50 protein-coding genes (2 of these 50 running past the window's edge) are annotated in these 57671 nt (G+C 65.4%); 32 read left to right on the top strand and 18 right to left on the bottom strand.

The window, feature by feature from the left end; genetic code table 11:
- On the bottom strand, nt 1-338 hold the start of the coding sequence (locus KHN93_RS11715) for a glutaminyl-peptide cyclotransferase (RefSeq protein WP_104559596.1). 433 nt of this gene lie to the left of the window's left edge; 338 of the gene's 771 nt are visible here — the first part of the coding sequence; it begins with the start codon at nt 336-338; its stop codon lies off the left edge, out of view.
- Between the two features lie 165 nt (nt 339-503).
- Here KHN93_RS11715 and KHN93_RS11710 point away from each other — a divergent pair, with 165 nt between their 5' ends.
- Nucleotides 504-941 (top strand): hypothetical protein, encoded by a 438-nt coding sequence (locus KHN93_RS11710; RefSeq protein WP_016904973.1) that lies wholly within the window; start codon nt 504-506, stop codon nt 939-941.
- A gap of 202 nt (nt 942-1143) precedes the next feature.
- On the opposite strand, the gene KHN93_RS11705 is transcribed toward KHN93_RS11710, so the two are convergent.
- The 3 genes from KHN93_RS11705 to KHN93_RS11695 are packed head-to-tail and all read right to left on the bottom strand — an operon-like array spanning nt 1144 to nt 4925.
- Complete coding sequence (locus KHN93_RS11705; RefSeq protein WP_039527028.1) at nt 1144-2790, bottom strand: pseudouridine synthase; 1647 nt, start codon at nt 2788-2790, stop codon at nt 1144-1146.
- The gene (gene scpB, locus KHN93_RS11700) at nt 2783-4042 is read right to left on the bottom strand and encodes an SMC-Scp complex subunit ScpB (RefSeq protein WP_181141819.1); all 1260 of its coding nucleotides are present in this window, start codon (nt 4040-4042) and stop codon (nt 2783-2785) included. Before scpB ends, KHN93_RS11705 begins: the two co-directional genes overlap by 8 nt.
- Complete coding sequence (locus KHN93_RS11695) at nt 4020-4925, bottom strand: segregation and condensation protein A (RefSeq protein WP_039527033.1); 906 nt, start codon at nt 4923-4925, stop codon at nt 4020-4022. Before KHN93_RS11695 ends, scpB begins: the two co-directional genes overlap by 23 nt.
- Nucleotides 4926-5275: 350 nt before the next feature.
- On the opposite strand from KHN93_RS11695, the gene KHN93_RS11690 reads away from it, so the two are divergent.
- The 10 genes from KHN93_RS11690 to KHN93_RS11645 all read left to right on the top strand — a co-directional run bounded on the left by KHN93_RS11690 (nt 5276) and on the right by KHN93_RS11645 (nt 19201).
- Nucleotides 5276-5575: a YciI family protein gene (locus KHN93_RS11690; protein WP_016904541.1), complete on the top strand. Its 300-nt coding sequence runs from the start codon at nt 5276-5278 to the stop codon at nt 5573-5575.
- On the top strand, nt 5572-5841 hold the full coding sequence (locus tag KHN93_RS11685; RefSeq protein ID WP_016904540.1) for a BolA family protein: 270 nt from the start codon (nt 5572-5574) through the stop codon (nt 5839-5841). Before KHN93_RS11690 ends, KHN93_RS11685 begins: the two co-directional genes overlap by 4 nt.
- Before the next feature lie 329 nt (nt 5842-6170).
- The gene (locus KHN93_RS11680) at nt 6171-7193 is read left to right on the top strand and encodes a LacI family DNA-binding transcriptional regulator (RefSeq protein ID WP_016904539.1); all 1023 of its coding nucleotides are present in this window, start codon (nt 6171-6173) and stop codon (nt 7191-7193) included.
- A gap of 121 nt (nt 7194-7314) precedes the next feature.
- Entirely contained in the window at nt 7315-10293 is a 2979-nt protein-coding gene (locus KHN93_RS11675; RefSeq protein ID WP_104559598.1) for a TonB-dependent receptor, read from the top strand.
- 101 nt (nt 10294-10394) lie between these two features.
- Nucleotides 10395-12014, top strand: a complete 1620-nt coding sequence (locus KHN93_RS11670; protein ID WP_039527041.1) for a glucoamylase family protein — start codon at nt 10395-10397, stop codon at nt 12012-12014.
- A 3-nt stretch (nt 12015-12017) separates the two neighbouring features.
- On the top strand, nt 12018-13376 hold the full coding sequence (locus KHN93_RS11665; protein ID WP_104559599.1) for a sugar ABC transporter substrate-binding protein: 1359 nt from the start codon (nt 12018-12020) through the stop codon (nt 13374-13376).
- A complete protein-coding gene (locus KHN93_RS11660) occupies nt 13373-14257 on the top strand; it encodes a carbohydrate ABC transporter permease (protein ID WP_024940601.1) in 885 nt (294 codons plus the stop codon). Before KHN93_RS11665 ends, KHN93_RS11660 begins: the two co-directional genes overlap by 4 nt.
- Entirely contained in the window at nt 14254-15090 is an 837-nt protein-coding gene (locus KHN93_RS11655) for a carbohydrate ABC transporter permease (RefSeq protein WP_016904891.1), read from the top strand. The genes KHN93_RS11660 and KHN93_RS11655 overlap by 4 nt, the downstream gene beginning before the upstream one ends.
- A gap of 26 nt (nt 15091-15116) precedes the next feature.
- Complete coding sequence (locus KHN93_RS11650) at nt 15117-18254, top strand: discoidin domain-containing protein (RefSeq protein ID WP_024940600.1); 3138 nt, start codon at nt 15117-15119, stop codon at nt 18252-18254.
- Nucleotides 18251-19201, top strand: a complete 951-nt coding sequence (locus tag KHN93_RS11645) for an endonuclease/exonuclease/phosphatase family protein (RefSeq protein ID WP_228607641.1) — start codon at nt 18251-18253, stop codon at nt 19199-19201. Before KHN93_RS11650 ends, KHN93_RS11645 begins: the two co-directional genes overlap by 4 nt.
- Before the next feature lie 118 nt (nt 19202-19319).
- On the opposite strand, the gene KHN93_RS11640 is transcribed toward KHN93_RS11645, so the two are convergent.
- The 6 genes from KHN93_RS11640 to ykgO all read right to left on the bottom strand — a co-directional run bounded on the left by KHN93_RS11640 (nt 19320) and on the right by ykgO (nt 24037).
- Nucleotides 19320-20552, bottom strand: a complete 1233-nt coding sequence (locus tag KHN93_RS11640) for a TraB/GumN family protein (protein WP_051750033.1) — start codon at nt 20550-20552, stop codon at nt 19320-19322.
- On the bottom strand, nt 20545-21072 hold the full coding sequence (locus tag KHN93_RS11635; protein ID WP_104559601.1) for a GNAT family N-acetyltransferase: 528 nt from the start codon (nt 21070-21072) through the stop codon (nt 20545-20547). The genes KHN93_RS11640 and KHN93_RS11635 overlap by 8 nt, the downstream gene beginning before the upstream one ends.
- A gap of 4 nt (nt 21073-21076) precedes the next feature.
- A complete protein-coding gene (locus tag KHN93_RS11630) occupies nt 21077-21961 on the bottom strand; it encodes a carbon-nitrogen hydrolase (protein WP_016904714.1) in 885 nt (294 codons plus the stop codon).
- 80 nt (nt 21962-22041) lie between these two features.
- On the bottom strand, nt 22042-23076 hold the full coding sequence (locus KHN93_RS11625) for an agmatine deiminase family protein (protein ID WP_211920154.1): 1035 nt from the start codon (nt 23074-23076) through the stop codon (nt 22042-22044).
- A 266-nt stretch (nt 23077-23342) separates the two neighbouring features.
- On the bottom strand, nt 23343-23672 hold the full coding sequence (locus KHN93_RS11620; RefSeq protein ID WP_039515118.1) for a hypothetical protein: 330 nt from the start codon (nt 23670-23672) through the stop codon (nt 23343-23345).
- 239 nt (nt 23673-23911) lie between these two features.
- Nucleotides 23912-24037, bottom strand: a complete 126-nt coding sequence (gene ykgO, locus KHN93_RS11615; RefSeq protein ID WP_005913193.1) for a type B 50S ribosomal protein L36 — start codon at nt 24035-24037, stop codon at nt 23912-23914.
- A gap of 172 nt (nt 24038-24209) precedes the next feature.
- On the opposite strand from ykgO, the gene cmk reads away from it, so the two are divergent.
- From cmk to KHN93_RS11570, 9 genes are all read left to right on the top strand, one after another.
- Nucleotides 24210-24893, top strand: a complete 684-nt coding sequence (gene cmk, locus KHN93_RS11610) for a (d)CMP kinase (protein ID WP_046342939.1) — start codon at nt 24210-24212, stop codon at nt 24891-24893.
- A gap of 183 nt (nt 24894-25076) precedes the next feature.
- The gene (gene rpsA, locus KHN93_RS11605) at nt 25077-26762 is read left to right on the top strand and encodes a 30S ribosomal protein S1 (RefSeq protein WP_016903550.1); all 1686 of its coding nucleotides are present in this window, start codon (nt 25077-25079) and stop codon (nt 26760-26762) included.
- A gap of 88 nt (nt 26763-26850) precedes the next feature.
- A complete protein-coding gene (locus KHN93_RS11600) occupies nt 26851-27162 on the top strand; it encodes an integration host factor subunit beta (RefSeq protein WP_016903549.1) in 312 nt (103 codons plus the stop codon).
- 65 nt (nt 27163-27227) lie between these two features.
- A complete protein-coding gene (locus KHN93_RS11595) occupies nt 27228-27533 on the top strand; it encodes a lipopolysaccharide assembly protein LapA domain-containing protein (RefSeq protein ID WP_104595227.1) in 306 nt (101 codons plus the stop codon).
- 6 nt (nt 27534-27539) lie between these two features.
- Nucleotides 27540-28718 carry a lipopolysaccharide assembly protein LapB gene (gene lapB, locus KHN93_RS11590; protein ID WP_016903547.1) on the top strand — a complete coding sequence of 393 codons (1179 nt, stop codon included), beginning with the start codon at nt 27540-27542 and terminating at the stop codon, nt 28716-28718.
- Nucleotides 28718-29695 (top strand): MraY family glycosyltransferase, encoded by a 978-nt coding sequence (locus KHN93_RS11585; RefSeq protein WP_039527056.1) that lies wholly within the window; start codon nt 28718-28720, stop codon nt 29693-29695. Before lapB ends, KHN93_RS11585 begins: the two co-directional genes overlap by 1 nt.
- A 13-nt stretch (nt 29696-29708) precedes the next feature.
- Nucleotides 29709-31616 carry a polysaccharide biosynthesis protein gene (locus KHN93_RS11580; protein ID WP_024939212.1) on the top strand — a complete coding sequence of 636 codons (1908 nt, stop codon included), beginning with the start codon at nt 29709-29711 and terminating at the stop codon, nt 31614-31616.
- A complete protein-coding gene (gene galU, locus KHN93_RS11575; RefSeq protein ID WP_016903544.1) occupies nt 31616-32509 on the top strand; it encodes a UTP--glucose-1-phosphate uridylyltransferase GalU in 894 nt (297 codons plus the stop codon). The genes KHN93_RS11580 and galU overlap by 1 nt, the downstream gene beginning before the upstream one ends.
- 172 nt (nt 32510-32681) lie before the next feature.
- The gene (locus tag KHN93_RS11570; protein ID WP_211920152.1) at nt 32682-34538 is read left to right on the top strand and encodes a monovalent cation:proton antiporter-2 (CPA2) family protein; all 1857 of its coding nucleotides are present in this window, start codon (nt 32682-32684) and stop codon (nt 34536-34538) included.
- A 127-nt stretch (nt 34539-34665) separates the two neighbouring features.
- Here the strand turns inward: KHN93_RS11570 and KHN93_RS11565 are convergent, their stop codons facing one another.
- On the bottom strand, nt 34666-34986 hold the full coding sequence (locus tag KHN93_RS11565) for a DUF1244 domain-containing protein (protein WP_046342931.1): 321 nt from the start codon (nt 34984-34986) through the stop codon (nt 34666-34668).
- Nucleotides 34987-35035: 49 nt separating this feature from the next.
- On the opposite strand from KHN93_RS11565, the gene folD reads away from it, so the two are divergent.
- The 3 genes from folD to guaA all read left to right on the top strand — a co-directional run bounded on the left by folD (nt 35036) and on the right by guaA (nt 39134).
- Nucleotides 35036-35920, top strand: coding sequence for a bifunctional methylenetetrahydrofolate dehydrogenase/methenyltetrahydrofolate cyclohydrolase FolD (gene folD, locus KHN93_RS11560; RefSeq protein ID WP_039521785.1), 885 nt, complete (start codon nt 35036-35038; stop codon nt 35918-35920).
- Nucleotides 35921-36010: 90 nt separating this feature from the next.
- A complete protein-coding gene (gene guaB / locus KHN93_RS11555) occupies nt 36011-37468 on the top strand; it encodes an IMP dehydrogenase (protein WP_016903541.1) in 1458 nt (485 codons plus the stop codon).
- A gap of 100 nt (nt 37469-37568) precedes the next feature.
- Entirely contained in the window at nt 37569-39134 is a 1566-nt protein-coding gene (gene guaA, locus KHN93_RS11550; RefSeq protein ID WP_039521782.1) for a glutamine-hydrolyzing GMP synthase, read from the top strand.
- A gap of 288 nt (nt 39135-39422) precedes the next feature.
- Here the strand turns inward: guaA and KHN93_RS11545 are convergent, their stop codons facing one another.
- Nucleotides 39423-40166, bottom strand: a complete 744-nt coding sequence (locus KHN93_RS11545) for an SDR family NAD(P)-dependent oxidoreductase (RefSeq protein ID WP_211920150.1) — start codon at nt 40164-40166, stop codon at nt 39423-39425.
- Nucleotides 40167-40252: 86 nt separating this feature from the next.
- Between KHN93_RS11545 and KHN93_RS11540 the strand changes: the two genes are divergently transcribed.
- Entirely contained in the window at nt 40253-40816 is a 564-nt protein-coding gene (locus KHN93_RS11540; RefSeq protein ID WP_104559607.1) for a TetR/AcrR family transcriptional regulator, read from the top strand.
- 89 nt (nt 40817-40905) lie between these two features.
- Here KHN93_RS11540 and KHN93_RS11535 read toward each other — a convergent pair whose 3' ends face one another.
- The 4 genes from KHN93_RS11535 to KHN93_RS11520 form a co-directional block, all read right to left on the bottom strand.
- Nucleotides 40906-41532, bottom strand: a complete 627-nt coding sequence (locus KHN93_RS11535; protein WP_104559608.1) for a DUF8082 domain-containing protein — start codon at nt 41530-41532, stop codon at nt 40906-40908.
- Nucleotides 41533-41576: 44 nt separating this feature from the next.
- On the bottom strand, nt 41577-42704 hold the full coding sequence (locus KHN93_RS11530) for a Cache 3/Cache 2 fusion domain-containing protein (RefSeq protein WP_065031540.1): 1128 nt from the start codon (nt 42702-42704) through the stop codon (nt 41577-41579).
- Between the two features lie 413 nt (nt 42705-43117).
- A complete protein-coding gene (locus KHN93_RS11525; protein WP_039521772.1) occupies nt 43118-43759 on the bottom strand; it encodes a response regulator in 642 nt (213 codons plus the stop codon).
- Entirely contained in the window at nt 43752-46778 is a 3027-nt protein-coding gene (locus KHN93_RS11520; RefSeq protein ID WP_329832719.1) for a sensor histidine kinase, read from the bottom strand. The genes KHN93_RS11525 and KHN93_RS11520 overlap by 8 nt, the downstream gene beginning before the upstream one ends.
- Before the next feature lie 529 nt (nt 46779-47307).
- Here KHN93_RS11520 and KHN93_RS11515 point away from each other — a divergent pair.
- The 5 genes from KHN93_RS11515 (at nt 47308) to KHN93_RS11495 (ending at nt 52537) form a co-directional block, all read left to right on the top strand.
- Nucleotides 47308-47781 (top strand): helix-turn-helix transcriptional regulator, encoded by a 474-nt coding sequence (locus tag KHN93_RS11515; RefSeq protein WP_047128765.1) that lies wholly within the window; start codon nt 47308-47310, stop codon nt 47779-47781.
- The gene (locus KHN93_RS11510; RefSeq protein WP_039521767.1) at nt 47778-48434 is read left to right on the top strand and encodes a hydrolase; all 657 of its coding nucleotides are present in this window, start codon (nt 47778-47780) and stop codon (nt 48432-48434) included. The genes KHN93_RS11515 and KHN93_RS11510 overlap by 4 nt, the downstream gene beginning before the upstream one ends.
- A complete protein-coding gene (locus KHN93_RS11505) occupies nt 48431-48868 on the top strand; it encodes a DoxX family protein (RefSeq protein ID WP_211920148.1) in 438 nt (145 codons plus the stop codon). The genes KHN93_RS11510 and KHN93_RS11505 overlap by 4 nt, the downstream gene beginning before the upstream one ends.
- A 113-nt stretch (nt 48869-48981) precedes the next feature.
- On the top strand, nt 48982-50823 hold the full coding sequence (locus KHN93_RS11500; protein WP_212579639.1) for an amidohydrolase: 1842 nt from the start codon (nt 48982-48984) through the stop codon (nt 50821-50823).
- An 85-nt stretch (nt 50824-50908) separates the two neighbouring features.
- Nucleotides 50909-52537, top strand: a complete 1629-nt coding sequence (locus KHN93_RS11495) for an MFS transporter (protein ID WP_211920146.1) — start codon at nt 50909-50911, stop codon at nt 52535-52537.
- Between the two features lie 664 nt (nt 52538-53201).
- Here KHN93_RS11495 and KHN93_RS11490 read toward each other — a convergent pair.
- Together KHN93_RS11490 and KHN93_RS11485 are read right to left on the bottom strand one after the other, a co-directional pair.
- Nucleotides 53202-54026 carry an alpha/beta fold hydrolase gene (locus KHN93_RS11490; protein ID WP_104559768.1) on the bottom strand — a complete coding sequence of 275 codons (825 nt, stop codon included), beginning with the start codon at nt 54024-54026 and terminating at the stop codon, nt 53202-53204.
- 524 nt (nt 54027-54550) lie between these two features.
- Nucleotides 54551-55897, bottom strand: coding sequence for an Nramp family divalent metal transporter (locus tag KHN93_RS11485; RefSeq protein WP_104559614.1), 1347 nt, complete (start codon nt 55895-55897; stop codon nt 54551-54553).
- 144 nt (nt 55898-56041) lie between these two features.
- Here KHN93_RS11485 and mntR point away from each other — a divergent pair, with 144 nt between their 5' ends.
- From mntR to orn, 3 genes are all read left to right on the top strand, one after another.
- Nucleotides 56042-56509 (top strand): manganese-binding transcriptional regulator MntR, encoded by a 468-nt coding sequence (gene mntR, locus KHN93_RS11480; protein WP_024939187.1) that lies wholly within the window; start codon nt 56042-56044, stop codon nt 56507-56509.
- 2 nt (nt 56510-56511) lie between these two features.
- The gene (gene tadA, locus KHN93_RS11475; protein WP_425600180.1) at nt 56512-57021 is read left to right on the top strand and encodes a tRNA adenosine(34) deaminase TadA; all 510 of its coding nucleotides are present in this window, start codon (nt 56512-56514) and stop codon (nt 57019-57021) included.
- A 70-nt stretch (nt 57022-57091) separates the two neighbouring features.
- Nucleotides 57092-57671 carry the 5' portion of an oligoribonuclease gene (gene orn, locus KHN93_RS11470; RefSeq protein WP_211920142.1) on the top strand. It continues 5 nt past the right edge of the window, so 580 of the gene's 585 nt are visible here — the first part of the coding sequence; it begins with the start codon at nt 57092-57094; the stop codon falls past the right edge of the window.

The following is a 57671-nucleotide window of genomic DNA, read 5'->3' as shown; positions in this document are numbered from 1 at the left end:
AGGTCGTAGACGAACCCGCGCTGGTTGCGCCAGGTCAGCTGGATCAGGCGGTCGTGCCAGGCCACGATGCCTTCGCCGAAAAACGGCGCCGGTGTCGTGGCCTGCTGCAGGACGCGGCCGGTCTCCAGCTCGACCTTGCGCACGCTGGACTGCCCCAGTTCGCCGGTGCTCTCGTACAGGTAGCCGTCGAGATAGAACAGGCCTTCGGTAAAGGCGGCGGTGTCGTGCGGATAGGTGCGCACGACGGTATAGCCCTGGGTCGGGATGGTCTCGCTGCAGTGGGCGAGGGTGGGCAGCAGCAGGGCGGCGAAGAGCAGGCTGTAGGCGGTGCGTGGCATGCCGCAATCATCCCATGCCGCCGTCGCAGACTGTGGCCGCGCAGGCCGCCGGCCGGCGAAATAATGATTCGCTGAACGGTCGCCTGCGCGGTGCCGGCATGTTGTCGCGGCTGCCACATCGGCGCTGCTAGGCTCGGCGCCACGTTCACCAACCGGAATGCCCGCATGATCAAGTCCCTTTCCCTCTTCGCGCTGCTGGGCGCCGCAACGCTTGCACCGCAGGCGCAGGCCGCCGGCAACATCGACTGCCAGCTGTCGTTCAACCTGTCGGGCTGGTCGGTGTTCTACAAGACCGCCAGCGGCACCGGCACCATCAAGTGCGACAACGGCGCGGTGATTCCGGTCAAGATCTCCAGCAAGGGCGGCGGCCTGACCGTCGGCAAGTCCAAGATCGTCGGCGGCCGCGGCACCTTCTCCGGCGCCTACAGCCTCAATGATCTGTTCGGCACCTACGCGGCGGCCGAAGCGCATGCCGGCGTGGTCAAGTCCAGCACGGCACAGGTGGTCACCAAGGGCGACATTTCGCTGGCCCTGGCCGGCACGGGCGAGGGCGTCGATCTGGGCGTGGCCGTGGGCAACTTCGTCATCGAACGTCGCAAGTAAGATGCTGCGCGGTGCAGCGCAGCCGTCGCCAATGGTCGAGACCTGCGTGGACGCGCAGCGCCCGAACAGAGTGGGATCTGCGCTGTTGCTGTACGAACTCGGTGTTACTGCTGCTGCCAGCAACTGCAATGCCGGGCGCGAACAGAAACACCAATAAAAAACGGCCCTTTGCAGGGCCGTTTTTTATTGCGCGTGCCGCAGCTTAGCGGCCGCGATTACCGCCACCGCCTGGCGGGCGACGATTGCCGCCACCGGGGGGACGACCACCCGGGCCGCCCGGTCCACGCGGCGCGCCGCCCGGACCACCGGGACCGCGATTGCCGCCCGGACCACGGTTGCCACCGGGGCCACCAGCGCGTGCGCCGGTCGGGCGACCGGCTGCCGGACGTGCTGCGCCATACGGGCTGAAACCCGGGTTGGCGTGATCGGACGGGAAGCTCGGTGCGTTGCCCGGATGACCGTACGGGTGCTTGCGCTGACCCTGGCCTTGGCCCTGCGACTGGCCCTGTCCGCCACCGGCGCCGCCACGCCCCGCGCCGCCTGCGCCGGGACGGGCATTGCCCGCGCCGCCACCTGGACGTGCGCCGCCCGGACCCTTCTTCGCGTACGGGCGTGCCTGGCCGGTGCCGGGGCCACTGGGGCCGGCATTGCGGTGGCCGCTCGGCCCGGTGCTCACGCCATCGGGCACATACCAGCTGCGGAACGCGGCCGGGTTGCCGTCCGGCAGGGCGCGGTCGCCCTTGCCGGGAGCGCGCTGCTTGAACGGGCGCTGCTGCGACTGCTTGGCCGCCGCTTCGCCGCTGACGGTGAGGCCGCCGCGGAAACCGCCCGGCTTGCCACGGCCACGGCCGCCGCGATCTTCGCGCAGGTTGTCGAAGCGACGCAGTTCACGGCCTTCGTCGGCGCCGGAGGTCTGGCCGTTGACGTAGGCATTGCTGCGGCCATCGCGCGAGACGTGCACGGTGGACTTGGCGGCGCGGCGCTGGCCGATCACCGGCTGCAGCGTCAGCGCCGACGGCGCGCCTTCTTCCAGCTTGAGTTCGGCGCGCAGGCTGTCGACCTTGTCCTGTGCCACTTCGATCGACTGCCCACGCAACAGTTCGCGCGGCAGCGAGATCTTGCCGTAGCGGCTGCGCTTGAGGCGGCTGACCTGGCAGCCCTGCGACTCCCACAGGCGACGCACTTCGCGGTTGCGGCCTTCCTTGACCACCACGCGGAACCAGTCGTGCGAGTCGGTGCCGCCGATGCGTTCGATCTCGTCGAACTTGGCGCCGCCGTCTTCCAGCAGCACGCCGCGCGACAGGCGCTCGATGATGGCGTCGGAGACCTTGTCCTCGCCTTCCGGGGCGCGTACGCGCACCACGTATTCGCGCTCGACCTCGTAGGAGGGATGCATCATCGCGTTGGCCAGCTCACCGTCGGTGGTCAGCAGCAGCAGGCCGGTGGTGTTGATGTCCAGGCGGCCGATGGCGATCCAGCGCGAGCCTTTCAATGCCGGCAGCGACTCGAACACGGTCGGGCGGCCTTCGGGGTCTTCGCGGGTGGTCACTTCGCCTTCGGGCTTGTTGTAGATCAGCACGCGCGAGGGCTCAGTCAGCGCGCTGGCCACGAAACTGCGGCCATCCAGCTCGATCTTGTCGCCGCTGCGCACCGACATGCCGGTCTGCGCGACGGCGCCATTGACCTTGATCAGGCCATCGGCAATGCGCTGTTCCAGCGCGCGGCGCGACCCCAGTCCGGCCTGGGCCAGCACCTTGTGCAGGCGCTCTTCCAGCTTGGGCGCTTCGGGCGCGCTGTCGCGCTTGAGGGAAAGCTTGTTCAACGACAGCTTGCGGGGGGTGTCACTCATGTGTCTGGCTCCGGCCGACGCGTTCTGGGTCGGCCTCTGGTTCGGAATCGGCTTCGTCAACAGCCACGGTCGTCGTCGCGACGGCGTTGTCTTCGTCTTCGTTCACTGCATCCGCGCGCGTTCCCGGCGCGGTGTCGGGGTCGCCCTCACGGGCGTCATCTGGGTCCAACGTGTTCGGGTCCTGCGCCGAGGCATGCTCGGGGTGTTGCGGTGTGTCGTTACTTGATTCATCAGCGCTGGCGTGGTCATCGACCGCGTCAGCGTGGTGTTCGATTTCGTCGTCGACTGCAGTGCCTGGGCTGGCAGTCTGGTCGCTGTTGTCTACGTCAACATCGGCATCGCCATTGGCATCAACGGCCAGCTCGGCATCGGCATCGGCGTGCGTTGCGTCGTCGCTGTCGCTGGTTGCATCGGTGGTGCTGTCCGATGCCGGCAACACATCCTCGGCATCGCGGTGTTCCGGCGCAACGTCGCCCGGGTCGGCATCCGCGTCAGCAGCTGCATCCGCCGCCGCGTCAGTCCGGGCGGCAATCGCCGCATCGGCGCCGGCGCCGTCTGCATCCGCCATATCCGGGTCTGGATCTGTCTCCGGACCCGCTTCGGCATGCTCCGCACCCATCGCCGCCGACGCCGGCACCGCGCCATCCAGTTGGCCGTCGCGGTCCAGCGGCAGCTGTGGTTCCAGCTCGGCAATGTCCTTCAACTCAGACAATGGCGGCAGCTCGTCCAATCGCTTGAGCCCGAAGTAATCCAGAAAGCCCTTGGTGGTGCCGAACAGGGCCGGCTTGCCGGGCACGTCGCGGTGGCCCACCACGCGGATCCACTCGCGTTCTTCCAGCGCCTGGATGATGTTGCTGCTGACCGCCACGCCGCGCACCTGCTCGATCTCGCCGCGGGTGATCGGCTGGCGGTAGGCGATCAGCGCCAGGGTTTCCAGCGTGGCGCGGGTGTACTTGGTGCGGCGCTCGGTCCACAGCCGGGCGACCCAGCCATGCACGTCCGCCTTGACCTGGAAGCGGAAGCCCGAGGCCACCTCGACCAGCTCCACGCCGCGCTCGGCGCAGCCGTCGCGCAGCAGTTCCAGCGCGCGCTCGACGCTACCGGGCGGCGCCGGTTCTTCTTCGGGAAACACGCCCTGCAGCTGCGCCAGCGTCAGCGGCTGGCTGCTCGCCAGCAGGGCGGCTTCGATAATGCGGGTGATCAACGCTTGATCCATTCGGTGATCGGCTTCAGAGAGGTTCGTTGGCGGCATCGCTGTCGTCGAATTCGCTGGAGAATTGCAGCGGCGCATTGGTATTGCCCAAGGCCAGCGACTTCACGTAGATCGGCGCCAGCGGCGCCTCCTGCACGATGTCCAGCAATTGCTCCTTGGCCAATTCGAGCAGCGCCAGGAAGGTGACCAGCACGCCGAGCTTGCCTTCTTCGGCAGTGAACAGCGATTCGAAACGGTAGAACCTGCCATCGTCCAGGCGGCTCAGCACATCGCCCATGCGCTGGCGCACGCTCAACGCCTCGCGCTTGATCGCATGGCCGGTAAACAGTTCGGCGCGTTTGAGCACGTCGTACAGCGCCATCAGCATTTCTTTCAGTTCCACCGGCGGCGGCAGCTTGACCGCGGCGCGCTCGGGCAGATGCGCCTGCACCGGCGCGCTGTCGCGGCCCATGCGCGGCAGGGTGTCCAGATCCTCGGCAGCCTGCTTGAAGCGTTCGTATTCCTGCAGCCGGCGCACCAGCTCGGCGCGCGGATCGTTTTCTTCGCCTTCCTCGCTGGGCGGGCGCGGCAACAGCATGCGCGACTTGATCTCGGCCAGGATTGCGGCCATCACCAGATATTCGGCCGCCAGTTCGAAGCGCAGCTCCTGCATCACGTTGATGTAATCCACGTACTGCCGGGTGATCTCGGCGACAGGGATATCCAGGATGTCCAGATTCTGGCGGCGGATCAGATACAGCAGCAAGTCCAGCGGACCTTCGAAGGCATCCAGGATGACTTCCAGCGCGTCCGGCGGAATATACAGATCCTGCGGGATCTGCAGCACCGGTTGCCCATGCACCACCGCCAGCGGCATTTCCTGCTGCTGTGGCGGCGCGCTCGTGGCTGGCGGATTCGCGTCGTGCGCGAGTTCGGAATTCATCAGGTCGACATCGGGTCTTACGGTCGCCGGCCGCGGTCTGAGCCGCGCCTGCAGGGCTTTGCCTTGAGTTATTGCGATCAATGTCGTGCCCGTGCCGGCACGATCCTACAAATCCACATACAACGTGCGCCGCGTGGCATGCGGCGACGGAACAGCGAGGAGGTCGTCTACGCGGGTCGGCGGTGGGCAGCGAATCGGTCGTCGAGGAGGCGTGGGGCCTGGGCCGACGGGCCGCTGCGTCCGATTGCGTGTGCAGTGATTGCAAGGGTAATGCGTGCGCGGGGGCGGTGTCCAGCGCTGAGGCGGCTAGAATCCCGGGGCTGTTCTTCACGTCTTGGGCGAGGTGGCCTATGTGGTACGTAATCGAGGGGTATGACCGGGCCGACGCACTGGCGGCCCGGCAGCAGGCGCGACCGGCGCATCTGGCCCGTTTGCAGGCGCTGGCGGCGGCAGGTCGCCTGCTGGTGGCGGGCCCATGCCCGGCGATCGATGCCGAGGATCCGGGCCCGGCCGGTTTCAGCGGCAGCGTGGTCATCGCCGAATTCGACGCGCTGGACGACGCCCGCGCCTGGGCCGATGCCGATCCGTATGTCGAGGCGGGTGTCTACGTGCGCACCGAGGTCCGCCCGTTCCGCCGGGTGCTGCCATGAGCCGGGTCGAGCGGATCCGTACCGCGCTGCAGGCGGCGCTGGCGCCGACCGAGCTGGAGGTGGTGGACGACAGCCATCGCCACGCCGGGCATGCCGGCGCGCGCGACGGGCGTGGGCATTTCAATGTGCGCGTGGTCAGCGCCGCCTTCGCCGGCAAGCCGCCGCTGGCGCGTCACCGCGCGGTCTATGCCGCGGTCGGGGAGATGATGCAGACCGATATCCACGCGCTGTCGATCGAGGCGATCGCGCCCGGCGAGGCGGGGTAACCAGGCCACCCAACCCGCCGTCGTAGGAGCGCACCCGGGCGCGACAGGCCCTACCGATAGCGCCGTCGCGCCCGGGTGCGCTCCTACGGGGGCGACCGTTCCCTGTGCAGCGGACCAAACCGCCCCAACCGTGATCGCCGTCGACCTGCATCCGTGGACACATGGGCGGTATTTGTTGCGTCGCAACACATTGCTTCACGTATTCATCACCTGCAGATGCTTGATCTGTAAGCGTTTTCACGGGCGTGAAGACAGGGGTTTACGCCCTCGTATGAAAACGCTTACAGTCCGCGCCAGTTTTGGGAACTCGGTCGCGGAGGGCGACACGAATGGCCAAGGGTGCGGTCACCATCAAAGATGTCGCCAGGGAAGCACAGGTCTCCGTTGCAACGGTGTCACGTGCGCTCAATGGGCATGACAACGTCGCCGGACCAGTGCGCCAGCTGGTGCAGGACGTGGCCGCGCGGCTGCGCTACAGCCCGCATGCGGCAGCCCGCAGCCTCAGCAGCCGACGCACCCAGACCCTGGGCGTGGTGCTGCCCGATTTGTATGGCGAATTCTTTTCCGAGCTGATCCGCGGGATCGATGGTGCGGCGCGCGCCGCCGGCCAGCATCTGCTGGTGTCCAGTTACCACGGCGACCCGGAAGCGCAGGGCAGGGCACTGCAGTCCATGCGCGGGCGCGTGGATGGTCTGCTGGTGTTGTCGCCGTATGCCGAGCAGCCCGGGTTCCTCACCGACAACCTGCCGCAGGCGCTGCCCACGGTATTGATCAACGCGCACGTTCCCGGCGATGCCTATCCGGTGCTGAGCATCGACGACCATGCCGGCGCGATGGCGATGACCGAACATTTGTTGTCGGCCGGACATCGACGCATCGCCTTCATCGGCGGGCCGGCGCTCAACTTCGATGCGCGCGAACGCCTGCGCGGCTTCCGCGATGCCATCGCCGCCTACGGCGATACCGCGCAGGGCATCGAATTCCCCGGTGACTTCGACGAGGCCTCCGGCCACCGCGCCGGCAAGGCGATGCTGGCCGGCGGCGCGCTGCCCGACGCGGTGTTCGCCGCCAACGACATGACCGCGCTGGGCTGCCTGTACGCGTTTGCCCAGGCCGATGTCTCGGTGCCCGGCGATGTGGCACTGGCCGGTTTCGACGATATTCCACTGGCCCGTTTCGTCCACCCGGCGCTGACCACGATGCGGGTCAGCATCGCGCGCCTGGGCGAGCAGGCGATGTCCCGGTTGATGCGGCTGGTGGACCAGCCCGGCCGCGATGACGGCATCCGCCAACTGCTCACGCCCGAGCTGGTGATCCGCGCCTCCTGCGGTGCCGGCGAGCCCGGCCCCTGAGGTTTCCTGCCCGCTGACCCTTTTCGCGGACGTTCTGTCCGCTCCCGCTGCCCCCCGCAGCGGTCGTTCCTGCAAGTCGCAACGCCACAACAACAATCTGTACCGATCCCTGGAGGGACCAATGCGCCACCACTACCCCCATTCCGCCAGTCCGGCGCGCAAGCTGCTTAGCTGCGCCCTGGCCAGTTGCCTGTTGCTTGGTGCCGCACCGGCCTTTGCGCAGAGTGCTGCGGCGACCATCCGCGGCCAGGTCACCGTCGACTCGGCACCTGCCAGCCAGGCCCAGGTCACCGCGACCAATCTCGCCACCGGCCTGACCCGCACCGTGCAGGTCAGCAACGGCGGCTACTCACTCGGCGGCCTGCCGCCGGGTTCGTACCGCCTGGACGTCACCGCCAACGGCCAGACCACCTCGCAGAACGTCACCGTGCAGGTCGGCCAGACCGCGACCCTGAACCTGGGCGTCGGCGGCGAACCCGCCACGGCTGACGGTGGTAACGCCACCACGCTGGACGCGGTGCAGGTCAAGGCCCCGCCGGTACTGGTGGAAACCCGTACCTCCGAAAACGCCACCTATATTTCCAACGTGCAGATCCAGAACCTGCCGCGTGCCACGCGCAACTTCCTGGAACTGGCCGACACCGTGCCGAACGTGCAGTTCACCCGCGAGGCCAACGGCACCACCAAGGTGCGCTCGGGTGCCACCTCGGCCGAAGGCACCAACGTCTACATCGACGGCGTGAGCCAGAAGAACTACGTGCTGACCGGTGGCGTCAGCGGCCAGGATTCCAGCCGCGGCAATCCGTTCCCGCAGTCGGCGATCGGCGAGTACAAGGTCATCACCTCCAACTACAAGGCCGAGTTCGACCAGGTCAGCGGCGCGGCCATCGTGGCCTCGTCCAAGTCCGGTACCAACGATTTCCACGGCAGCTTCTTCTGGGATACCAGCAACGACGGCTGGCGCGAAGAAAGCCCGCTGGAAAAGCGCGCCGGCGTGCGTGACGACTTCGAGGAAACCCAGTACGGCGCCACCTTCAGCGGCCCGATCCTGAAGGACAAGGCGCATTTCTTCGTCGCCTATGAAGCCAAGGAATACACCACCCCGAACGTGGTGATCCCAGGTTCGATCTATTCGGACCGCGTCGATCAGCTGCCCACGCAGTTGCAGCCGCTGGTCGCCACCTACAGCACGCCGTTCAAGGAAGACCTGTACTTCGCCAAGATCGACTGGACCATCGGCGACAACAGCCTGTTCGAGCTGAGCGGCAAGTACCGCAAGGAAGACGAACTCAACGATGTCGGCGGCACCTCGACCCTGGAGCACGGCAGCATCAACGGCCAGGAAGAAAAGCGCGCCAACCTGCGTTGGCAGTACAGCGGTGCCAACTTCCTCAACGAAGCCAACCTCAGCTACGAGAGCGCGTTCTGGAACCAGGCGCCGATCAACAACGGCAACGGCTACATCCTCAGCTATACGCCCAACCGCGGTAACGAGACCGACGTGCTTGCCGCAGGTGCCGGCAGCAGCTTCCAGCGCAAGGGCCAGAAGGGCTGGACCTTCCAGGACGATTTGACCCTGAACAGCCTGGAATGGCACGGCGCGCACACCGTCAAGATGGGCGTGAAGTTCAAGAGCATCGACCTGGATTCCACCCAGTTCAACCCGGCCAACCCGCAGTACTACTACAACATCCTCAGCGATGTCGAAACGCCGTACCGGGTGCGCTTCGGTGCGCCGCTGGTCGAAGGTGGCGGTTCGGTGGTGTCCGAGAACAAGCAGTACGGCATCTACCTGCAGGACGACTGGGAGGTCAACGAGCACTGGACCCTGAACCTGGGCGTGCGCTACGACTACGAAGAAACCCCGGCATTCCTGGACTTCGTGACCCCGTCCGACGTCGCCGGTGCGCTGCAGAACTGGCCCAACCTGCAGAACGCCAACTACGACATCAACAGCTTCATCAGCACCGGCAACAACCGCAAGGCGTTCAAGAACGCCTGGCAGCCGCGCCTGGGTGCCTCCTATGACCTGTTCGGCGATCAGGCCCACGTGATCTATGGCGGTGCCGGCCGTGCCTACGACCGCAACATCTTCGATTACCTGGCGCTCGAGCAGCTCAACAACTCGTTCAACTCCTACAGCTACTACTTCACCAGCGCCAATAACCCGGCCTGCCTGGGCGACCCGTGCACTGCATGGAATCCGGCCTACAACACCCAGGAAGGCCTGAATACGCTGACAGCCAGCAGCACCGGCGGCGGCGGTCGCGAGGTCTACCTGATCGACAACAACATCAAGACCCCGTACTCGGATCAATTCAGCATCGGCATGCGCAACATGGTGCCGCTGTGGGGCCAGGACTGGTTCACCGACGTGACCCTGAGCCGCATCGAAAGCCATGACGGCTTCGCGTTCGTGCGCGGCAACCGTCTGCCGGATGGGTCGTTCTTCCAGCCGGGCACCACTTCCGGCTCGCCGACCGACGGCCCGGACGGCTATAGCGCCATCGTGCTGGGGACCAACGGCGTGGAGACCCGCAACAACCAGCTCGCCCTGCAGGTCGAAAAGCCGTTCGACGAGGAGTCCGGTTGGGGCCTGACGGTGGCCTACACCTATTCCGATGCCAAGGAGAATCGCCAGTTCGGCGAGCATTACGCACTGGACCGCGAACGCGTCGAAGACTACGGCTGGCGCGAGGCCGGCGGCATTCCGAAGAATCGCCTGGTGGTCACCGGCATCTACGAGCTGCCGTACGAGATCAAGCTGTCCGGCAAGCTGTCGCTGGCCAGCCAGACCGCGCGTTACGGGCAGAACTGCCTGGCTGGCAACGACCAGTGCTACATCGTGCAGTTCAAGCCGGACGGCACGTTGGGCTACAAGGAGTTCAGCATCGCCGCCAATAAAGAGTGGGATACCGGCGCAGGTGTCAAATTCAACGTGCGTGCGGATATCCTCAACGTGTTCAATTGGGTGAACTACGCCAACTTTAACGGCGAGACCGGGACACTCGGAGACTTGAACACGGCTTACGGCACCCCGACCGGCGTGCTGGCGTCGCCGATGCGTACCTTCCGGCTGGCCTTCGGCCTGAACTGGTGAGGTACTCGACCGCCCCGGCAGCTGCCGGGGCGGTCGAACTCGGCGCTTGGATAGGGTAGGTTGGCGTGCGAGATGTAATCGATTACACAAGTGGGGGGCGGATGAACAGGGGCAGGACTTCGTATTGGTTGACGATTCCACTATTGCTGGGTGCGCTGGTGCTGGCGTCCTGCAAGCAGGCCGAGGAACCCAAAGTGGCCGAAAAGAAGGCGCCGGTGAAAGTCATCCTGGTGGAAGCGCAGCTGCCACCCAAGCCGGTCAAACCCGCGCTGCCGCCGCTGTTCTCGGACATCGAGCGCCGCACCTTCCAGTTTTTCTGGGACACCACCAACGAACTCAATGGGTTGTCGCCGGACCGGTTTCCGTCACGTCCGTTCGCCAGCATCGCCTCGGTGGGGTTCGCGCTGACCGCGTACCCGATCGGCATCGAGAACGGCTGGGTCAGTCGCAATCAGGCGATCGACCGCACCCTGACCACACTCAAATTCTTCCGCGATGCGCCAATGGGGCCGCAGCGGACCGGTAGGGCCGGGTACAAGGGCTTCTACTACCACTTTCTGGACATGCAGCAGGGCAACCGTTACGACAGCTGGGTCGAGCTGTCGAGCGTGGACACCGCGCTGCTGATGATGGGCGTGTTGTTCACCCAGTCGTATTACGACGGCGACGACCCGCGCGAAAAGGAGATCCGGCAGATCGCCGATGCGCTGTACAAGCGCGTGGACTGGCGCTGGCTGCAGCAGCGCGCGCCGCTGATCTCGATGGGCTGGTTCCCCGAGAGCGGCTTCATCGACCACGACTGGATGGGCTACAACGAGGCGATGATGCTGTACATCCTCGCGCTCGGCTCGCCGACGCATGGCGTGGACGTGGATGCCTGGACCAGCTGGACCCGCACCTACAACAACGACTGGGGCGTCTACCAGGGCCAGGAATACCTGTCCTTCGGCCCGCTGTTCGGTCACCAGTACAGTCATGTCTGGATCGATTTCCGCGATATCCAGGACCAGTACATGCGCGAACGCGGCATCGACTATTTCCTCAACAGCCGCCGCGCCACCCTGGCCCAGCGCGACTACGCCATCGACAACCCGATGAAGTGGAAGGACTACGGCGAGAACGTCTGGGGCCTGACCGCCGGCGACGGCCCGCAGAACACCAGCCAGGAATACCGTGGCGAGCAGCGCCAGTTCCGCCACTATTCCTCGCGCGGCGCCGGCCTGCGCGAGAACTTCGACGACGGCACCATCGTGCCGTCTGCGGCGATCTCCTCGATCGTGTTCGCCCCGGAAGTGGTGATCCCGGCCACCGAGGAAATGCACAAGCGCTATGGCGACTTCCTGTATTCCAGCTACGGCTTTCTGGACTCGTTCAATCCCAGCTTCAACTACGACATCCCGCTCAAGACCGGGCGCATGGTGCCGGACCGTGGCTGGGTGGCCAGCGACTACATCGCCATCGACCAGGGCCCGATCCTGGCGATGATCGCCAACTACCAGAACGAATTTGTCTGGACCGTGATGAAGAAGAACCCCTACATCCGGGCCGGTCTGGAACGCGCCGGCTTTACCGGCGGCTGGCTCACCCCCGAAGGCGAGCCGCAGCCGGCGCCGCAGAAGGACGAGCAAAAGGCCGCCGCCCGCGCGCTGGGCATGGCCGAGTCGCGTGCCGCCGCCGCCCAGGCCCAGCAAGACCCCTCGCAACGCCAAAAACCCGAGTAATCCGTGCGCCTTTTGAAACTGTTGATGATCTCCGCCGCACTGTGTGTGGGTGTGGCGGGATGCGAACGCTCCGACCCCGGCAAGACCACCGTGCGCTTCTGGGCCATGGGCAAGGAGGCCGAAGTGGTCGCCGAGCTGGTGACCGAGTTCGAGAAGCAAAACCCCGACATCCATGTGGATGTGCAGAACATCCCGATGACGGCGGCGCACGAAAAACTGCTGACCGCCTTTGCCGCCGATGGCTTGCCGGACGTGTGCCAGCTCGGCAACACCTGGCTGCCGGAGTTCGCCTTGCTGGACACGCTGGAACCGATGCAGCCGTATGTGGCGCGTTCCAGGATCGTCGACCCGCAGGATTATTTCCCCGGCGTGTGGGACACCAACCTGGTCGACGGCACCCTGTATGGCGTGCCGTGGTATGTGGACACCCGGCTGCTGTTCTATCGCAAGGACCTGCTGCGCGAGGCCGGCTATAGCGAGATGCCCAAGACCTGGGCCGAGATGGAACAGGTGATGGCGGCGATCAAGCGCAAGGTCGGCCCGGACCGCTACGCCATCCTGATGCCGCTCAACGAGTTCGAGCAGCAGCTGTCGTTCGCGCTGCAGCAGGACGACCGCCTGCTGCGCGACCACGACAACTACGGCAACTTCCGTGGCGAGGGCTTCCGCAAGGCGCTGGGCTTCTACGACACCATGTATCAGAAAGGCTGGGCGCCGAAGGTCTCCGAGACCCAGGTCTCCAACGTCTGGTACGAGTTCTTCAACGGCTATTACGCGTTCTATCTGTCCGGCCCGTGGAACGTGCGCGAGTTCAAGCTGCGCCAGCCGCCGGGCATGGAAGGCAAGTGGGGCACTGCGCCGCTGCCGGGGCCCAACGGTCTGGGCGCGGGCATTGCCGGCGGTTCCAGCCTGGTGATCTTCAAGTCGTCGCAGCACAAGGACGCCAGCTGGAAGCTGATCGAATACCTGTCGCAGCCGCAGGTGCAGGCGCGCTTCCACGCCATCATCGGCGACCTGCCGCCGCGCCGCAGCACCTGGAAGTTGCCCTCGCTGGCCAACGACGAACTGGCGCATGCCTTCGGCGACCAGCTGGAGCGGGTCAAGGCCACGCCCAAAGTGCTGGAGTGGGAGCGCATCGTGCAGGAAATGCGCCTGGTGACCGAACGCGTGGTGCGTGGCGGCCAATCACATGAGGCCGCCGTGCAGGAACTGGATAAACGCGTGGACGAGATTCTGGCCAAGCGCCGCTGGATCTTCGAACAGGAGGGCGGGCATGTCGGTCCGGCTGGTGAATCGGCAACGCCTGCGGCGACACCTGCCGCAGCGCCAGCACCGGCAGCGGGCGAGGGAGCGGCACGATGATGAAGCGTAATTCCGTCGCCGGCTGGGTGTTCGCCGCGCCGTCGATCCTGGTGCTGGGCATGTTCTTCGGCGTGCCGGTGTTCGCCGCGCTGGTGCTCAGCGTCACCGACTTCGATCTGTACGCACTGGCCGACAGCGGCCATCTGCGCTTCGTCGGCCTGGGCAACTACATCGACCTGCTGCAGACGCCGCTGTTCTGGAAGTCGTTGTGGAACACCACGTATTTCGTGCTGCTGGGCGTGCCGATGTCGATCGGGGTGTCGCTGGGCGCGGCATTGCTGCTCAATGCCAAGGCCTCGCGCTTCAAGGCGTTGTTCCGTACCGCCTTGTTCGCCCCGGTAGTGACCACGCTGGTGGCGGTGGCGGTGATCTGGCGCTATCTGTTCCACATCAAATACGGCCTGGTGAACTTCGGTCTGAGCCATCTGGGCATCGCCCCGATCGACTGGCTGGGCGACCCGCGCTGGGCGATGCCGACCATCATGCTGTTCGCGGTGTGGAAGAACTTCGGCTACAACATGGTGATCTTCCTGGCCGGGCTGCAGGCGATCCCGCAGGACCTGTATGAGGCCGCGCGCATCGATGGCGCCTCGCGCTGGAAGCAGTTCCTGCATATCACCCTGCCGATGCTCGGCCCGGTGCTGATGGTGGTCGGGGTGATCACCATCTCCGGCTATTTCCAGCTGTTCGCCGAGCCCTACGTGATGACCCGCGGCGACCCACTGCAAAGCACCGTGAGCGTGCTGTATTTCATGTTCGAGGAAGGCTTCAAGTGGTGGAACCTCGGCCGCGCGTCGGCGGTGGCGTTCCTGTTGTTCCTGATCATCCTGGCAGTGACCACCGTGATGCTGCGCTTTGGCCGCAAGAGGGATTTGATATGAGTCGTGATGTCGGCCAATCGCGCTGGAATGGCGTGCTGATCAACGGTGGCCTGCTGCTGCTGGCGCTGGTCAGCCTGGCGCCGCTGCTGTGGATGCTGTCGGTGTCGTTCATGCCCACCGGCGAGGCCAGCCGCTTCCCGCCGCCGATGCTGCCCTCGGCGTTCACCACCGCCAACTACCACGAACTGTTCGCGCGCACCGGCATGGCGCGCAACTTCGCCAACAGCCTGATGGTGTCCGGGCTGATCACGCTCGGTTCGCTGCTGATCAACACCATGGCCGGCTATGCGTTCGCCAAGCTGCAGTTCGTTGGCCGCGAGCGCATCTTCAAGATCCTGATGGCCGCGTTGGTGATCCCGGCGCAGGTGGCGATGCTGCCGTTGTTCCTGTTGATGAAGCAGCTGCATCTGGTCAACAACATCGGCGGGGTGGTGGTGCCGGCGCTGGCGACGGTGTTCGGCATCTTCCTGGTGCGCCAGTACGCGCGCAGCATTCCCGATGAACTGATCGAGGCCGCGCGCATCGACGGCGCCAGCGAGATGCGGATCTTCTTCCAGATCGTGCTGCCGATGCTCAAGCCGGTGCTGGTCACCTTGACCATCTTCACCTTCATGGGCTCGTGGAACGATTTCATGTGGCCGCTGATCGTGCTGACCGACCAGGAGCAGTACACCTTGCCGGTGGCGCTGGCCGCACTGTCGCGCGAGCACATCATGGACGTGGAGCTGATGATGGCCGGCGCAGTGGTGACGGTGATTCCGGTGCTGCTATTGTTCGTCGCGCTGCAGCGCTACTACATCCAAGGTCTTCTGCTGGGGAGTGTGAAGGGGTGAAGCCAATGTTCCTGCGATTGTTTGCCATGACCGCTGTTGCCACCTCTGCGGTCACGGCGCAGGCGCAGGAACGCGTGCTCGACGGCTTCAACGACATCGGCGCCTGGCGCCTGGTGGTGTCCAACCAGGTCAGCGGCTCGCTGCGGCCGGTCGCCACCAGTGCCGGCGGGCATGCGCTGTGCCTGGACTACAACTTCAACGGCGTGTCCGGCTATGTCGGCATCCGCCGCAACCTGCCGATCGACTATCCGGACAATTATCGCATCGGCTTTGCGCTGCGCGGCGACTCGCCGTCCAACGACCTGCAGGTCAAGTTGATCGATGCCAGCGGCGACAACGTGTGGTGGGTCAACCGGCCCGGCTTCAACTTCCCGAAGAACTGGACCACCGTCGGCTATCGCAAGCGCAACATCGAAAAGGCCTGGGGCCCGGGCCAGGACAAGCAACTGCGCAGCAGCGCAGATGTCGAGTTCACCATCTACAACAAGGTCGGCGGCAAGGGCACGGTGTGCTTCGACCGCCTGACGCTCACGCCGCTGCCGCCGGAAGACACCTCGCCGTTGAAGGCCGAGGCGATCACCGATACCGCGCCCGCACTGGAACAACGCCTGGCCGACGGCAAGCCGGAGACCTTCTGGCTCAGCGGCGCGGTCAAGCAACAGACCGTCACGCTGGACCTGGGCAAGGTGCGCGAATTCGGCGGCGCGGTGGTGCAGTGGGTCCCCGGCCTGCAGGCCTCGCAGTACGTGGTGCGCGCGTCAAGCGACGGGCGCGGCTGGCGCGACCTACGCACCGTCACGGCCGGTGCCGGCGGCACCGATTGGCTGGCGCTGCCGGACACCGAGGCGCGTTACCTGCGCTTCGATCTTAAGGACGGCCCCAACTGGCGCTACGGCATCAAGGAAGTGCAGCTGCAGCCGCTGGCGTTTGCGGCGACCCCGAATGACTTCATCAAGTCGCTGGCCGCGCAGATGCCGCGCGGCAGCTATCCGCGCGGTTTCTCCGGCGAGCAGCCGTACTGGACCATCCTGGGTCTGGATGGCGGCACCGAGCAGGGCCTGATCGGCGAGGACGGCGCGGTGGAAGTGGGCAAGGGCGGCTTCAGCATCGAGCCGTTCGTGGTCACCGGCGGCAAGCTGCTGCACTGGTCCGATGTCAGCAGCGAGCAGAGCCTGCAGGACGATTACCTGCCGATTCCCAGCGTCGACTGGCATCACGACCTGATGAACCTGCGCGTGACCGCGTTCGTGCAGGGCACCCCGGATCAGGCGCAACTGGTCGCACGCTATCAGCTGCACAACACCGGCAAGGAGGCGCGTGACTTCACCCTGGCGTTGGCGGTGCGGCCGTTCCAGGTCAACCCTCCGGCGCAGTTCCTCAATACCCTGGGCGGTGTCAGCCGGATCGAACAACTGGCGGTGGAGGGCGCGCAGGTCAGCGTCAACGGCAAGCCGCGGGTATTCGCCGCACAACGTCCGGATGCCGGCTTTGCCAGCGCCTTCGACAGCGGCATGGATGTCAGCCATCTCACCGCCGCCACGCCGCCGACGATCACCCAGGTCAAGGACGACACCGGCCTGGCTTCGGGCGTGCTGCTGTATCGCTGGAAGCTGGAGCCCGGCCAACAGCGCGAGGTGGCGCTGGTGATTCCGCAGACCGGCACCGCGCAACTGCCGGCCGGCTTCGATGCCGACAAGGCGCAGCAGCAGGTGGCCCAGCAGTGGCGCAGCAAGCTCGACCGCGTGCGCATCAGCGTGCCGGCCGAAGGCAAGCCGGTGGTCGACACCTTGCGCACCGCGCTGGCGCACATGTTGATCTCGCGCATCGGCCCGCGCCTGCAGCCCGGCACGCGCTCGTATTCGCGCAGCTGGATCCGCGACGGCGCGATGATTTCCGAAGGCCTGCTGCGGCTCGGCCGCGAAGACGTGGTGCGCGAGTACGTCGACTGGTTCGCCCCGTATCAGTTCGCCGACGGCATGGTGCCGTGCTGCGTGGACGACCGCGGCAGCGACCCGGTGCCCGAGAACGACAGCCACGGCGAGCTGATCTTCAACATCGCCGAGTACTACCGCTACACCGGCGACAAGGCGTTCCTGGAAAAGATGTGGCCGCACGTGACCGGCGCCTACGACTACATGGAAAAGCTGCGCGCCAGCGAACGCACCGAAGACAACTTCATGCGCAACCCGGCCTTCTACGGAATGATGCCGGTGTCGATCAGCCACGAAGGCTATTCGGCCAAGCCGGTGCATTCGTACTGGGACAACTTCTGGGCGCTGCGCGGCTACAAGGATGCGGCGATGCTGGCCGGCGCACTCGACAAGCCCGACGAGGTCGCCCGCTTCAGCGCCGCACGCGACGAATTCAGTGGCGACCTGGTCGCCTCGCTGGGGGCGGCGGTGCGCCAGCACAGTCTCGATTTCCTGCCCGGCTCGGCCGAGCTGGGCGACTTCGATGCGACCTCGACCACCATCGCGCTGGCCCCGGGCGGCGAGCAGCAACGCCTGCCGCAGGACCTGTTGACCAATACCTTCGAGCGCTACTGGAAGGAGTTTTCCGACCGCCGCGACGGCAAGCGCGCATGGAAGGACTACACGCCCTACGAATGGCGCAACGTGGCCGCGTTCGTGCGTCTGGGCTGGCGCGACCGCGCCTGGGACGCCACCGCGTTCTTCTTCAAGGACCGTGCGCCGCAACCCTGGAACCAATGGGCCGAAGTGGTCTCGCGCACGCCGCGCACGCCGTTCTTCGTCGGCGACCTGCCGCATGCCTGGGTCGCCTCGGATTTCGTGCGCTCGGTGCTGGACATGTTCGCCTACGGACGCGAATCCGACGCCAGCCTGGTCATCGCTGCCGGCACGCCGACGCGCTGGTTCGAGGGCAAGGGCATCGGCATCGCCGAGCTGCGCACACCGTACGGGCGCCTCAATTACACCTTGCAGCGCACCGACAAGCAGCTGGTGCTGCAACTGCAGCCCGGCCTGATCCTGCCGCCGGGCGGGGTGGTGCTGCCGTGGCCGTACCAGGGCACGCCGGGCAAGGCCAGCATCAACGGTGAATCTGCCGAATGGCAGAACGGCGAACTGCGGATTCAACAGCTGCCGGCCAACGTGCAGATCGATGTGCCCAGCGCGGTGCGGCGGGCCGAGCGCGCCTCGCAATGAACGACGCGGCTCGACCGACCCGGGCAGCGCCGGTGCGGCGCGGCGGCGGGTGGCCGGTCGCGTGGCTGGCGCTGCTACTGTGCTTTGTCGCTGTACACGCCACGCAGGCCGCGCAACCCGCACAACTCGAGCAGACCGACCAGGCAGCACACGCATCCTCGGCAGTGCAGTCGCCGGGCGCGGCGCAGCGCGAGATGACCCTGGTCACGCTCAACCTGCATCACGACCGCGAAGACTGGCCGGCGCGTCGCGCCTATATCGCCAGACAGCTCAAGCAACTGGCGCCGGACGTGATCGCGCTGCAGGAAGTGATCGAGCGCCGCGGCAGCGTGGAGAACCAGGCCGCCTGGTTGGCGCGCAAGCTGGATTACGACTACACCTTCGCCTCGGCCGATCCGGTCGGTGCGCCCAAGCGCTACGGCAACGCGTTGCTGAGCCGGCGCACGGTGCTGGCCCGGCATCAGCGCCTGCTGCAGCCGCTGGACGACTACCGCGTAGCCGCGCATCTGCAGGTCGATGTCGACGGCCAGCCGATCAATGTCTACGTCACCCACCTCAACGAACGTGCCGATGCGCGTGGCACGGCCACACGCACGCGTCAGGTCGCCGACCTGCTGGACTTCATTGCCTCCAACAGCGAGCAGGCCCCGGTCGTGATCGCAGGCGATTTCAACACCGCCGCCGATGCCCTCGATCTGGAAGCGCTACGCAAGGGCTACGGCGACAGCTACGGCAGCGTGCATCGAAACAGCGACGCCACCGTCAGCACCTTGAACCTGCATGTCTTCGACACGCCGGCGCGGATCGACCACGTGTTCTTCCAGCAGAACCGCCTGCTGGCGCGCGAAGCGCGCATCCTGTTCGACACCCCGTATGCCGAAGGGCGCTGGGCCTCGGATCACTACGGCGTCTGGGTGCGCCTGCAGCTCGCGCCCGATCAGCCGTAACTCGACCCCTACATCAACCACGTAGGAGCGCACCCGGGCGCGATGGGCTTTACCGATAACGCCCCATCGCGCCCAGGTGCGCTCCTACGAGAAGCTGCAGATTGCAGCGCCGCCACGCTCACCCATGCAGGCGATTGAAGATCTGCACACCGGCCAGCCACACGCCGGCCATGCTGCCGAAGTTGGTCAGCAGGAAGGTCAGCACCACGCGCGAGACGCGATTGCGGTACCAGCCGCGCAAGGTCTGCGCATCGTCGCGCAGCGACAGGAAATCGCCATAGGCCGGCTTGCGCATATGCACTTCGACCAGGGCGGCGAACGCACCGGTCGGCACGCTCAGGCGGAACGGCTTGAAGGGCGCCACGACCGCCGCAGTGAGGATGCTCAACGGGTGGCTGCCGGCCAGCAGGCAGCCCAGCGCGGCCAGTCCGCCGGTATACATCGCCCACTGCAACAACAGGTCTGCGCCCATGCTCAGGCCGCCGCGCCAGAACCCGATGCCGATGCCGGTGATGATGACCGCCAGGATGCCCAGCGTGATCCACGGAATGCGCTTGCGCTGCTGCACGTATTCCAGCGACTCGCGCAACGGGCCGGGTGCGGCGGTGTCCTGCTCCAGGTGGCGTGCAAGCCCGGCCAGATGTCCTGCACCGACCACCGCCAGGATCTCGCGCTGATCGGTGGTGGCTTCCTCGCGCAGGCGCGTGGCCATGTACTGGTCGCGCTCGGCGATCACGGTCTCGTACAGCTCCGGGCTTTCGCTGGCAAAGTCGCCGAAGCTGGCCTCCAGCATGTCGCCCTGCTTGAGCTTTTCGATTTCCTCTTCGCCCACCTCGTCGGCCGCGAACAGGCCGCCAAGCAGGCCGCCGGCCAGTTTCATCTTGCCGAAGAATCCCAGCCGCCCGGACGCGCGCTTGAAGGTCAGGCCGACTTCGCGATCGATCAGGTGCACCGGCAGGCCTTGCGCGCGCGCCAGGTTCACCGCTTCCTTCAATTCCGCGCCCGGCTCGATGCCGAGCTGCTTGGCCAGGCGGCGCTGGTAGGCGGCCAGGGCGAGGTTGGCCGCAAACAAGGCCACCCGGCCCTTGCGAATCACCTGCACCAGGTCCAGGCGGGCGAGGGCATCCGGGTCGCTGAGCGCCTGCAGGCGCTGCGCGTCCAGTTCCACCGCCACCGCGTCGTAGCGGCCGCTGCCGATCGCCCGCTGCACCGCGGCCACGCTGGCCAGCGAGACATGCGCGGTGCCGAGCAGGGTATAGCGCACGCCATCGCGTTCGACGATGCGATGCGGCTGGCCGGACAGCGCATCGTCCAGAACGTGGGTGGTTTGCTCAGTCATGGGGTCATTCATCAGAAGGAGGGGCGGTGTCACCGGAGCCGAGCGCGCGTTGCATCTGCACGCCGTCCAGCCAGCGACCATGCTTGCGGCCGATACCGGTGAACACTCCGACCGTGCGAAAACCAAAACGTTCATGCAGCCGTCGCGATGCCAGGTTGTCGGCATCGCCGATCACCGCAATCATCTGTCGATAGCCGCGCTGTTGGCAGCGTGCGATCAGCTCGCCGAGCAAGGCCTTGCCGATGCCGTGGCCCTGCGCGCCGCTGGCGAGATAGATCGAATTCTCGACGGTCCAGCGGTAGCCGGCGCGTGCGCGATAGGCGCCGACGTAGGCATAGCCGACCACCACGCCATCGCGCTCGGCAACAAGATAGGGGTAGCCGGCATCCACGCCCGCGCGCACCCGTGCAGCCATCTCATCGCGCGATGGTGCGCTGTATTCGTAGCTGTTGACCCCGGCAATCTGCTCCGCATAGATCGCGGTGATGGCCGGGATGTCCGCGTTGCGGACTTCGCGCAACTCGACAGGCATGCGGTCAGTCGATGTAGCGCTTGAGCAGGTCGCCATACGCATCGATACGGCGATCGCGCAGGAACGGCCAGATGCGGCGCACGTGTTCGCTGCGCTGCAGGTCGACGTCGCACACCAGCACCGTCGGGTCCTGTCCGGCTTCGGCGATGAACTCGCCCTGTGGCCCCAGCACATGGCTGTTGCCCCAGAACTGGATGCCCGACGCGCCCAACGGCGAGGGCTCATGGCCGACGCGGTTGCACGACAGCACCGGCACCCCGTTGGCGACCGCATGGCCGCGATGGCTGAGTACCCAGGCATCGCGCTGGCGCTCCTGCTCGGGTTGCTGGTCATCCGGATCCCAGCCGATCGCGGTGGGGTAGAGCAGCAGTTCCGCACCGGCCAGCGCCATCAGGCGCGCCGCTTCGGGGTACCACTGGTCCCAGCACACCAGCACGCCGAGCCGGCCGACCGAGGTATCGATCGGCGCAAAGCCCAGATCGCCCGGGGTGAAATAGAACTTTTCGTAGAAGCCCGGGTCGTCCGGGATATGCATCTTGCGGTACTTGCCGAGCAGGCGGCCGTCCTTTTCGAACACGACCGCAGTGTTGTGATACAGCCCGGCTGCGCGGCGCTCGAACAACGAGGCCACCAGCACCACGCCGTGTTGCTTGGCCAGCGCGCCCAGCCGCTCGGTGCTGGGGCCGGGGATCGGCTCGGCCAGGTCGAATTCGTCCACCGACTCGTGCTGGCAGAAATACGCACCGTTGTGCAGTTCCTGCAGCAGCACCAGCTTGGCGCCCTGTGCGGCGGCTTCGGCCACGCGCGATTCGATGATGGCCAGATTGGCCGCGGCGTCGCCGTGGTTGCGCTCCTGGATCAGCGCGACGGGAAGGAGATGACGGGTCATGGCGATTCGTCCAGCGTAGTGACGCACTAAGGTAGCGCGCGATGGTGTAACACCGGCCTGCCGGCCGGAACAGGAGTGACTCAGGCAGCCAGCAGACCGGCGGGCAGTTGCATGGTCAGACAATGCAGGCTGCCGTTCTGCCAGATCAACGGGCGGCACGGCACCGGCACGATGACGTGCTGCGGAAACGCCTCGGCCAGCACCGCCTGCGCGCCCGCATCGGCCTTGTCGCCGTAAGCCGGCATCAGCACCGCACCGTTGACGATCAGGAAGTTGGCGTACGAGGCGGCCAGACGCCGGCCCTGGTCCAGGATCGGCTCGGCCCACGGCAACACGAACAGCCGATACGGCTGCCCATCTGCCTTGCGCAACGCAGCCAGTTCGGCGCCCATCGCCTGCAGTTCGGTGTAATGCGAATCGCTGGCCACATCGCAGCCCTGGTAGACGATCGCATCCGGGCCGGCGAAGCGCGCCAGCGTATCGATATGCGCATCGGTATCGTCGCCTTCCAGATAGCCGTGATCCAGCCACAGCACGCGGTCCTGCGCCAGCCACGCGGCAAGATCGGCACTCAGCGAGTCGCGCGTGCACTGCGGATGCCGCTCGTGCAGGCACTTCCAGGTGGTCAGCAAGGTGCCCGCACCATCGGTCTCGATCGCACCGCCTTCCAGCGCAAAGTCCACCGTCTGCACCTGCGAGGGCACAAACACCTGCGCCGCATCCAGCGAGGTGACCAACTGATCGTCCAGGCTGGCCTCGAACTTGCCGCCCCAGCCGGTGAAGCGGAAATCCATCAGGCGGAAACCGCCGTCCTGGCGCAGCGTGATCGGGCCCGAATCGCGCAGCCAGGTGTCGTTGTAGGCGGCAACCACGAAGCGCACCCGCGTCATGTCCACCCGTGCCGAGCGCAGCCGCGCTTCCGCGTAGATCTGCAGGTCGTCATCGGCCACGCACACGATCACCGGCTCGAAGCGGGAAATCGCCGTGACCAGCGCGATATAGGTCTCTTCCACCTCGGCAAGACGCTCGGCCCAATCGGTGCCCGCATGCGGCCACGCAATCAACACGGCGGACTGAGATTCCCACTCGGCAGGAAAGCGAACGCTATCGGTCATAACCTAACAAACACCTATCAATGCCCAACCGAAGCCAGGCTGTTAATTCAATCCCCGCACATGGATGTGCGGGCTCTTGCGAGGGACTCGCGTTGAATCGGTTCTTGCGAGGGACTCGCCTCAAGTCGGCTCTTGCGAGGAATTCGCGTCGAATCGCCCCTTGCGAAGGACTCGCCTCATCGGTTCGCAGTGATCGCTTCCCGCGCATCTCATTGGATCAAACCACTGTTGCAGTCACCCTTCGATCCAGCCCGAACAACCCGCGATCACTTGATCGGCGGCTTGGGCCCGATCTCGTTGGCATCGGCCTGGTTGGCTACCACGTCGATCACCCGGCTCTTTTCGAAGTACACGGTGAAGGCCGGATACACCCAGCGGTGGATCGTCGGCCACTGGCGCTTCTGGCCACCGCGCGGCGCCAGCTTTTCCTGCGGCGCGCCATAACGGCCTTCGACCTGGCTCATGCTGTCGCCGCGCAAGGGCAGGGCAGCGGCAGGCTTCTGCTGTGCGCGGTCGATCAGCAGCGTATCGGCCGACGCAGCGGCACTGATCCCCATCAGAGCGATCAGCGGCAGGACAAACAAACGGTTGCGCATGTCATCTACTCCCCAGTGGACAAGATTCGAATGGTGATTACAGCAAAACCAGGGCCAGCGTGCTTGCAGAGCGGTGTTACCCAACGCCGCGCCGGATGTCTGCCAGCGCGGCCGTTACGCGGAGCCGGCCGGGCGGCCGCGCATTCCAGCCTGCATGAGGCAATCGTCGGCGTGAAGCAGCGGCCAAGAAAAAACCGCCCGGAGGCGGCTTTCTCGGGTCTTGCACGCGCGGCGAAAGCTTAGCGCTGACGCGCCTTGAAACGCGGGTTCGACTTGCAGATCACGAAGACCTTGCCGCGGCGGCGGACCACCTTGCAGTCGCGGTGACGGGTCTTCGCAGACTTCAGGGAGGACAGGACTTTCATGGCACACCTCGGCGTAAACGGTTGGATTCGATGGAAGAGTGCCCGCAATCGAGGGTGCACCCGGAATTAAGCCGGCAATTCTAACCGGCTTTTCGTCGTGCTTTCAAGTGGTTGCATCGCAATCCCCGCGAGCGGCGCTACACTACCGCCTGATGACCTTCCGGAAACCTGAATGACCGACCTTTCGCCCGTCCTTACCATCGATGGTCCCTCCGGCGCCGGCAAGGGCACGGTGAGCCGGATCGTGGCCGCCCGGCTGGGCTGGCATTACCTCGATTCGGGCGCACTGTATCGCGCGGTGGGCGTGGCGGCGAGCTGGGCCGATCTGGATGTCTCCGACCCGGCCGCGCTGGTGCGCTGTACCTTCGACACCAAGGTGGAGTTCGACGACGCCGGCGAGGCAGGGTTGCGGGTGCTGGTCAACGGCGTGGACGCCACCGGCGAGCTGCGCCTGGAGACCACCGGCGCGCTGGCCTCGGCGATTGCGGCCATTCCGGAGGTGCGCAGCGCGCTGAAGGAGCGCCAACGCGCATTCAGGCAGGCGCCCGGCTTGGTCGCGGACGGGCGCGACATGGGTACGGTGATCTTCCCCGATGCCGCCTTCAAGGTGTTTCTGACCGCCAGTGCCGAAGAACGTGCAGGCCGTCGCCATAAACAGTTGATGGAAAAGGGTGTTTCGGTTATCTTTGACGACCTGCTGCGCGAGATCATGGCTCGAGATGCCCGTGATGCGCAGCGGGTGGTGGCGCCATTGCGGCCGGCCGAAGACGCCGTGCTGATCGATACCAGCGGAATGGGGATCGAGGATGTCGTCCAGCGTGTGGTCGGGTTGTTAGCCGCTCGCACGTCGTCGTAAGCGTTCCGCAAGCGGGCATGTCCCGCCGACCGTAAGGCGTTCCAAGGCTCCGTCGCACATCCCGTGTGGCGGTTCTACTACTACTTAACCGACTCGCTGTCCGGAGTCGACCAACAGGCTGGGCGCTTGGCATCTGTCGCAATCGACGATCAACGCCCGTGTGTTCAACTGAGTAAAATTCAAATGACAGAATCTTTTGCTGAACTGTTCGAAGCCAGTCAAGCCAATCTGGCGAAGCTGAAGCCGGGCTCGATCGTCACCGGTACCGTCGTGGAAGTGCGCGGCGACGTGGTGGTGATCAACGCTGGCCTGAAGTCCGAAGGCATCGTGCCGATCGAGCAGTTCCGTAATGACGCTGGCGAGATCGATGTCGGCGTAGGCGACCAGGTCAAGGTTGCCCTCGATTCCATCGAGAACGGCTTCGGTGAGACCGTGCTGTCGCGCGAGAAGGCCAAGCGCGCAATGGTGTGGGACGAGCTGGAAGAGGCGTTGGAAAAGAACGAAACCATCACCGGCCGCATCAGCGGCAAGGTCAAGGGTGGTTTCACCGTGGACATCAAGGATGTCCGCGCGTTCCTGCCTGGTTCGCTGGTGGATGTGCGCCCGGTGCGCGACCCGGCCTACCTGGAAGGCAAGGAACTCGAGTTCAAGCTGATCAAGCTGGACCGCAAGCGCAACAACGTGGTGGTCTCGCGTCGTGCCGTGGTCGAGAGCGAGCACTCGGAAGAGCGCGAGCAGCTGATGGACAAGCTGCAGGAAGGCGCGATCCTGAAGGGTGTCGTCAAGAACCTGACCGATTACGGCGCGTTCGTGGACCTGGGTGGTATCGACGGCCTGCTGCACATCACCGACATGGCCTGGAAGCGCGTGCGCCATCCGTCCGAAGTCGTCAACGTCGGCGACGAGCTGGACGTGCGCGTGCTGAAGTTCGATCGCGAGCGTAACCGTGTCAGCCTCGGCCTGAAGCAGCTGGGCGAAGATCCGTGGGACAACATCGCACGTCGTTACCCGGCCAACAGCCGCGTGTTCGGCAAGGTCTCCAACGTCACCGATTACGGCGCATTCGTCGAGATCGAGCCGGGCGTCGAAGGTCTGGTGCACGTCTCCGAGATGGATTGGACCAACAAGAACGTCAACCCGTCCAAGGTTGTGCAGGTTGGTGACGAAGTCGAAGTGATGGTGCTGGATGTCGACGAGGAGCGTCGCCGCATCTCGCTGGGCATGAAGCAGGTTGCCGCCAATCCGTGGGAAACCTTCGCTGCCACCCACAAGAAGAACGACAAGGTGTCCGGTCAGATCAAGTCGATCACCGACTTCGGCATCTTCATCGGTCTGGACGGCGGCATCGACGGCCTGGTCCACCTGTCTGACATCAGCTGGAACACCACCGGCGAAGATGTCGTGCGCAACTACAAGAAGGGCGACACGCTGGAAGCCGTTGTGCTGGCAGTCGATCCGGAACGTGAGCGCATCAGCCTGGGCGTCAAGCAGCTGGAGCAGGATCCGTTCGGCCAGTACATGGCGTCCAACCCGAAGGGTTCGAAGGTCGAAGGCGTGGTGCGTGAAGTGGATGCCAAGGGCGCCACGATCGACCTGGCCGACGGCATCGAAGGCTACGTCGCTGCACGCGACATCGCCAACGAGCGTGTGGACGATGCGACCCAGCACCTGAAGGTCGGCGACAAGATCGAAGCCAAGTTCGTGGGCATGGACCGCAAGGGCCGCACCCTGCAGCTGTCGATCAAGGCCAAGGACGATGCCGAAATGCGCGAAACGCTGGAGGAATACCAGTCTTCGGCCGCATCCGGTGGCATGACCCAGCTGGGCGCGCTGCTGCGTGCACAGTTGAACAGCAACAAGTCCGAGTAAGCGCGTAGCGCTCGCAAGAGCGTGATGGATCGGCCCGGGCTTGCCCGGGCCGATTCCGATGTGTCAGTCGAAAAAAGCAAGTCTTCCCATGACCAAGTCCGAATTGATTGAAATCCTGGCGCGACGTCAAGCGCATCTGAAGGCGGACGACGTGGATCTGGCAGTCAAATCGCTGCTGGAAATGATGGGGCAGGCGCTCTCCGATGGTGATCGGATCGAAATCCGCGGGTTCGGCAGCTTTTCGCTGCATTACCGCCCGCCACGTCTTGGCCGTAATCCGAAGACCGGCGAGTCGGTCGCGTTGCCGGGCAAGCATGTTCCGCATTTCAAGCCTGGCAAGGAATTGCGCGAGCGTGTCAGCTCCGTGGTCCCGGTCGATCTGCTGGATGCGGCTGACTGAAGTCATTCTGCCGCTGCGTTTATGTCGGCTCGGTTAAGCTAAGCCTCTTTTGACGGAGTCTGGCCATGAAGGTGTTTCGCTTGCTGGTGATGTTGGCCTTCCTGCTGGTCGGTCTGATCATCGGTGCGGTCAATTCCCAGGACGTCACTCTCGACTTCCTTTTCTCTAGTGTGCACACGACCTCTGGAATCGCGATCATTGTCGCGCTGCTGGTCGGTGTGTTGATCGGTGCCGGCATGGTGCTGGTCAGTGTGGTCATTCCCCTCTATTCCAAACTGCGCCAGGCCAGCAAGGCGGTTGCAGTCAGTCGCACCGATGCCAGGCCGATCACGCCTGCCGCAGTCGAGCCGCGCCCCTTTGACGGACTGTAAGCGCGTATGGACTTTCTGACCGAGTGGATCTGGTTCTTCCTGTTCGTGCCATTGGCAGCGCTGGGGGGCTGGGTCGTTGGCCGCCGCGGTGGTCAACGCCACGGCGATACCCAGGTCAGTCGCCTGTCCAGCACCTACTTTCGCGGCCTGAACTATCTGCTCAACGAGCAGCCGGACAAGGCGATCGAGCTGTTTCTGCATATCGCAGAACTGGACAAGGAAACCTTCGAGACCCAGGTCGCGTTGGGGCATCTGTTCCGGCGTCGCGGTGAGGTCGACCGCGCGATCCGGCTGCATCAGGGCCTGGTGCAACGCGCCGACCTGACCGATCAGCAGCGCGTGCAGGCCTTGCTGGCGCTGGGCGAGGACTATATGAAGTCCGGCCTGCTGGATCGCGCCGAGACCGTATTCACCGAACTGGCGCAGCTGGATCAGCGTGCACCGCAGGCGCTGCGTCACCTGATCGGCATCTATCAGGCCGAGCGCGATTGGGAAAAGGCGATCGACAACGCCACCCGTTACGAAGAAGTCACCGGCGAGCCGATGGGCAAGCTGATCTCGCAATTCGAGTGCGAGCTGGCCGACCGCTATCGCGGCCTGAGCAAGCCCGACGAAGCATTGCAGGCAATCGCGCGCGCCTACCAGGCTGATGGCACCTCGGTGCGCGCCGGCATTCTGGAAGGACGCATCGAAGCCGAGCGCGGACACGACGAAGCGGCGGTACGCGCGTTCGAACGTGCTGCGCGGCATGATCCGGAATACTTGCCGGAGATCATTCCCGCATTGATGGCGGCCTATCGCCGGGTCGGCGATATCGCCGGCGCACGTAATTTCCTGTCCGAGATGACCGAGCACTACCGCGGCATTGCCCCGGTGCTGGCATTGACCCAGTTGATGGAAGCTCAGGATGGTGTGGCGCCGGCGCTGGCCTATCTGGGCCGTCAGCTCAAGGATCGGCCATCGGTCCGCGGCGAATCGGCGTTGATCGACCTGACCCTGGCCGAAGGCAGCGACCCGGTCGGCACCTTGCAGGATCTCAAGCACATCACCGACCAGTTGCTGGTGCGCAACCCGAGTTACCGCTGCACCCGCTGCGGCTTCGGCGCGAAGACGCACCACTGGCAATGCCCGAGTTGCAAGGAATGGGGCACGGTCAAACCGCTGTTGAATTACGCGGTGGTCTGATGCCGCAGGCCTGGCTGTGGTGGTGTCTGTCGCATCTGACGGTCGCGGCACTGGGAACCTGGTTGTTGCGGCGCTACGCGCTGCATCGGCGGCTGCTCGATCATCCGGGTGAACGCCGTAGCCATGTGGTTGCCACCCCGCGTGGCGGTGGCATGGCAATCGTGGCGGCGCTGCTGTCCGGGTGCGTGGCGGCCGGCGTGTTCTGGCCGGCAGCAGGCCCGATCCTGGGTTGGTTCGCGGCCGGGCTGGTGCTGGTGGCCGGGGTGGGTTGGTGGGACGACCATCGTCCGCTCTCGGCCAGGCTGCGTTTTGCGATCCATCTGTTGGCGTCGGTCATGCTGGGCTGGCTGGTCAGCCATTACACCGGCAGGCTCTGGGATGGCGTGCTCACCGCCATGGCGTCGGTGGTGTTGATCAATGTCTGGAACTTCATGGACGGCATCAACGGCCTGGCCAGCAGCCAGGCGGCCCTGGCCGCGCTGGCGTTTGCTGCGGTCGTGCCTGGCGCCTGGGCCTGGGCCGGCCTTGCCGTCGCCGCAGCCTGTCTGGGATTTCTGCCGTTCAACTTCCCGCGTGCGCGGATCTTTTTGGGTGACGGCGGCAGTGGTGCCTTGGGATATGTGCTGGCTGCACTGCTCGCGCTGACAGTGGCCAGCGGGAAGGTGAGCTGGTGGATCAGCTGGTTGCCGCTGACAGCATTTCTTGTAGACGCCGGCTTCACGCTGCTGTCTCGCATGCTCGCCGGGCAACGGTGGTGGGAGCCGCATGCCCAACATCTCTATCAGCGGCTGGCACGCAGGCTTGGGACGCACGTTCCGGTAACCGGTATTTATTTCGCTTTCAGCGTGGCTGCCGTCTGCTTGTATGTGTTAATTCGTCATGATGCAACTTGGATGCAAGTGTCCGGAGCCCTGGTATGGGGCCTGGGTGCCACCGCAATCTGGTTTTTTCTGCGCGATGGACTGCGCAATTCCTGAGTAATGGACTTTTATGATTTCCTGGCGTGACCGTTTGACCAAAGCCCTGCCGCAAGCAGCGGTGGTGCTGCATGACCTGTTGATGGTGTGGGTGTGCTGGCAGCTGTTGCACGCCGGCCGCTACTCCATGCTGCGCGAGGCTCCCGATCTGCCGTTGTGGGATTGGCGCACTGCCGTGGTCCTGGTCGCGCAGGGCCTGGTGTTCTGGAAGATGGGCCTGTATCGCGGGCTGTGGCGGTTCGCCTCGGTGCCGGACTTGTGGAACATCTTCAAGTCGAGTTTTCTCGGTCTGGTCGCGATCGTACTGGCGCTGTCCTATGACCGCCTGGATGGGGTCCCGTTGTCGGTGCTGGTCGTTTATCCGTTCGCACTGTCGGCGCTGCTGGGTACGCCGCGGCTGCTGTACCGCGCCTGGAAGGATTACCAGATCGCGCATTCCGGCGATGCCGCGCAGCGCGTGTTGATCCTTGGCGCAGGTCGCGCCGCCGAGGGTCTGGTCCGTGATCTACGCCGCACCGGTGCATTCGTGCCGGTCGGCTATCTGGACGATGCCAACAATCTGCATGGCGCCAAGATCCAGGGCTTGAATGTGCTGGGTAACCTGGACCAGGCTGCAGCCATCGCCAAGGAGACGGCGGCCAAACTGCTGGTCATCGCGATCCCGTCGCTGGATGCCTCGGGCATGCAGCGCGTGGTGGCCATCTGCGAAAGTACCGGGCTGCCGTTCCGCATGGTGCCCAAGCTGATCAACGTGCTGGAAGGGCGCTCGTTACCCGGCGAGTTGAAGGAAGTCGCGATCGAGGATCTGCTCAACCGCAAGCCGGTCACCCCGGATTGGCGCCTGATTCGCGACTGGTTGACCAACAAGACGGTGATGGTGACCGGCGCGGGTGGTTCGATCGGGTCGGAAGTCTGCCGCCAGTGCGCCCGGCACGGTGCGCGCCGCATCGTGTTGCTGGAGATCGATGAGCTGGCGTTGCTGACCGTCGATTCGGACCTGCGTCGGTTGTTCCCCGATATCGAGGTGGTGCGCGTGCTGGGCGATTGCGGCGACCCGGCGGTGGTCGCGCATGCCTTGAACACCGCGCTGCCGGATGCCGTCTTTCATGCCGCCGCCTACAAGCAGGTACCGTTGCTGGAAGAGCAGTTGCGCGAGGCGGTACGCAACAACGTGCTGGCCACCGAAAACGTGGCGCGCGCTTGCCAGCGTGCACGCATCGAGACCTTCGTCTTCATCTCCACCGACAAGGCGGTCGAGCCAGTCAACGTGCTGGGCGCGAGCAAGCGCTATGCGGAGATGATCTGCCAGAGCCTGGACGCACGCGACGCACCGACGCGCTTCATCACCGTGCGTTTCGGCAACGTGCTGGATTCGGCCGGTAGCGTGGTGCCGTTGTTCCGCGAGCAGATTCGCCAGGGCGGCCCGGTCACGGTGACGCATCCGGATGTGACGCGTTACTTCATGACCATTCCGGAAGCCTGCCAGCTGGTGGTGCAGGCCGCGGCCTCTGCCTCGCATGGTGCGATCTATACGCTGGACATGGGTGAGCCGGTGCCGATCCGCCTGCTCGCCGAGCAGATGATCCGTCTTGCCGGCAAGCAACCCGGCAAGGATGTGGCGATCCTCTACACCGGTCTGCGTCCGGGCGAGAAGCTGCACGAAACCCTGTTCTATTCCGACGAAGACTATCGCCCCACCGCGCATCCCAAGATTCTGGAAGCCGGTGTGCGCGAGTTCTCGCACGAGCAGGTGTTGCAGCTGGTGACGCGCTTGCGTGAGGCGGTTAACCGCTATGACATCAAGGCGATGGAGACTGTGCTCGGCAGTCTGATGCCGGATTTTGCGGCTGCTCGACGGAAAGTCGACGCGCGATCTGATACGGTCGTTCCATTCCCCGCACGTGAGGTCAGAAGACTTTAATGAGCAAGCGTATTCGCAAGGCCGTATTCCCCGTCGCAGGTCTTGGGACCCGCTTTCTTCCGGCAACCAAAACGGTGCCGAAGGAAATGCTGCCAATCATCGACAAACCTTTGATCCAGTACGCCGTCGACGAGGCCATCCAGGCCGGTTGCGACACGCTGATCTTCGTGACCAATCGCTACAAGCACTCGATCGCCGACTACTTCGACAAGGCCTACGAGCTGGAGCAAAAGCTCGAGCGCGCCGGCAAGCTTGAACAGTTGGAGCTGGTGCGGCATGCCTTGCCGGAAGGCGTGCGCGCCATTTTCGTGACGCAGGCCGAAGCGCTCGGTCTGGGGCACGCCGTGCTGTGTGCCAAGGCCGTGGTCGGCGACGAGCCGTTCGCGGTGCTGCTGCCGGACGACCTGATCTGGAACCGCGGTGCCGGTGCGCTGACCCAGATGGCCGACGTGGCCGAAGCCTCGGGCGGCAGCGTCATCGCCGTGGAGGATGTGCCGCACGACAAGACCGCCAGCTACGGCATCGTGGCCACCGATGCGTTCGATGGTCGCAAGGGACGCATCAACGCCATCGTCGAAAAGCCCAAGCCGGAAGTGGCACCGAGCAATCTGGCGGTGGTCGGCCGGTATGTGCTCAACCCGAAGATCTTCGAACTGCTCGAAGAGACCGGCGCCGGTGCCGGTGGCGAAATCCAGCTGACCGATGCGATCGCCGGACTGCTGCAGCAGGAAACCGTCGACGCCTATCGCTTCGAAGGCCGTCGCTTCGATTGCGGCGCGCATATCGGTCTGATCGAGGCCACCGTGCATTTCGCGCTCGAGCACGAGAAGCACGGCGGGCCGGCCAAGGAAATCCTGCGCACCGCATTGGCCGAGGCCGACGCGCGCGGCTGATTGCCTGGCCATCGCCTGCATCCACGAACGACGCCATTTGGCGTCGTTCGTCGTTTGGGGCCTCGCTGGGCGAGAACGCCGTGCCGCTGTGTGATCGACATGGCAGGCCGCTTTGCCAATTGCGCACGCTGGTACAGGTCCGTGGTGCGCGCCTGCCGCTAGAATCCTCGGCATGAGCCAGCCTGCCGAATCCAGCGAACTGATCAACGTGGTGGCCCTGCTGGGCGCTGCCGTGGTCGCCATCCCGGTGTTCCGACGTCTGGGCCTGGGCTCGGTGCTGGGTTACCTGGCTGCGGGTCTGGCGATCGGTCCGTTCGGCCTGGGCCTGTTCGATGACCCGCAGGCGATCCTGCACGTGGCCGAGTTGGGCGTGGTGATGTTCCTGTTCGTGATCGGGCTGGAAATGCGGCCATCGCACCTGTGGAGCCTGCGCAAGGAAATCTTTGGCCTGGGGACGCTGCAGATCGCAGTGTGCGCGCTGGTGCTGACCGGCATCGGCCTGGTGCTCGGCTTCGCGCCGCCGGTGGCATTCGTGGCCGCATCCGGCTTCGTGCTGACCTCCACGGCGGTGGTGATGCAGTTGCTGGCAGAGCGGGGCGATGTCGCCTTACCGCCGGGCCAGAAGATCGTGGCGATCCTGTTGTTCGAGGACCTGTTGATCGTGCCGCTGCTGGCGATCGTGGCCTGGATGGGCGCCAACGGCGACCCGCAGGCGGCGACGCAACGCTGGCAGGACATCGGCATCGGTCTGGCCTGCATCGTCGGCCTGGTGGTGGCGGGGCGCTGGCTGCTCAATCCCTTGTTCCGCATCCTGGCCGCATCCAAGGCGCGCGAGGTGATGACGGCGGCGGCCTTGCTGGTGGTGCTGGGCGCGGCGCTGTTGATGCAGGTCGGCGGGCTGTCGATGGCGATGGGCGCGTTTCTGGCCGGTGTGCTGCTGTCCGAATCCACTTTCCGGCATCAGATCGAGGCGGATATCGAGCCGTTCCGCGGCATCCTGCTGGGGTTGTTCTTCCTGGGCGTCGGCATGAGCCTGGACCTGCGTGTGGTTGCGGCAGACTGGCGGCTGATCGTTGCCGGTGTGCTGGCGCTCATGCTCGGCAAGGGCGTGTGCATCTACGCGGTGGCGCGGCTGATGCGCAGCGACCATCGCCAGGCGCTGGATCGTGGCGTGCTGATGGCGCAGGGCGGCGAGTTCGCCTTCGTGCTGTTCGCGGCAGCATCGGCGTCCGGCGTCATCGACGCGCAGGTCAACGCCAGCCTGACGGCAATCGTGGTGTTGTCGATGGCGCTGACGCCACTGTTCGTGCTGTTGCAGCGACGGCTGACGCCGGCCGCCCAGCCGTCGCTGGAAGGCGTGGAAGCCGTCAGTGGCCAGACCGGCAGCGTGCTGATCATCGGGTTCGGGCGCTTCGGGCAGGTTGCCAGCCAGTCACTGCTGGCGCGCGATGTGGATGTGACCATCATCGATAACGACATCGAGATGATCCAGAGCGCAGAACAGTTCGGTTTCAAGATCTACTACGGCGACGGCACCCGGCTCGATGTGCTACATGCCTCCGGTGCGCACAGCGCACGCGCGATCGTGGTGTGCATCGACAACCGCGAGGCGGCCAATCGCATCGTCGAGCTGGCAACGCGCGAGTTCCCGCACGCCAGGTTGCTGGTGCGCTCGTTCGACCGTGAGCATTCATTGCAGTTGGTCGCCGCCGGGGTGGACTACCAGATTCGCGAGACCTTCGAGTCGGCGGTGGCGTTCGGGCAGGCGGCCCTGGTCGAGCTGGGCGTGGACGAGGACGAGGCAGTCACCATCGCGCGCGAGATCCGGCGTCGCGATGCCGAGCGTTTCGAACTGGAGATTGCGGCCGGCAACACGCGTGCCGGCGCCGTGGCAGGGCTGATGTACGGCAATCTCACGCCGACCGTGCCCAAGCCCACGCCGTTCACCCCGCCGCGGCGGGAGAGCCGCACGCTCAATCCCGATGCGGTGCCGCAGGCCACTCAGCCCGAAGCCGTGACCCGCGACTGAGTTGTGTGTGGCTGGCGAGCACCGAAGCGGGTTCGGCGCTGGGATTGCCTCGGCTGGTCGAGAAAAAACCTTGGGTGATAGAGCGACCGGCACCAAGGTGCCGGCCTGAGCTGACAAATCGACCGGCTCAGCCGTGCCGGCGTTGAGCGGCCGCGAAGGCTTCCAGTTGCTCGGGCGTGGCGTCTTTCTGGTGCTGCCGTTTCCAGTCGGCGAACGGCATGCCGTATACCGCTTCGCGCGCCTGCTCTTTGCTCATCGGCTGGCCGTGCGCTTCGGCGGCTTCGCGGTACCAGTCGCCCAGGCAGTTGCGGCAGAAGCCAGCCAGGATCATCAGATCGATGTTCTGCACATCCGGGCGCTGCTGGTTGAGATGCTGCAACAGACGGCGAAATGCGGCCGCTTCGATGGACGTGGTGATGGAATCGGGTGTCGAGGTGGTGTCGGTCATGACGGAATCGGGGACAATAGACGGCCTTCGACTCTACACCTGACGCCCCATGACCGTTTCCGCGCCAGCTGCCTCTGCTCCGGCCCGCCTTCTCGATGGTCGCCGCATCGCCGAGGAACTGCTCGACGGGCTGAAGTTGCGCGTGGATGCGCGCCTGGCTGCCGGCAAGACGCGCCCCGGGCTGGCGGTAGTGCTGGTCGGTGGCGACCCGGCCTCGTCGGTGTATGTGCGCAACAAGCGGCGTGCGGCGGAAAAGGTCGGCATCGAGGCCTTCGACTACGACTTGCCGCAGGGCACCAGCGAGGCCGAACTGGCGCGGCTGATCGACCAGCTCAATGCCGACCCCAAGATCCACGGCATCCTGATTCAGCTGCCGCTGCCGGGCATCCCCGATGCCAATCGCCTGATCCAGCGCATCGATCCGCGCAAGGACGTCGACGGCTTCCATCCGCAGAATGTCGGGCACCTGGCGCTGCGCGAATTCGGCCTGCGTCCGTGCACGCCGCGCGGCATCGTGACCTTGCTGGGGCACACCGATCAGCCGGTGCGCGGCCGCAACGCGACCATCGTGGGCGTGAGCAATCACGTCGGCCGGCCGATGGGCCTGGAGCTGCTGATCGCCGGTTGCACAGTCACCAGCTGCCACAAGTTCACCCCTCCCGAGGTGCTGGAAGCCAGCGTGCGCAATGCCGACATCCTGGTGGTGGCGGTCGGTCGCCCGGGCCTGATTCCGGGCGAATGGGTCAAGCCGGGCGCAGTGGTGATCGATGTCGGCATCAATCGGCTGGACGACGGCCGCCTGGTCGGCGATGTCGGTTTCGACGCAGCGGTGCAACGTGCGGCCTGGATCACGCCGGTGCCGGGTGGAGTCGGGCCGATGACGGTCGCCACGCTGATGCAGAACACGCTGGAGGCGGCCGACGCGGCTGGCTGAGGCGCGTGTAACGCTGCATTGCAGTCGCGTTGTGTCTTCGTGAAGGCTTTCAGGGTAAAATGCCGCGCTTCCCCAAACTCGGGTCCGCCGATGCTCCGCATCCAGGCTGAAGCTCTCACCTACGACGACGTTTCCCTCGTCCCCGCTCATTCGATCGTCCTGCCCAAGGACGTCAGCCTGGAAACCCGGCTGACCCGCGATCTGCGCCTGAAACTGCCGATTCTTTCGGCCGCGATGGACACAGTGACCGAGCACCGCCTGGCGGTGGCCATGGCCCAGCTGGGCGGCATCGGCATCATCCACAAGAATCTGACCCCTGCGCAGCAGGCGGGCGAAGTTGCTCGGGTCAAGAAATTCGAATCCGGCGTGATCACCGAGCCGTTTACGGTGAGCCCGGACACGACCATCGGCGAGGTGCTCAAGCTGACCCGCGCGCGCAACATCTCCGGCGTGCCGGTGGTGGATGGCAGCGAACTGGTCGGCATCGTCACCAGCCGCGACATGCGCTTCGAGAAGAAGCTCGACGATCCGGTCCGCCACATCATGACCAAGAAGGATCGCCTGATCACCGTGCGCGAAGGCGCCAGTGACGAGGAAGTGCTGGAGCTGCTGCACCGCAACCGCATCGAAAAGATCCTGGTGGTCAACGACAGCTTCGAGCTGCGCGGCCTGATCACGGTCAAGGACATCCAGAAGAAGACCGACAACCCCAACGCGGCCAAGGACGGGTCCACGCGCCTGCTGGTCGGCGCGGCGGTCGGCGTCGGCGGCGACACCGAACAGCGCATCGAACTGCTGGCCGCGGCCGGCGTGGACGTGGTCATCGTCGATACCGCGCACGGCCACTCGCAGGGCGTGATCGATCGCGTGGCCTGGGTCAAGAAGGCGTATCCGCAGCTGCAGGTGATCGGCGGCAACATCGTCACCGGCGATGCCGCGCTGGCGCTGATGGACGCCGGTGCCGATGCGGTCAAGGTCGGCGTGGGCCCCGGGTCGATCTGCACCACGCGCGTGGTCGCCGGTGTCGGCGTGCCGCAGATCACCGCGGTGGACATGGTCGCCGAGGCGCTGCAGGACCGTATTCCGCTGATCGCCGATGGCGGCATCCGCTACTCGGGCGACATCGGCAAGGCGCTGGTCGCCGGCGCCTCCACGGTGATGGTCGGCGGCCTGTTCGCCGGCACCGAGGAAGCACCGGGCGAGGTCGAGTTGTTCCAGGGCCGCAGCTACAAGAGCTACCGCGGCATGGGCAGCCTGGGCGCGATGGAGAAGGGGTCCAAGGACCGTTATTTCCAGGATTCCAGCGATGCCGACAAGCTGGTGCCGGAAGGCATCGAAGGGCGCGTGCCGTATCGCGGCCCGGTCGGTGGCATCGTCCATCAGCTGATCGGCGGCCTGCGCGCCACGATGGGCTATGTGGGCTGCGCGACCATCGAGGAAATGCGCACCAAGCCGAAGTTCGTCACCATCACCGGTGCCGGCCAGCGCGAAAGCCATGTCCACGACGTGCAGATCACCAAGGAACCGCCGAATTACCGCATGGGCTGATGCCTCTGTGTGAATGGGGAATCGGGAGTCGGGAATCGATGAACCAGCGTCTGCGCCGCTTTGCCCATTCCCGATTCCCCGTTCCCGATTCCCGGCGCCAATGACCAACATCCACAGCGACAAGATCCTCATCCTCGATTTCGGCGCGCAGTACACCCAGCTGATTGCGCGGCGCATCCGCGAGATAGGGGTGTATTGCGAGATCTGGGCCTGGGATCATGACCCGGCGGAGATCGCCGGTTTCGGCGCCAAGGGCATCATCCTGTCCGGTGGTCCGGAGTCGACCACCTTGCCGGGTGCGCCGGTCGCGCCACAGGAAGTGTTCGACAGCGGCTTGCCGGTGTTCGGCATCTGCTACGGCATGCAGACGCTGGCAGCGCAGCTGGGTGGCGCGACCGAGGCGGCGGACCAGCGCGAATTCGGTCATGCCGAAGTCGATGTGGTGGCCGCCGATGCCTTGTTCGCAGGGCTGACCGATCATGCCGGCGCATCGCGTCTCAATGTGTGGATGAGCCACGGCGACCACGTGTCGCAGGTGCCGCCGGGCTTCACCGTCACCGCGGTGACCGACCGCATCCCGGTGGCGGCGATGTCCAACGAGGACAAGCGCTGGTACGGCGTGCAGTTCCATCCCGAGGTCACCCACACGCTGCAGGGCCAGACCTTGCTGCGCCGCTTCGTGGTCGATGTCTGCGGCTGCCAGACGCTGTGGACGGCGGCCAACATCATCGACGACCAGATCGCGCGCGTGCGCGAGCAGGTTGGCGATGACGAAGTGATCCTGGGCCTGTCCGGCGGCGTCGATTCATCGGTGGTCGCCGCGCTGTTGCACAAGGCGATCGGCGACAAGCTGACCTGCGTGTTCGTCGATACCGGACTGCTGCGCTGGCAGGAAGGCGACCAGGTGATGGCGATGTTCGCCGAGCACATGGGCGTGAAGGTGATCCGCGTCAACGCGGCCGATCGTTACTTTGCCAAGCTCGAAGGCGTCAGCGACCCGGAAGCCAAGCGCAAGATCATCGGCAACCTGTTCGTGGATATCTTCGACGAGGAATCCAACAAGCTGGCCAATGCCAAGTGGCTGGCGCAGGGTACGATCTATCCGGACGTGATCGAGTCGGCCGGCAGCAAGACCGGCAAGGCGCACGTGATCAAGAGCCACCATAACGTCGGCGGCCTGCCCGAGCACATGAAGCTGGGCCTGGTCGAGCCGTTGCGCGAATTGTTCAAGGACGAAGTGCGCCGCCTCGGTGTCGAACTCGGCCTGCCGCGCACGATGGTGTACCGCCATCCGTTCCCGGGCCCGGGCCTGGGCGTGCGCATCCTGGGCGAAGTGAAGCGCGAATACGCCGAACTGCTGGCCAAGGCCGATGCAATCTTCATCGATGAACTGCGCAAGGCCGATCTGTACGACAAGACCAGCCAGGCGTTTGCGGTGTTCCTGCCGGTCAAGTCGGTCGGTGTGGTCGGCGATGCACGCGCCTACGAATGGGTGATCGCGCTACGCGCGGTGGAAACCATCGACTTCATGACCGCGCACTGGGCGCACCTGCCGTACGATTTCCTCGGCACGGTGAGCAACCGCATCATCAACGAACTGCGCGGCGTCTCACGCGTGGTCTACGACATCTCCGGCAAGCCGCCGGCGACGATCGAGTGGGAGTGACATCAGGTTTTCGGTGACTGTCGCCAGTCGTCGAAAAGATGACGCAAGTATCGATGGTGGTGGAATAGTCCGGGTGCGCATGCGCCCGGACCCCGCTATTGGCGGACTGGATGTTCAGGACCATGCTCTAGAAGCGCGGCTGCATCGCGCCTTTGCGTCAAACAAGACCGCACAGCGGGATACCCTGCGCTCGACGAAGCGTTTCGACCAGAGCCGCAGCCATGCCTGCACAATCAGCACGGCTTCGACACGCAGGATCGCCGTGCACCCACGCGTCTTGCCCAATGCCTAAACCGCAGCGACACCACCATCGACGAAAAGCTCATGGCCGGCGACAAAGCTGCTCTCGCTGGATGCCAGGAAGAGGACTACTCGTGCTACCTCGTTCGGTTCGGCCAACCGCCCGAGTGGAACACTTTTACTCAGCGCCTCTTCAACTTCCGGTTGCGAGTCGAGGTAGCTGCGTATCAGGCGCGTTTGCGTGCCACCAGGCGAGACGACGTTTACGCGGATGCCTCGCTCCTTGAGGTCGGTGGTCCAGCTTCGGGCAAACGAGCGCACCGCGGCCTTGCTGGCGTTGTAAAGAGATTGGCCTGGCAGACCCTTGCTGCCAGCGATGGAGCCGTTGAGGACGATAGCGCTGCCCGCAGCCATCAGCGGTAGCGCTTTTTGCACGGTGAACACCATGCCTTTCACATTGACGTCGAAGGTCGTGTCGAAATGCATAGTGTCGATCGCTTCGAGTGGGACGACCTCGTAGATGCCCGCATTGGCGAACACGACATCGACCTTGTGGTGATCGCGTTGGATGCATTCGTAAAGCCGCGCGACGTCGTCGGAATTGGTGACATCGCCTTGCACACCGACTGCTCCGTGGCCGATCTCCTTTACGGCCTCGGTAAGTGCGTCCTGCCGACGCCCGGTGATGTACACCTGCGCGCCTTCCATTGCGAACAGCTTCGCCGTTGCCAGGCCGATGCCGTCGCTGCCCCCCGTGATCACCACCACTTTGTCTTCGAAACGCTTCGTCATCTTCCGGTGCCTTCTTCGAATATGGAGGATTGCTCCACTTATGATATGGAGGTAACCTCCACTTTACAAGAGAGGGAGGAAAACGTGTGAGTGATGAACCTGCCCTTCGGGCTGACGCGCAGAAAAATCGGGAACTCATCCTTTCTGCAGCTGAAGCGCTCTTTCTGGAAAAAGGAGCTGGTGTCCCGCTCGAGGAAGTTGCTAAGCGCGCAGGTGTCGGCATCGGTACGCTGTATCGTCGCTTTCCCACGCGCGAGGCACTGTTAGCCGCGACCAGCAACGAGCGCTTCCTGTCGCTGGCGCAAGCCAGCCGTGCGCGCGACCGAGACCTTGCTCCAGGCGAGGCGGTACGCGCGTACCTGGAAGAACTTGCCAGGAACACGAGCATTTATCAGAGCCTTGCTGCTTCGATCGGGGCTGTTATCCAATGCGGGACGCCCGGCTGTCATGCGATCACCGCAGAAGGGCGCCGGCTGCTTCAGCGCGGGCAGGACGCGGGTGCGATCCGTGGCGACGTCACGTATGAGGATTTCATTTGCGTGGTGACTGCCATTTCCCTTGCAGTCGAAAATGACCATTCATCGAAATCGCGGATCGGGCATTTCGTTGACTTGTTCTTGAATGGCATAAGCGTGAAAAGTGCGGATTAGCCACCGATAACTCAACTATCTCCGCACGATTGGGCGCAAAAAAAACCGCGCAATGCGCGGTTTGATCCTGGATCTACTGCAGTTGCCCGTCAGCGCAGCTTGGTCAGCGCCACGCGCGCATCGGCCATGAATTTCTGCGTTTCCTGTGGCGTGGAGAGGTTGGCGCCGAGCTGGTTGAGCACCTGCTCGATGTCGCTCGATGCGTCCCAGGCTTCGTCGCAGAGCATGCCGGCGATCGGGCCGAGATAATTCAGCGCGACTTTTTCCAGTGCATCGCGGATGCGCTCGTCAGGTGCGGAGCCAGCGCCTGCAGGTGCTGCATTCGGTGCGGCGAGCGGCGTTGCTGCGGCCGGTGCCGGTGCCGGAGCCGCTGCAACCGCTGCCCGCGGCGGTGCCGGTGCACCACCCAGATCCTGTTCGAAACCGCCCATCAACCATTGCCGCGAGTCATCGCTCAGCAGCGAGGGCTTGCCCATGCCGGCGCCGGGGTCGGCCTGGAAGCGGGCCTTGGCCGCATTGACCATGGTGAGGCGTTGCACCGCCTCGTCATTGCGCAGCATGCGGAACACCACTTCCTCGATCTGCCCGGCGTTGAGGCGGATGATGCAGGAGTGGTTCTCCTCGGTGACGATGAACAGAAAGCCGGACGCCTTCTTCAGTGCCAGCGCCTTGAGCTCGCGCAGGACCTCGATCAGCGGACGGAATTCAGTGGACATGGCGTCTTCCTTGCATCATCTGGTACGGAATGGGTGCGCGCAGCTCAGCGTTTGCTGAGCCGCTCCATGGCCAGCCGGACACTGTTGGACAGGCGGGAGATGGCGCGCGCCAGGGTACCAATTTCATCCTTGAGGTTGACCTCGTCGATGGTGTGGTTCCACTTGCCCAGGCTCAGCTCTTCGGCCACGGTGGTCAGGTGCTGGATCGGGCGCAACACGCGGCTCCAGATCAACGCCCACTGCAGGCCGAGCAACAGCGCACACACCAGCAGGCCGATGCCGGCGATCCACAGCGACTGGCGCACGATCACGCCATTGACGTCGCTCTTGGGGTAGGCCGAAACCAGAGTGAAGCCCCAATCGGGCACTTCCTGCTTGGTGACGACCCAGTCGTTGGGCGTTTCCTTGACGATCCGCTCGATGGTGGCGGTGTCGGTGGTGGCACCGGTGGTGGACTGGAAGCGCAGCTTGTTCTTGCTGTCGAACACGGCGATGAAGCCGGAGTCGAGCACGCGACGGCTGCTGACCACGTTTTCCAGCGCCTGGGTGTCGGCCTTGTAGCCGACGTACCAGGCACCGATCACGCGCTTGTCGTTGCCGGCGAAGATCGGCTCGTAGCCGGTGACGTACGGATTGCCGAGAATGTCGACCACGCCGTAGAAGCTTTCGCCGTTGCGCAGCTTGGCGGCGGCCTGGCCGTTGGGATCGAGCACGGTGCCGATGGCGCGGCTGCCGTCGTCCTTCTTGACGTTGGTGGAGATGCGCACGAAGTCATCGCCGGTACGCGAGAACAGCGTGGCGGTGCCTTCGTGGATGGCGGTGACATCGTCGAGCATGTCGAAGACGTTGGCCTGCGCCTTCTGGCCCAGCAGCAGGTCGTTGGCGCTACGCTCGCCCACGCGCACTTCGTTGCCGACGCTGGCGGCGCCGTGTGCGTTGGCTTCCTTGCGCAGCTGGCGCATGGAGGAATTGACGCGATCGAGCATCATCGCGCGGGTGACCGAGAACAGGGTCTGCAAGGACACCGACTGGCGCTCGATCGCGTCGCCGGTCTCGAACTTGACCCGGTTCGCTTCGGTAATGGCCAGAATGACCGTCAGTGCCACCACCACGACCAGCACCAAGGCCAGCACCGGCAACAGCAGGCGCACCCGCAAAGAGTGACGAAGCATCGCAATTCCCCTGAACGCGTTTAGTGATTGAATCGAACGCCGTCGCAGCCCCCCGGCAGCGGTCGGACCTAGCCGTTATCGGCTGTTGCACATGATGCTGAAGCGGCCCCCACGCCGCTGGCGGTGCATACGATAGCTCAAGCCGATCGATTTGACAGTGCGCCTCGATCGCATCGTACGCCTTGGGTTCAAGAATGGTGGACCGGCTTACAGAGTTCGGGCTGGCGGGCGCGGTGGCCGGCAAGATCGGCTAGCCCTCCAGGGGCGATCCATCGCGGCGCCGTCGGTGAGCCGGCCGATGCGCGCGGTGGCGTCTTTGTGTCACGCCTGCCGTTGCCGCGCTACCGCGATGACCGTATGCAGCGGTGTTTGAAGAGCGACCTACGCTTGCGATCGGCCTGGTCGCAGGTGGCTCAGGTTTCCAGCGACAGGATTCCCCGGCGCAGGGCAACGGTGACCGCATGGGTGCGATCGCGCACGCCGAGCTTGCCCAGGATGTTCTTCATATGCGCCTTGACCGTCTCTTCGGAAATGCTCAAGGCATTGCCGATCTGCTTATTGGAGCATCCGGTGGCCACCAGGCTCAGTACCTCCGTCTCGCGGGCGGATAGCGCGTCGTCGAGCACGTGGGCGGCGATGTTTTCGGCCACCGACGCCGGAACATGCCGCCGCTGGCCGCGGCGCACGTCGCGAATGGTGTCGACCAGCTCGCGGCGCAGCGCGCTCTTGAGCAGATAGCCGCAGGCGCCGGCCTGCAGTGCGCGCACCGCACGCACATCGCCTGTATAGGTGGTCAACACGATGACCTTGGCGGCGGGGTCGACACGGCGGATGCGCTGGATGGCTTCGACGCCATCCACGCGCGGCATCTGCAGATCCATCAGCACCACGTCCGGGCGCAGGCTGGCGTAGCAGGCCACGGCCTGTTCGCCGTCTTCGGCTTCGCCGACCACCCGCATGTCGTGTTCGGCGGCGAGCATGGCACTGAGACCGTCGCGCAGCAGCGGATGATCGTCTACCACCAGCACGTCGGTCGGTTTGACCATCTCAGCCATTGGAGCTCTCCGTGGATCGTGCAGGTCGAAATCGCCACCACCAGCGCGGTGGCGTCGCATAGGCGGTGCGGGCCGGAAGCGTGATCTGGATTGCGGTGCCGCTGCCTGGACGCGACCACAACTGCATCTTGGCGCCGATGCGTTTGGCGCGTTCCTGCATGCCGGTCAGCCCCCAGTGGCCGGTGCGTGCATGCCCATGCAGCACGTCCGGATCCAGGCCGCAGCCATCGTCGCGGATGCGCAGCACGAAGTCACGTGAACCGTAACGCAGTTCCAGCGCGATGCGCGCGGCGCCTGAATGGCGATCGGCATTGGCCAATGCTTCGCGGCCAAGCTGGAACACTTCGTCGGCCACCATCGGACGCAGCGCCACCGGGCGTCCTTCGACCGACACCTGCAGTTCGGCAGACGGCGGTGGCATGGTGGCCTCGCGTGCGCGCTGCAGTGCGGCGGCCAGATCCTGGCGCAGCGAATAACTGTCGCGCAGGCCGTTGACGCGGTCGCGGCCTTCGACCAGCGCATTCTCGGCCAGGTCGACCGCCTGTTCGAGCTCCAGCCGCCGCGGGTCGTCCTGCGGCAACGAGCGGCTGGCGGCATGCAGCCGCAGGATCAGGCCTTGCGTGCCCTGCAACAAGGTGTCGTGCAACTCGCGCGCGATGCGTTCGCGTTCGCGGTAGCGCTCTTCCAGGCGTGCACGCAGGCGTCCGGCAATACGCCGGGTGCGCATGCGCCACAGCATCGCAAGCGTCAGCAGCAGGGCGAGCGCAACGCACACCTTGAATTGCCAGGTTTGCACGAAGGCCGCTTCGATGACGAAATCCAGCGTGTCGCCGCGCGAGTTCCACACGCCATCGTTGTTGGCGGCGGCAATGCGGAAGCGGTAACGGCCGGGCGCGAGGTTGGTATAGAACGCCTCGTTACGGTTGCCGGCGTCCTGCCAGTGCGCGTCCACGCCCTCCAGCCGGTAGCGGAAGCGCACGCGTTCGGGCCGGGTCAGGCTCACGGCGTCGTAGCCGATGCGCAGGCGGTGCGTCCACTTGGGCAGGCGCAGCCCGGCGGTGCGCGGGTAGGGACGGTCGTCGGCGACCACGTCGGTGATGAAGACCTCCGGCGCGGTGGGGTTGCGGTAGGTCTGTTCCGGGTCCAGCCAGGCCAGGCCCTGGTTGGTGGTGAACCACAACAGGCCGTCGTCGGCGGCGATGGCCGTGGGGACCGGTGTGGCCTGCTGGGCGACACCGGGCAACCCGTCCATGATGTCGTACAGGCGCAGCGCCGGGCTGACCACGCCCGATTGCACGCTCTGTAGCAGCGCACGTTGAGCGATCTGCACCACGCCGCGGTTGCCGTTCAACCACAGCGTGCCGTGCCGGTCCTGCACGATGCCGGTGATGCCCTGCAGGAGCGGATTGGTCTGATCGGCCACTTGCCGGAACCGGCCGTCGGCACCCAGCGCTGCCAGCCCGGTTTCGCCGGCGACCAGCATGAGCGACGGGCCTTGCCAGATGGCGGTGATCGGCCCCACCGACAGGCCATCTTCTGCGCTGTAGCGCGTCACCTGCCGGCCCTGCAGCAGGCGCGCATCGCCCTTGATGGTGCCCACCCACAGGCCGCCATCGCGCGTATTGGCGAGCACCGTGCACGGGATGTCCTGCAGATCGGGCAGCGGCTGCCAGGCGTTGCCGTCGAAAGCGTAAGGGCCGCCGGCATCCGGGCAGATCCAGGGATGGTTGCGGTTGTCCACGACGAAGGCGCGGATGGCGCCGGTCGCCAGGCCGAGCGGCAGCGCCACCGATTGCACGCGGCCGACCTGCAGACGTAGCAAGGCGTGCTCGCCAAGCACCCAGCCATTGGCGGTCGCCGGCACATCCAGGATGTGGTGGGACGCACCATGCTGCAAACCTTCTACGCGATCGCGGCTCAAGGCCAGCAGCCGGCCATCGCGCAGGCTTGCCAGGAGCGGGCGTGCGGCGGTGCCCGGGGCGGGATTGAAGGTCGCCACGGCCATCGCCTGGCCCGGCAGCAAGGACGCCAACGGCAGCAACGCGCGATGTCGGAACCGGTTGAGGCCCAGATTGGTGCCGGCCCACAGATTGCCTTCGCGGTCTTCGAGCAAGGGGCCGGCAGTGGCCGAGGTCAGGCCTTGTACGGTTCCGAAGCGTTCCAGCACCGGCGTGGGCGATGTGGGCAAGGCGATCCGGAACAGGCCATGCGCCGCGTAGTCGCTGCCCCATAGCGCGCCATCGCGCATGAACCGGATGCGCCGCGCGAACAGCCCGGGAAATTGCAGCCGGGCACGGGCCGTGGCGGGCAGCACGTGGCCCTGCGCATCGGTCAACGCAAACACGCCGCGGTACGGGTCTGCGACCCAGATCGCTCCGCCCGGACTTTCGGCCATGGTGACGTAGAGACCCACCTGCTGGCCGCTGGGTTCGAAGCGTTTGGCGCCGGGCCGCAACGACAGAATCTGGGTACCGTCGCTGACCCAGAGCGTGCCGCGCACATCGCGCAGCAGCCAATGCGCGCGCTCGGCGGTGTAGCCCCAGTCGGCGCCTGCACGCTGCCAGCGTTGCCCGTCGAACCAGCACAAACCGCCATCGATGGCGGCCCACCACCGCCCACTGCCGTCGTGCTCAATGCGGAACACCATGCCGGCGGGCACGTCCTTGCCCGGGCTGAAGTGCGTCAGGTGACCGTCGGCAACGCGATCGATGCCGGCGTTGAAGTAGCCGATCCAGGCGGTATCGTCCGGCGCCAGCGCAAGCGTGGTCATGTTGTGCGATGCATAGGCCTCGCCATCCGGCGCCGCCTGCCGCGCGAAACGGTCGCCATCGAACTGAAACAGGCCAAATCCGGTCGCCAGCCACAATGGCCCGGCCTCGGCTTGCTGGATATCCCAGATATCGGCCGGTGCGCCGCGTTCGGTGCTCCAGGCGGTGTGGTGGAATTGCAGCAGCCCCGCACGCGTTGCGGCGATGCCTTGGGCGTACACCGGATTGCACGGCCACCCGCAACTGCACATCACAACGATCACCGCCGCGCACAGGGGCCAGAGCAGGTGGAATCGGATGGGGGGCTCGCGCGGCATTGCAGCATTGTCGGGCGAGATCGGGGCCAAGCACCACCACCTCTTTCGGGGGAGGCAGGTCGGGCAGGAAATCGGCTACGCATGGACCGGCATGTTGCGTGGGATGCGTGCGTGTCGCTGCGATGCAGTGTGCGCCGAGCTGGATGCCATCGGTTGGCTGCAGCAGTAATGACGCCGCGTTGTAGCGTGCCAGTCGTGCGCTGGCGTCCGCTTGTTTTTTCGTGTGGTGCGGGTGTCGGCTTGGACACTGCAAAGCGCGACAGGAACAACGGCGCGGTATCGCCGCTGCATCGGCGTGCATGCGCGGTGCATGCCATGGCGATGCACCCATGCGATCCCATGCTTGCTTGTGGCAGCACGCGGGCTGCTCACCCGAAAGAGTGAGCGATCGGCCTCACCATCAGGGGTGGGGTGATCGGCAGGTTCGCCCCACCATGGCGCCATTCCCCGCCGGAGACGCCACATGGCACGTCTGACTGCCGCCGGTCGCCCCGATCTGCATGCAGGCAACACCAACGCACTGTACGCCCCGCGCGCACGTGCCGTGGCCAGAGCGCTGCAGTACATCGACACGCATCTGTATGAGCCCATCGGCGTGACGCAACTGGCCGGCGCCGCCTGCATGAGCCGCTTCCATTTTGCGCGCGTGTTTCGCGATGCGCTGGGCGCCAGCCCGATGGAGTATCTGCGTCGTCGTCGCCTCGAACGCGCCCAGGCCATGCTGCGCGAGGGCGGCCACACCATCAGCCAGATCGCCACCGATCTGTGCTTCTTCGATCAAAGCCATTTCGTCCGCAGCTTCCGCAACGCCACCGGCTGCACGCCGGCGCGCTTTGCCGCGCAAGTGGCGAACGATCCCTGCGCCGCGCGCCCCCAGCCGCGTGCGCATCGGCACATCGCTGGTTCTTTTTCATCCTCCCTGGAGCATCACGCATGACCACCGCCACCGCCGTCCCCGGTAAGTCCCTGTTGTCGCCCGGTGATCACGCGCTGATCCTGATCGACCATCAATCGCAGATGGCGTTCGCCACGCATACCATCGACATCTCGGCGCTGCGCAACAACGTGTCGCTGATTGCCAAGGGCGCCAAAGGCTTCAAGGTGCCGGTGATCTTGACCACCGTTGCAGAGAAGTCGTTCTCCGGCCCGCTGTTTCCCGAGCTGCCGGAGATCTTTGCCGGCGAACCGGTGCTTGATCGCACCAGCATGAATGCCTGGGAAGACCAGGGTGTGATCGATCGCGTCAACGCCATAGGCAAGCAGCGTCTGGTGATTGCCGGGCTGTGGACCAGCGTCTGCATCGTCGGCCCGACGCTGTCGGCGGTCGAGCAGGGGTTCGAGGTCTACGTCATCACCGATGCCTGCGGCGATGTCAGCGACGAAGCGCACGAGCGCGCGGTGACGCGGATGGTGCAGGCCGGAGCCGCGCCCATCACCAGCGTGCAGTACCTGCTGGAACTGCAGCGCGACTGGGCACGCAGCGACACCTATGACCTCACCACCGGCATCGCGCGTGCGCATGCGGGCGGCTACGGCATCGGCATTCAGTACGCCAAGACCATGTTCGGCGCGCAGGAAGGCGGGCATTGAACGCATCGGCACCACGTGGCAACGCCGGCCTTGCAGCGGCATTGCTGATGCTGCGCATTGCCGGCGGCGGTTTCCTGTTGCCGCATGGCCTGGGCAAGTTGCTGGGATGGTTTGGTGGGCCGGGGCTGGCTGGATTTGCCGCTGAATTACAGCAATTCGGCTTTCCGTTTGCGCAACCCTTGCCGTTGCTGCTGGCCTTGGTGCAGACGCTCTCGGGGCTGGCGGTGTTACTGGGTCTGTGGACGCGCGTCAGTGCTGCACTGGCGGCGGTGTTCATCGCCACCACCGTCGTGGTGGCCGTGCCCAAGGGCTGGTTCTGGATGCACGGCGGGATGGAATACCCGCTGATGTGGCTGCTGGTGTTGCTGGGGCTGGTTGCCGCTGGCGGTGGCGCATGGTCGCTGGATGGGCTGCGCAGGCGTGGTGCGGCATGAGCGGCGTACCGAATGATCACGATGCCGGGCGGCGCCTGTGGATGCAGGCCGCCGCCGCCGGTCTTGCGTTGGGCGCCTTGCCCGGCGCTTCGTCTGCTTCAAGGAAGTCTCCGATGGTCGATCTGGTCGTTCGCAACGCACGCATCACCACCCTCGATCCACGTCAGCCCAGCGCCACCGCCATTGCAGTGACCGATGGACGCATCGTGGCGGTGGGCAACGATGCGCAGATCATGGCGCTGGCAGCTGGCGCCCGCAGCATCGATGCGCAAGGCCGACGCCTGTTGCCCGGCCTCAATGACAGCCACACCCATCTGATTCGCGGCGGGCTCAACTACAACCTGGAGCTGCGCTGGGATGGCGTGCGCTCGCTTGCCGATGCGATGGCGATGTTGAAGGCGCAGGTCGACCGCACCCCAGCGCCGCAATGGGTGCGTGTGGTCGGCGGATTCACCGCGCATCAGTTCGTCGAAAAACGCTTGCCGACCCTGGACGAGATCAATGCCATCGCACCGGATACACCGGTATTTTTGCTGCATCTGTACGACCGCGCCCTGCTGAACCGCGCGGCCTTGCGCGCCTGTGGCTACGACAAGGCCACTGCCGATCCGCCCGGCGGGCGCATCGAGCGCGACAAGCTGGGCAATCCCACAGGCTTGCTGCTGGCCAAGCCCAATGCCCTGATTCTCTACACCAGCCTGGCCAAGGGCCCGCGACTGCCGTTGGAGTATCAGGCCAATTCCACACGCCATTTCATGCGCGAACTCAACCGGCTGGGGATCACCTCGGTGATCGATGCCGGCGGCGGTTTCCAGAATTATCCGGAGGACTACCAAGTCATCGAACAGTTGCACGCGGCCGACCAGTTGAGCGTGCGCATCGCCTACAACCTGTTCACCCAGAACAAGGGCAAGGAAGTCGACGACTTCCGCGGCTGGACCGAGATGCTGCCGGTGCGCAAGGGCGACGATCTGCTGCGGCACAACGGCGCCGGCGAAATGCTGGTGTTTTCGGCGGCGGATTTCGAGCAGTTCAGCGAGCCGCGCCCGGAGCTGCCGCCGGGACTGGAGCCCGAGCTGGAGCAGGTGGTGCGGTTGCTGGTCGAGAAGCGTTGGCCATTCCGTATCCATGCCACCTACGACGAAAGCATCGGACGCATTCTCGATGTGTACGAAAAGGTCAATGCCGACATTCCGTTCGATGGCCTGCATTGGTTCGTCGATCACGCCGAAACCATCACGCCCCGCAATATCGACCGCATTCGCGCCTTGAGCGGCGGCATCGCCGTGCAGCACCGCATGGCGTATCAAGGCGAAGCGTTTGTCGAGCGCTACGGCGTACAGGCTGCGCGGCATACGCCACCGGTGCGCCGCATGTTGGCCGCCGGCGTGCCGGTGGGCGCCGGCACCGATGCGACGCGCGTGGCCAGTTACAACCCGTGGGTGGCGCTGTCGTGGCTGGTCACCGGACGCACGGTGGGCGGTCTGGCGTTGTACGGCGAAGAGAACCTGCTCGACCGTGAGCAGGCGCTGCGGCTGTGGACGCAGGGCAGCGCGTGGTTCTCTGGCGATGAGGGCCACAAGGGCACGCTGGCGGCGGGGCAACTGGCCGATTTCATCGTGTTGTCCGACGATTACTTTCGCGTCGACGATGCCGCCATTGCCGACATCACCAGCGTGCTGCCCGTGCTGGGTGGGCGCGTCGTCCATGGCGATGGCGACTTCGCCGCATTGGCGCCCACCTTGCCGCCGGCGATGCCGGACTGGTCGCCGGTCAACCGGTTCGGCGGCTATCACGTGGGTGGTACGGTCAGCGGGCTTGCCAGTGCCACGCACACGCATGGCCATGGCTGTCGCGCGCACGGGCCGCATGGACATGCAGCGCAGCATGCTGCGCCCAGCGATGATCTGCGCGGCTTCTGGGGCGCATTGGGTTGCGCGTGTTTCGCGTTCTGAGATCGGCACCACAGCGATGCGCCTGCCGGCGCATCCTGGCCCGTCACCTTGTTTGTTTCACCCCGTCCACTGGAGCCTTGCCGCGATGACTTCTTCTGCCGCACCCGCCGATAGCGGTGCCAGGGCGCCGCTGCGCGAGCCGATCTTTCGTGCCTTATGGCTGGCCATCTTAGGCAGCAACATCGGCACCTGGATCAACGATGTCGCCGCGTCCTGGGTGATGGCCGAACGGACGGGCTCGCCGTTGATGGTGGCGGCGGTGCAGTCGGCCACCACCTTGCCGGTGGTGTTGTTCGCACTGGTGGCCGGCACGCTGGCCGACATCGTTGACCGCCGCCGCTACCTGATGCTCACCCAGGGCTGGATGTTGCTGGTGGCCGCAGCCTTGGCCTTGCTATCGCATCTGCAGTTGCTAACCCCGTGGGTACTGGTGGCATTGACCTTTGCGATGGGCATGGGCGCGGCAATGGCGATGCCTGCGCAGGCGGCAATCGTGTCGGAGCTGGTGCCGCGGCCGATGCTGGCCTCGGCGGTAGCGCTCAATTCGATCGGCATGAACATCGCCCGCTCGATCGGCCCGGCGGTTGGCGGTTTGATCGTGGCGCAATTCGGGCCGCCGTGGGCATTTTTGCTCAATGGCGTGACCTTCGGGCTGATGCTGCTGGTGTTGTGGTGTTGGCGTCGCGATGCGCATGTCTCTGTATTGCCGCCGGAGAGCTTCGGCGCGGGCCTGCGTGCCGGTCTGCGCTACGCCGCACGCGCCGGACGCTTGCAGGCGGTGCTGATCAAGGCCGCCGGGTTCTTCCTGTTCGCCAGCGCGTTGACCGCATTGCTGCCGTTGGTGGTCCGGCGCGACATGCAGTTGGGTGCCGGCAGTTATGGCGTGTTGTTGGGCTGCATCGGCATCGGTGCGATCAGTGGCGCGCTGCTGTTGCCACGCCTGCGTGCGCGCTACGACCGCGACCTACTGGTGTTCGTGGCCACCATCGTGTGCGCAGCCTCATTGCTGGGGCTGGCATTGTCGCGTCAGATCGGAGTGCTGTGCGTGGTGATGGTGGTCAACGGCCTGGCCTGGATCACCGTGCTGTCGTCCTTGCAGATCGCCGCGCAAACGGCGGTGCCTGCCTGGGTGCGCGCACGCGCATTGTCGCTGTATATCGTGGTGTTTTCTGCGGGTATGGCGGCCGGCTCGCTGGTCTGGGGCGCGTTGGCGCAACGCACCTCGATCGCGACAGCCCTGCAGATTGCCGCCGTTGGCGCGGTGATCGCGGCGCTGCTGGTCAAGCGCGCGCGCATTGCCGGCACCGAACAGCTGGACCTCGCCCCTGGCGGACATTGGCCCGTGCCGGCGCAATCGGATGCGGTCGAACACGATCGCGGCCCGGTGCTGGTGACGGTCGAATATCGCATCGCTGCCGATGCGCGCGTAACTTTCCTGCAGCTGATGACGCAACTGGGCAACGCGCGGCGTCGTGATGGTGCGGTGGTCTGGGGTATCGCCGAAGACGCGGCAACACCCGGCGTGCAACTGGAATACTTCATCGTCGCCTCGTGGCTGGAACATCTGCGTCAGCACGAGCGCGTCACCGGCGACGACCGCCAGCTGCAGGAGCAGATCCGCGCCCTGCATCAAGGCGAGCGCGCGCCGGTGGTCCGCCACTTCGTCGGTGGCGGCGGTGTGGCGGTGCCGCCGCACGCGCATGCCGATATCTGAGAACTTCATCAGCGTGACGCTCCCGATCGGCCCGGCGCTGAAATCGATGTCGCTTTCTGCTGCCAGGTCGGCCGCGCCTGCCGTGCGTGAGGCCGGTTGCCGGCGCTGACAACCGGCCTGCGCAGACCCAGGGCTGGAGCGCCCTTTGGCCAACCGGGCCGGGCGCAACCCGCCTGCTAGCTGCGCCCGATCGGCCATACGGTCAGCCAGGGCAGCGCACGTGTCCTTCAGCGGTCGGCGTATCGCTTGCGCTGCCGATCGACATTGGCTGCGACTGCCTGACCTGCCATTGCTGGCACCGCCATGGCTGAGCATCGCGTTGCCGGTGGTCGTGCTGCGTGGTGGTTTCTTGAGGGCACTGGTTGCTGTGCTCACCTGTGGCTGGCCGGTCCATGCCTGAAGCTGGTCCGTTGCGCGGGGTCGCGACCACGCTGCGAAGGTGCACCGTCGCCATCCCGCTTGCTGTTTCGGCATCTTTGCGCGCACGTCTTGGGTCCGCAAGCTCGCCTGCAGGAGGCGCATTGGGGCGCCACTGGCAACAGGCTTATCGACGCTGAGGCCGCCAGCCTGATCACAACGGATCTGCGCGCAGCAAAGCAACGCGCACCAAAACAAAAGGCCGGCTCTCACGAGCCGGCCTTTGTCTTACGCAGTGAAGCAAGAATCAGCGCTTGGCGAAGGCCAGCAGATCCTGGTTGAACTGATCGGCATGGGTAATGGTCAACCCGTGCGGCGCGCCGGGGTAGATCTTCAGTTCGGCGTTGCTGATGATCTTGGCCGACAACTTGCCCGATGCATCGATCGGCACGATCTGGTCGTCGTCGCCATGCACCACCAGCGCCGGCACGTCGATCTTCTTCAGGTCGGCGGTGTAATCGACCTCGGAGAATTCCTTGATGCAGTCGTACTGACCCTTGTGACCGCCCAGCATGCCCTGCAGCCAGAACGCATCGCGCATGCCCTGGGTGACCTTGTTGCCGTCACGGTTGGCACCGAAGAACGGCGTGGTCAGGTCCTGATAGAACTGCGAACGGTCCTTGGCAACGCCATCGCGGATGCCGTCGAACACGCTCATCGGCAGGCCGCCCGGATTGGATGGGCTCTTGACCATCTGCGGCGGCACCGCGCCGACCAGTACCACCTTGGCCACACGCTTGCTGCCATGGCGGCCAACGTAATGCGCCACTTCGCCACCGCCGGTGGAATGGCCGACCAGGATCGCGTCCTTCAGGTCCAGCGCGTCGATCACTGCAGCCAGATCGTCCGCATAGGTGTCCATGTCGTTACCGTCCCAGGTCTGCGACGAGCGGCCATGGCTGCGGCGATCGTGTGCGATCACGCGGTAGCCGTGCTGGCCCATGAACAGCATTTGCGGGTCCCAGGCATCGCCGCTGAGCGGCCAACCATGTGCGAAGACGACCGGCTGGCCCTTGCCCCAATCCTTGTAGAAGATATTGGCGCCGTCGGGGCGTTTGACGAAATTGGACATCGGGTTGACTCCGTGAGTGGACGAGTGGGGTGGGGTGGTGGCGGGGGCGCGTGCGGGAGGTGCGGCAGTGGCGAACGCGGGCAGCGACAACGCTGCTACGGCGACCGTGCCGGTGATGAGAAAGCTGCGGCGTCCGGCGTCGGCCGGATGCGCCTCGAACGGATCCATAAACACTCCTGGGGCGAGGGGCATGCAGCCCGGCGATGGCACGATGCGATACGCATCGTGCTTGCATGGGCCCGCGCCACGCAGTGCGACGCAGGCCACGGGCGTGCCGGTGCATGCGAGCAGTAGACCGCCTGCGTCGCACCGCAGATTGCATCTGCGTGCGCTCTACGGCAGTTATCCCCAGCGTTGCGGATCAGCTCGTTCGCTGCAGTCGATGCGCCGTGATGGATCATCCGGGCATCCAGCTCGCACGAACGCAATGCAGCGCCGATCAACGTCCCTCCGTGCATCGCTGCCTGGCTCTGCAGCGCACGCAGCTGCCGCATCGCATCGACCACGCCGGTTGTGCTCGCCACTCACTGCAGTGCGGTATCCCACAGCAGCTTCAGGTTCAAGCCGACGATCACCGCCGCGATGACCCAGGCAATGCGCACCAGCCACGGCGGTGCCACCAGCGCGCCCATCAACTCACGATCCGACACGAAGCGCACCAGCGGGATCACCGCGAATGGCAGCTGCATCGACAGCACCACCTGGCTGAGCACCAGGAGCCGCGCGGTACCGGCCTCGCCATACAACCAGGTCACGATCACCACCGGCACGATGGCGATGCCACGCGTCAGCAGGCGGCGCAGCCACGGCGGCAAGCGCAGTTGCAGAAAGCCTTCCATCACGATCTGCCCGGCCAGCGTGGCGGTGACGGTGGAATTGACGCCGGAGGCCAGCAGCGCCACTGCAAACAGCGTCGAGGCCAGGCCCACGCCCAGCATCGGCGCGAGCAGGGCGTGGGCCTGTTCGATTTCCTGCACATCGGTGCGGCCCTGCGCATGGAATACCGCCGCCGCCAGGATCAGGATCGAGGCATTGATGAACAGCGCGAACATCAATGCCACGGTGCTGTCGGTTACCGCCCAGCGCAGCGCCGATTTGCGGCCCGCATCGGTACGCGGATACGCACGTGTCTGCACGATCGACGAATGCAGGTACAGGTTATGCGGCATCACCGTCGCACCGATGATGCCGATCGCCAGATACAGCGCGCGCGGGTCGGTGACCACCTGCGCATGCGGAATGAAGCCGCCCAGCACGGCGGCGATCGGCGGTGCCGCCAGCGCGATCTGGATGCCGAAGCAGACGAAGATGATCAACAGCAGCGCGATCACGAACGCTTCCAGCGCGCGGAAACCGCGGTTCATCAGCAACAGCACCAGCACCACGTCCACCGCGGTGATGATGGCGCCCACGGTCAGCGGAATGCCGAACAACAGCTTCAACGCAATGGCGGTGCCGATCACCTCGGCCAGATCGCAGGCGATGATCGCCAGTTCGCAGATGCCCCACAGCGCCAGATTCACCCCGCGCGGGTAACGCGCCCGGCAGGCCTGCGCCAGGTCCAGTCCGGTCGCGATGCCCAGCCGTGCCGACAGGCTCTGCAGCACGATCGCCATCAGGTTGGACAGCAGGATCACCGACAGCAGCAGATAGCCGAACTGCGAGCCGCCGGCCAGGTCGGTGGCCCAGTTGCCCGGGTCCATGTACCCGACCGACACCATGTAGCCCGGGCCCAGAAACGCCAGCAGCCGGAACCACCAGTGCCCGCCCTTGGGTACGGCGACGCTGGCGTGGTGATCGCCCAACCCGCCATGGGCCGCGGCCGGCAAGGGGAGGGGCGAGGTCGGGTGAGGACGGAGATCGACGGACATGCGGCGCAGGCTGGCAGGGATTCACGCCGATGATATAGCAAGGGCTATGCTGTTGAGCATTGGCAATTTAAATCGTAATGATCGGCTGCGTGCTTCAAACTACGCATCCCGGTACTGGCGCCGGACGTGATGACGGGGATGAGGGTGGGCAAGAGCGAAAAGCTGGAAGCAGCCGCGCCGGCGCTGATCGACGCACAGGTGCATATGGAGAGCTTCCGTCAGGTGCGCGAAGCGCGCCGCGCCGAGCTGGTCGAGGACTATGTGGAGCTGATCTCCGACCTGTTGGTCGACGGCGGCGAGGCGCGTCAGGTCGATATCGCCGCGCGCCTGGGCGTGGCGCAGCCGACCGTGGCCAAGATGCTCAAGCGTCTGGTGCGCGACGGCTGGGTGGTGCAGCGCCCGTATCGCGGTGTTTTCCTGACCCCGGCCGGCGAGGCGCTGGCGGCGTCCAGCCGGCAGCGCCATCAGATCGTCGAACGCTTCCTGCTCGCCCTGGGCATCGACGAGGCCACTGCGCGCCGCGACGCCGAAGGCATCGAGCACCATGTCAGCGAAGCCACCGTGGCCGCGTTCGCCGCCTTCCTGGATCGCCAGGGCGGCAGCGCCGCGTGAGCATGCCGGTAGAAACGTCGGTAGACACGGCGCAGGCGCTGATCGACCAACAGTGGATGCAACGCGCCCTGCAACTGGCCGAACGTGCCGAACGCGACTTTGACGAGATCCCGGTCGGTGCGCTGCTGGTCGATGCCGGGGGCACCGTGCTGGGCGAGGGCTGGAACTTCAATATCGCCAGCCACGATCCCAGCGCGCATGCCGAGATCATGGCCATGCGCGAAGGCGGCCGCCGCCTGGCCAACCACCGGCTGATCGGCTGCACGCTGTATGTCACGCTGGAGCCGTGCGCGATGTGCGCGATGGCGATGATCCACGCACGCATCGCGCGGGTGGTGTTCGCCGCCAGCGACCCCAAGACCGGCGCCTGCGGCAGCGTATTCGATCTGCCCGCCGACCCGCGCCACAACCACCGCGTGCAGGTCAGCGGTGGCGTGCTGGCCGCCGAGGCCGGCCTGCGGCTAACCAATTACTTCAGGGCCAAGCGCGGCAAGCCGCCCCTCGCGCCCTGAGCGGCGCGGCCGCGGTATGATGCGCGCCCTTCAGCATCCGGCCGGCGACGGCCCTCCACAGGACGGCGACATGGCAGACACCCTTGCAGGCAACGACCGACTGATCTGGATCGATCTGGAAATGACCGGCCTGGATACCGATCGCGATTCCATCATCGAGATCGCCACCATCGTGACCGATGCGCAGTTGAACGTGCTTGCCGAAGGGCCGGAGCTGGCCATCGCCCACCCGCTGGCGACGCTTGAAGCCATGGACGAGTGGAACCGCAATCAGCACCGCCGTTCGGGGCTGTGGCAGCGCGTACTCGATAGCCAGGTCACCCATGCCCAGGCCGAGGCGCAGACGGTGGCCTTCCTGAGCGAGTGGATTCGCGCCGGCGCTTCGCCGATGTGCGGCAATTCGATCTGCCAGGACCGCCGCTTCCTGCACCGCCAGATGTCGCGCCTGGAGCGCTACTTCCACTACCGCAACCTGGACGTGTCCACCATCAAGGAGCTGGCACGGCGTTGGGCGCCGACGGTGGCCAATGGTTTTGCCAAGAGCTCGGCCCACACCGCGTTGAGCGATGTGCGCGATTCGATCGACGAGCTGCGCCACTACCGCCAGTTCATGGGCGCGCTGGGCGGCGATTCCCACGCCGACGTACTGG

It is taken from the genome of Xanthomonas arboricola pv. juglandis (genome assembly GCF_905367715.1).
GTDB lineage: Bacteria > Pseudomonadota > Gammaproteobacteria > Xanthomonadales > Xanthomonadaceae > Xanthomonas > Xanthomonas arboricola.
This window is presented reverse-complemented; position numbering and strand designations above follow the sequence as displayed.

Bases quoted from the DNA above. Each gene is read 5' to 3' on its own strand.
- KHN93_RS11710 (WP_016904973.1), top strand. From the start codon at position 504: ATGATCAAGTCCCTTTCCCTCTTCGCGCTGCTGGGCGCCGCAACGCTT.
- KHN93_RS11705 (WP_039527028.1), bottom strand. From the start codon at position 2,790: ATGAGTGACACCCCCCGCAAGCTGTCGTTGAACAAGCTTTCCCTCAAG.
- scpB (WP_181141819.1), bottom strand. From the start codon at position 4,042: ATGCCGCCAACGAACCTCTCTGAAGCCGATCACCGAATGGATCAAGCG.
- KHN93_RS11695 (WP_039527033.1), bottom strand. From the start codon at position 4,925: ATGAATTCCGAACTCGCGCACGACGCGAATCCGCCAGCCACGAGCGCG.
- KHN93_RS11690 (WP_016904541.1), top strand. From the start codon at position 5,276: ATGTGGTACGTAATCGAGGGGTATGACCGGGCCGACGCACTGGCGGCC.
- KHN93_RS11685 (WP_016904540.1), top strand. From the start codon at position 5,572: ATGAGCCGGGTCGAGCGGATCCGTACCGCGCTGCAGGCGGCGCTGGCG.
- KHN93_RS11680 (WP_016904539.1), top strand. From the start codon at position 6,171: ATGGCCAAGGGTGCGGTCACCATCAAAGATGTCGCCAGGGAAGCACAG.
- KHN93_RS11675 (WP_104559598.1), top strand. From the start codon at position 7,315: ATGCGCCACCACTACCCCCATTCCGCCAGTCCGGCGCGCAAGCTGCTT.
- KHN93_RS11670 (WP_039527041.1), top strand. From the start codon at position 10,395: ATGAACAGGGGCAGGACTTCGTATTGGTTGACGATTCCACTATTGCTG.
- KHN93_RS11660 (WP_024940601.1), top strand. From the start codon at position 13,373: ATGATGAAGCGTAATTCCGTCGCCGGCTGGGTGTTCGCCGCGCCGTCG.
- KHN93_RS11655 (WP_016904891.1), top strand. From the start codon at position 14,254: ATGAGTCGTGATGTCGGCCAATCGCGCTGGAATGGCGTGCTGATCAAC.
- KHN93_RS11650 (WP_024940600.1), top strand. From the start codon at position 15,117: ATGACCGCTGTTGCCACCTCTGCGGTCACGGCGCAGGCGCAGGAACGC.
- KHN93_RS11645 (WP_228607641.1), top strand. From the start codon at position 18,251: ATGAACGACGCGGCTCGACCGACCCGGGCAGCGCCGGTGCGGCGCGGC.
- KHN93_RS11640 (WP_051750033.1), bottom strand. From the start codon at position 20,552: ATGAATGACCCCATGACTGAGCAAACCACCCACGTTCTGGACGATGCG.
- KHN93_RS11635 (WP_104559601.1), bottom strand. From the start codon at position 21,072: ATGCCTGTCGAGTTGCGCGAAGTCCGCAACGCGGACATCCCGGCCATC.
- KHN93_RS11630 (WP_016904714.1), bottom strand. From the start codon at position 21,961: ATGACCCGTCATCTCCTTCCCGTCGCGCTGATCCAGGAGCGCAACCAC.
- KHN93_RS11625 (WP_211920154.1), bottom strand. From the start codon at position 23,076: ATGACCGATAGCGTTCGCTTTCCTGCCGAGTGGGAATCTCAGTCCGCC.
- KHN93_RS11620 (WP_039515118.1), bottom strand. From the start codon at position 23,672: ATGCGCAACCGTTTGTTTGTCCTGCCGCTGATCGCTCTGATGGGGATC.
- ykgO (WP_005913193.1), bottom strand. From the start codon at position 24,037: ATGAAAGTCCTGTCCTCCCTGAAGTCTGCGAAGACCCGTCACCGCGAC.
- cmk (WP_046342939.1), top strand. From the start codon at position 24,210: ATGACCGACCTTTCGCCCGTCCTTACCATCGATGGTCCCTCCGGCGCC.
- rpsA (WP_016903550.1), top strand. From the start codon at position 25,077: ATGACAGAATCTTTTGCTGAACTGTTCGAAGCCAGTCAAGCCAATCTG.
- KHN93_RS11600 (WP_016903549.1), top strand. From the start codon at position 26,851: ATGACCAAGTCCGAATTGATTGAAATCCTGGCGCGACGTCAAGCGCAT.
- KHN93_RS11595 (WP_104595227.1), top strand. From the start codon at position 27,228: ATGAAGGTGTTTCGCTTGCTGGTGATGTTGGCCTTCCTGCTGGTCGGT.
- lapB (WP_016903547.1), top strand. From the start codon at position 27,540: ATGGACTTTCTGACCGAGTGGATCTGGTTCTTCCTGTTCGTGCCATTG.
- KHN93_RS11585 (WP_039527056.1), top strand. From the start codon at position 28,718: ATGCCGCAGGCCTGGCTGTGGTGGTGTCTGTCGCATCTGACGGTCGCG.
- KHN93_RS11580 (WP_024939212.1), top strand. From the start codon at position 29,709: ATGATTTCCTGGCGTGACCGTTTGACCAAAGCCCTGCCGCAAGCAGCG.
- galU (WP_016903544.1), top strand. From the start codon at position 31,616: ATGAGCAAGCGTATTCGCAAGGCCGTATTCCCCGTCGCAGGTCTTGGG.
- KHN93_RS11570 (WP_211920152.1), top strand. From the start codon at position 32,682: ATGAGCCAGCCTGCCGAATCCAGCGAACTGATCAACGTGGTGGCCCTG.
- KHN93_RS11565 (WP_046342931.1), bottom strand. From the start codon at position 34,986: ATGACCGACACCACCTCGACACCCGATTCCATCACCACGTCCATCGAA.
- folD (WP_039521785.1), top strand. From the start codon at position 35,036: ATGACCGTTTCCGCGCCAGCTGCCTCTGCTCCGGCCCGCCTTCTCGAT.
- guaB (WP_016903541.1), top strand. From the start codon at position 36,011: ATGCTCCGCATCCAGGCTGAAGCTCTCACCTACGACGACGTTTCCCTC.
- guaA (WP_039521782.1), top strand. From the start codon at position 37,569: ATGACCAACATCCACAGCGACAAGATCCTCATCCTCGATTTCGGCGCG.
- KHN93_RS11545 (WP_211920150.1), bottom strand. From the start codon at position 40,166: ATGACGAAGCGTTTCGAAGACAAAGTGGTGGTGATCACGGGGGGCAGC.
- KHN93_RS11535 (WP_104559608.1), bottom strand. From the start codon at position 41,532: ATGTCCACTGAATTCCGTCCGCTGATCGAGGTCCTGCGCGAGCTCAAG.
- KHN93_RS11530 (WP_065031540.1), bottom strand. From the start codon at position 42,704: ATGCTTCGTCACTCTTTGCGGGTGCGCCTGCTGTTGCCGGTGCTGGCC.
- KHN93_RS11525 (WP_039521772.1), bottom strand. From the start codon at position 43,759: ATGGCTGAGATGGTCAAACCGACCGACGTGCTGGTGGTAGACGATCAT.
- KHN93_RS11520 (WP_329832719.1), bottom strand. From the start codon at position 46,778: ATGTGCAGTTGCGGGTGGCCGTGCAATCCGGTGTACGCCCAAGGCATC.
- KHN93_RS11515 (WP_047128765.1), top strand. From the start codon at position 47,308: ATGGCACGTCTGACTGCCGCCGGTCGCCCCGATCTGCATGCAGGCAAC.
- KHN93_RS11510 (WP_039521767.1), top strand. From the start codon at position 47,778: ATGACCACCGCCACCGCCGTCCCCGGTAAGTCCCTGTTGTCGCCCGGT.
- KHN93_RS11500 (WP_212579639.1), top strand. From the start codon at position 48,982: ATGGTCGATCTGGTCGTTCGCAACGCACGCATCACCACCCTCGATCCA.
- KHN93_RS11495 (WP_211920146.1), top strand. From the start codon at position 50,909: ATGACTTCTTCTGCCGCACCCGCCGATAGCGGTGCCAGGGCGCCGCTG.
- KHN93_RS11490 (WP_104559768.1), bottom strand. From the start codon at position 54,026: ATGTCCAATTTCGTCAAACGCCCCGACGGCGCCAATATCTTCTACAAG.
- KHN93_RS11485 (WP_104559614.1), bottom strand. From the start codon at position 55,897: ATGTCCGTCGATCTCCGTCCTCACCCGACCTCGCCCCTCCCCTTGCCG.
- tadA (WP_425600180.1), top strand. From the start codon at position 56,512: ATGCCGGTAGAAACGTCGGTAGACACGGCGCAGGCGCTGATCGACCAA.